Here is a 57,671-nt window from a genome sequence, read left to right on the forward strand (position 1 = left end):
GAACGCGATCTGATCCGCGATGTTGAAGGCCGAGGAGATGTCGTGGCTGATCACCACGCTGGTGATGCCCAGCTCGCGCTGCGCCGCGAGGATCATCTCGTCCACGTAGTCGGTGCTGATCGGATCCAGGCCCGTGGTGGGCTCGTCGTAGAGGACGATCTTCGGATCCATCACGATGGCACGCGCCAGGCCCACGCGCTTGCGCATGCCGCCGGACAGGTCCGCCGGCACCTTGTTCTCCACGCTGCGCGGCAGGCCCATGAGATCCAGCTTCGCGCGCACCCGCTTGCGGATTCCTTCCTCGGGCAGCTTCGTGTGCTCGCGCAGGGGGAAGGCCACGTTCTCGTAGATGTCCAGCGAGTCGAAGAGCGCGGCGGCCTGGAACACCATGCCGAACTTGCGCCGCACCCGCTCGAGGTCCTCGGCGCCCATGGGCACCAGATCCTCGCCGTCGATGACGACCCCGCCCGCGTCCGGCTTGAGCAGGCCGATCATGTGCTTCATCAGCACCGTCTTGCCCGAACCGCTGCCCCCCAGGATGACGCACGTGTGGCCCGAGGGCACGGACAGGTTGATGCCCGTGAGCACCTGGGTCGCGCCGAAGGACTTCTGCAGGCCGGCGATCTCGATCATCGCCCGGGGAGTCGTGTCCGCCATCAGTGCAGGAGCACCCCGACGACGAAGTCGAGGATGAAGATGGAGAGCGCGCTGGACACCATGGCCTCGGTGGTGGCCTTGCCCACGCCCTTGGCGCCGCCCGCGGCGTTGTAGCCCTTGAAGCAGCACACGAGCGCCACCGCCAGGCCGAACACGGCGCCCTTGATGAGGCCCTCGAAGACGTCCTGGGGATCCAACCACTGCTGGGTGCGGTTGATGAAGGTACCGGCCGACACGCCCTGCGTCCCCACCGACACGAAGTAGGCGCCGAGGATGCCCGAGGTGTCGAAGAGCAGCGTGAGCACCGGCACCATGACGAGCCCCGCCAGCACCCGGGGCACCAGCAGGTACTGCACCGGGTTGACGGCCATGGTCTCCAGGGCGTCCACCTGCTCGGTGACGCGCATGGTGCCCAGCTCCGTGCACATGGCCGAGCCCGCGCGCATGGTGACCATCAGCGCGGAGAACACCGGCGCCAGCTCGCGCGTGAGCGTGAGGGCCACCGTGGGACCCACCAGGCTCGCCGCGTCGAACATCTCGAAGGCCCGCGCGGACTGGTGCGCGAACACCATCCCGGTGAAGAGGCCCGTGAGCAGCACGATGAAGATGCTGCCCACCCCCACGAAGTCCAGCTGGAAGAAGAGGTTGTGCAGGCGAAAAGGCCGGCGCACACCCCAGCGGGCCACGTCGAAGCCGAGCGTGACCAGGTTACCCAGCTCCTCCACCAGCTCGATGGTGCCCCGGCCCATGCCCTCGATGGACTGGACGATCAAGGACGGAGGCCTGGGCGGCGGCGGCTGCTCCACCTTCTGTGCGTTCTCGGATGCCACGGATGGGCCCTACTCTACGTGGCCCCATTCCTGGCACAAGCAATCGCTCTGGCTCCCCTGCCCCCCTTCGCCTCCCGGTCCCCCAAGCGTCCAGGCACGGGCTCCCGAGGCGAGAAAGGGGGTTTCTCCCGTCCCCGCTTGCCGTTATGTTCCGCCGCCCTTTTCACCCCCCTTTCGAGAGAAGAGAAGCAACTCCCATGGCGACCCAACACAAGGTCGGCGGCGAAGTCGATGCGTTCTGCACCCGGTGCAAGCTCACGCTCGCCCACACCATCCTCGCGATGGTGGGCACCAAGATCGCTCGCGTCCGCTGCAACACCTGCAATGGCGATCACGTCTACCGCTCCGCCCCGGGCACCACCGACAAGCCCAGCACCTCCTCGCGCTCCAGCGGCTCCACCGGCGGCACGCGCGCTCCCCGGGCGAGCAAGGAGGACAAGGTCATCATCTCCTTCGAGGAGCAGCTGGCGGGCAAGGACATCGCCAACGCTCCCCGCTACAGCCCCAAGGACAGCTACCGGGTGGATCAGGTGATTCAACACCCCACCTTCGGACTGGGCCTGGTGACGGCGGTGCGCGGCAACAAGGTGGACATCACCTTCAAGTCGGAGACGAAGACGCTCGTCCACGCGGCCGGCGGTGCCCCCGCGGAGAAGCCCGCTTTCAATCCGCCCAGCGCGAAAGCTACGGGCCCAGCGGACAAGCCGCAGGCGGAGATGACGGAAGAGCCTGCTTCCCCGGCAAACAACCCCGCGGAGGGTTGACAGAGGCGCCAGGGAGGCTGGACGGTAGGCCCCCTCGTATGCGCGCGCCGCTCGTCTCGTTGCTGCTGCTGCTCGCCCTGCCGCCCCTGGAGGCGGCGGCGGAACCGTTCCCGGTGATGGCCACCCCTACCCAGGTGGTGCTCGGCCGGGACACGGCGGTGCTCGTGCAGGTGAAGGTGCCGCGCGGCGCGTCCGCGCTCCGGGCCGCGTCTTCCACCGGCAGCCTGCAACCACTGCCCGCCACCGCCCGGGGCGAGTACGCGTACCGGTGGATCGTCCCGGACATCCGCTACCCGCTGCTGGCGGTGCTCGCCTTCTGGGTGGAGCCGCCCGAGGGCCCGCCGCAAGTCACCACCCTGCACATCCCCCTGCTGGGCCGCACCACCCTGAACGTGGACACGGACGCGGGCGCGGGCGCCGAGGTGGTGGTGCAGGTGGCCGACGCGCGCTTCGGCCCCGTGCGCACCAACCGCTGGGGCAACGCCCAGGTGCCGGTGGAAGTACCCCCCGGCGTGCGCGAGGCCACCGTGTTCGCCACCGCCAAGGGCAAGCAGACCCGCCGCACCGCCCCGCTCGACGTGCCCCCCGAGCGGCCCCTGCTCGCGCTCATCAGCCCCGACGTGCTGCCCCCGGGCGGCGCCGGGTGGTTGGTGGTGCTCGGCGAGGAGCCCGTGCCGGCCTCGGAGTTGGAGGTGCAGGTGCAGGGCGGCGGCACCGAGGAGCAGGCGCCGGGCGTGTTCCGGTTGAAGCCGGAGCCGGGCGCGACCGCCGTCGTGGTGGATGCGCACCGCAAGGATGGCACCGGCGCGGCGCGCGTCACCGCCCCGGTGGTGGCCCCCATCGTGGCCCACGTCCCCCCGCCCCAGCATCCCGTGGTGGAGCCGCTTCCCGCCGTGGTGAAGCCCTCGCCCTCCGTGGACTGGAAGGAGTACCTGAGCTGGCGCCACCTGTCCGTCCACGTGCTCGCCGGAGGCTTCCTCGCCGGCGGCGACAACCGCGGGCCCCTCGCGTCGCTGGGTCTGGGCTACCGCCTGCCTCCGCTCGGCGGCCGCTTCGTCCTCGAGGCGGAGACGGGCCTGCGCCAGTCGATGACCCAACCCGTCGTGGAGCCGCTGGGGCCGCTGGACTCGCGCGTGGTCGCCCTGCCCCTGCTGCTCTCCGCGCGGGGCCTGGCCTACGAGCGCGGCCCCCTGTCCCTCCACGGGCGCGCGGGCGCGGGCATGATGTTCTACGAGCAGCGCGCGTCGAGCTCCTTCTTCGAGGAGCCTCGCATCCAGCGCGGGCAGACGTTCATGGGTTTCCTGGCGGCCCAGGCCGCCTGGCGCTTCGGCGCGGTGAGTGCCCTCGTCGAGCTGCGGGCCAGCTACGCCGCCGCCCAGGCGAGCGAGATCGACGCCCAGCTCGGCGGCCTGTCCGCGTCCGTGGGGGTGAGGTACGCGTTATGAGGAAGCTGCTTCCCTTTTTCCTGGCGGTGCTGTGCGCGTGCGAGACCGAGCAGCCTCTACAGGCTCCGCAGATTCTCTCCATCTCGCCCACCGAGCAGGTGTCCTCCGAGCCGCAGCTCGTCACCGTGCAGCTCGACACGGATCCGCGCTTCTTCGTGGACTACGGCAAGAAGTCGGTCCAGATGCTCGACCAGCCGGTGCTGCAGATCGGCCCGCAGACGGTGCGGCTGGACACCTACCTGGGTCACGGCCAGTTCCAGGGCACCGTGCTCCCGGGGCTCGAGGCCCGCCTCTACGACATCAAGGTGACCCTGGGGGACGGGCGAGAGGCCGTCCTCTCCAACGCCTATGAGGTCCTTACCGGGGCGGAGAACCCGCGGTTCAGTTATTGGATGGACACCATCGGTCCGCAGGTTCCGGGCCAGGAATTCACCATCACCATCCATGCCGATGGCACGAATGCGGAGCTCTACAGGGGATCGATCCTGGTGAGCACCTACAACCTCACCACCCTGGAGACGACCTCCACCTGGCGCAGCGGCGCGTTCTCCGGCGGCGTGCGCCAGGAGCGCGTCCGCATCGACACGTCTGGCGACAAATACCTGATCGTGCTCGAGGACGTCATGGGCCAGAAGACCTTCTCGAACGAATTCCTGGTGGACAGGAACTGATTCACGAGACTCATGAGCGACGACTCTTCTCCCGCTTTTTCCCTGCGCTTCAACCTCGGCCGCATCCCCGTCGTGGTCGAGCCGATGTTCTGGGTGATGACGCTCCTGCTCGGGCTGGGGTTCAAGGATGAACCGCGGCTGATGGTGTGCTGGACCGCCGTGGTCTTCGTCTCCATCCTGGTGCACGAGCTGGGGCACGCGGTGATGGCCCTGACCCTGGGCAGCAGCGGGGCGAGCATCCGTCTCTATTCCTTCGGCGGGCTCTGCTACCACCAGGGGCTGGGCCGCTGGCGCAACGTGGCGATCTCCTTCGCCGGGCCGCTCGCGGGCTTCCTCTTCGCCGGGGCGCTGTACCTCGCCCGCCCCCACCTGCCCCTGTATGGCTTCCCGGGCTACTACATCTACAAGTTCCTGATGTACGTGAACATCTACTGGGGCCTCATGAACCTGCTGCCCGTGCACCCGCTGGATGGGGGCAGCATGGTGGTGGGCATCCTCGGGCCGTCCCGTTACCGGATGGCCCTGAGTCTGGGCGTCTTCACCGCCGTCGCGGTGGTCGCCTATGCGCTGGCCACCAAGGATCGGTACCTCGCCGTCCTGTTCGGCCTGCTGGGCGTGGGCTGCTTCCAGAAGCTCTCCACGGCCAAGGATCTCAAGCCCCTCGAGCCCGTGAAGGTCGCCGAGGTCGAACCGGATGCGCTCGCGCGTGCCTGGCAGGCCCTGCGCTCCGGCAACGAGAGCGAGGCCGCCCGCCTGGGGCACCTGGCCCTCTCGGCCGCGAAGCCCGGTGAGGAGAGCAACGCCGCGAGGGATCTGCTCGCCTGGGTGGCGCTCGCCGACGGCAACGCCCGCGCCGCCCTGTCGCACCTGGAGAAGGTGCAGCCCCCCGAGGCCGCGCGCCCCTACAGCCTGGCCATCGCGTACGAGGCCGCGGACCTGCCGGATCGCGCCCTGCCCCACGCGCTCGCCGCGCTCCAGAAGGAGCCCACCGAGGCCGTGGCCGCGCTGGCCGTGCGCCTGCTGGTGAAGGCCCAGCGCCTGGACGAGGCCGAGCGCACCGCCCGGGAGTTCGCCTGGAAGGCGCCCGGCAAGCGCGACGCGCTGCTGGCGGACGTGGCCTCGGCCCGGGGTGACTTCGGCGCGGCGGCGGCGCTCCACGCCTCCGTCTTCGAGGCCACCGGCCACGCCGAGCAGGCCTACCAGGCCGCCCGCAACCACGCCCGCGCCGGCGAGGGGGCGCTCGCCTCCGAGTGGCTGCGGCGCGCGCTGGACGCGGGCTACGACGACTTCGAGACGCTCGGCCAGGAACCCGCCCTGGCCGAGGCCCGCTCCGCTCCGGAGATCGCCGAGCGGCTCGCCCGCCACGGCAAGGCCAGCGCCTAGAGCGCGGGCACCGCCCAGCCCGCCGGGTAGATGAGGTACGCCGTACCGGCCGAGGCGCTCAGCCACAGGGGCTCGAGCTCCGAGCGCAGGTAGGTGCGGCGCACGGTGGCGTCGCTCGGGGCGGCCGGATCATTCACCACCGGGTTGCCCGCCGCGTCGAAGCCCACCAGGACGATCAGGTGGCCCGCCGTCGACTCGATGGGTGCTCCGGTGAGCTCGCCCTTCGCCCATGCCACGCTGAGGATGGCCGGCACACCGGCGGCGAGCCACGGCTCGAGCTGGTGGAAGCCGGTGAAGCGCGTCACGTGGGCCTGCAGCCCCTTCGAGGCCGCGTAGGCGGTGTTGAAGGGCCAGTTGCCGTGGCCGCGGTAGATCCAATCGTAGACGCCGCTGACGGCCGCGCGCACCCGCGTCTCGCAGGGGCCGGTGTCACCCGTCCAGTAGCCGAGCACCATGGACGTGGACGTCGGGCTGCACCAGACCTCGCCGCCGTCCGGGTAGACCATCTGCGAGCACTGCGGAAGGGCGAGCACCTTGTTCCAGTACGCGGAGTTGCCCGGGACGACGGCCGGGCTCTTCTCCGGCGAGGTGGACAGGGTGACGGCGCTGGCGCGCACACGCGGGCTGGTGACGCCATCCGCGCTGAAGAGCCGCACCTTGAGCTGGAAGACGGTGGGCGACTTCTTGTTGCTGATGAGCAGGGTGTCGACGCCCACGGAGCCGTTGGTGTCCCCCTGCGCGGCCACCGAGTGCCGGCGCACCGTCGAGCCCTCCGCGGCCCACACGCCCAGGTTGTACCACTTCGTCCACACGCCGGAGATCTGCGCGCGGACCTGAGTCTCCAGCCACGTGCCCGTGGGCGTCTCCGCCTCCCACGACGCGATGGCCTCGCGGAAACCGAAGGGGTTCGTCATCACCGGGCTGGTGGCCTCGCCCACGCGGAAGGAGCCACCGTTGTAGAAGTTGCCGCCGCTGTAGGCGCCGGCCGCGTAGGGATCCGTCCCCGCCACCGCCGTCTGGAAATCCACCTGCAGCGAGCCATCCGCCGCCAGGCCCACGCCACTGCGCTGCCACGAGGAGAACCCGCCCTGGCTCGCCTGCCAGCGCACGAAGGCACTCTGCCCCGCGAGCGCCACCGGTGCCCACGTGAGCGCAACAATCATCGCCGCCACGGCCGTCTTGAAGCTTCGCATGAACCACCTCCTGAATACCGGGAGAGTCGCCATTTACTCGTTTTCCTAGAAAACACCAATGTGGTTCACGGGCGATTGTCGCGTCCTCGGATTTGATGATCGGACACTCATGCACCTGCGCGCTGGCCAGGCCGCGGGGCGCTCGGGATAACGCAACCCCATATGCGCCACACGAAGCCGCGCCCGCCGACCCGTTCGGCCGCCTACGTGCGTCTGTCCGCTCTCGCCACCTGGTTGCTCGCCTCGGCCGCGCTCGCCCAACCCGAGGGCCTGCCGAAGTTCGAGCTGGAGCGGCTGGAGCTCAATCCCAACGGCCGGGGCTCGCTGGTGATGGGCACCGGGGAGCTGCTGCCCGCCGGAACGTTCCGCCTCTCGCTGCTGGGGCACTACGAGCGCAAGCCCCTCGTGCTGTACGCGGATGGGGAGCCGGTGGGCGCGGTGGTGAGCGACCGGGTGATGGCGCACCTGCTCGCGGCCTGGGCTCCGCTGAAGTGGCTGGAGGTGGATCTCCAGGTGCCCCTGGTCGTCTGGCAGCACGGGGATGATCTCAGCGCCGAGGGCATCTCGGCTCCGGCCTCGACGGGCCTGTCCACGCCCTCGGTGCAGGCGCGCGTGGGGCTGTTCTCGCAGCGGCGCAACGCTCCGGTGGACCTGGCCGTCGAGCTGGGCGTGGGCCTTCCCATGGGCAGCGTGGATACGCTCTCGCGAGACAGCACCGTCCGGTTCTCGCCCAAGGTGATGGTGGGACGGCGCTTCGGCCGGCTGCGCGCGGGCTTCGAGGCGGGCGCGCTCGTGCGGCCCACCGTCACGCTCATCGAGGACCAGAACGTCCAGGACGAGGTGGGCAGCGAGGTGCGCCTGGGCGCGGTGCTCGCCACCACGGGCACGGGGCTGCGCGGAGAGCTCAACGTGCGTGGCGCCCTGCCCCTCACCCACCAGCCGAAGTCCCTGGAGGTGCTGGCCGGCCTGCGCATGCCGGTGGGGCGCTCGCTGGAGGCCTATGCCCTCGGCGGGCCGGGCTTCGGGGACACGCCGGGCACGCCCTCCTTCCGCGTGCTGCTCGGCGTGTCCTTCGGCGGTGCCGAGCCTCCGGAGGTGGTGAAGGATTCGGATGGGGATGGCGTCGCGGACGAGCGGGATGCCTGCCCGGCCGAGGCCGGCCTGCCGGAGCTGCGCGGCTGCCCGGTGAAGGACTCGGACACCGACAGCGTGCCGGACCATCTGGACAACTGCCCCTCGGAAAAGGGCGAGCCCTCCAACCAGGGCTGCCCGCCGCAGCAGGAGCAGCTCGTCTCCATCCAGAAGGACAAGCTGGAGATCAAGGAGGCCGTGGTCTTCGACTCCGGCAAGGCCACCATCCAGAGCCGCTCCTTCACGATGCTGGATCAGATCGCCCGGGTCATCCAGCAGCACCCGGAGATCGAACGGGTCATCATCGAGGGCCACACCGATAACGTGGGCAACGCGCAAGGCAACCGCACGCTGTCGCTGGCCCGGGCGCTCGCGGTGATGGACTACCTCCTGGGCAAGGGCGTGGAGGGCTCGCGCCTGGAGGCCAGGGGCTACGGGCCGGATCGGCCCATCGCGCCCAACGACACCCCCGAGGGCCGCGCGGCCAACCGCCGCGTGGCGTTCACCATCGTCACCCCCGCCGAGAGCAAGCAATGAAAACTCCATTCCTGAAGCAGTGGCTCACGGCCGCGCTGTGCGTGCTGGCCCTCGGCTCGAGCGCGGCGCTGGCCGAGCACGATTCGTTCGGGCTGGGCACGGGGCGCGATGGGCCGCTCACGGTCGCGGGGAGCGGCACCGTCATCAACAGCTATGCCCCGGTGACGGCGGCGCTGACGGCGGGGAGCACCTCCATTGCGATCGGCACGTGCACTGGTGCCTCCGGCTGCTTCGCGGCCGGCCAGTTGGTGATGGTGTACCAGGCGACGGGCCTCGCCTCGGTGCCCGCCTCGGGGACGCAGACTCCGGTGGACCTTGGCAATGATCCGGTGGGGCGCTGGGAGCTCGCGCGGCTGGCGCCGGCGACGACGACGTCGACGCTGGTGCTCACGGCGCCGCTCGTCCACGCGTTCGCGGCCAACGCGACCCAGGTCATCCGGGTGCCCGAGTACACCACTGTCACCATCGCCTCGGGACAGAGCATCACGGCGCCCGCCTGGGACGGGAGCACGGGCGGCATCGTCGCCTTCCTGGCCACGGGCGTGGTGAACAACGCCGGGCAGCTCAACGCCTCCGAGCTCGGGTTCCGGGGAGGCCAGTACGTCACGGATTCCAGCGGAGGACGCGGCTGTGCGGGCGTGGATGAGCCGGCCCCCAGGGGCGCACAGAAGGGCGAGGGCGTCGTGCGCTATGCGACCGGAGCTCCTCCGACCGGGCGAGGCAACGTGGCCAATGGCGCGGGCGGCGGCGTGTGCCTCCAGTCGGGAGGTGGAGGCGGCGGCAATGGCGGAGCAGGAGGTCTGGGCGGACGCTCGGAGGGCTTCGCCGATGGCTCCCGGGACGTGGGAGGCCTGGGGGGCGGGGCGCTCACCTATTCCGCGCTCAATCACTTCACGTTCGGCGGTGGCGGAGGGGCCGGGCATGGCGGCGCCAACGCGGCGGGCGTGCCGGGCGGGCGCGGAGGTGGCGCCATCTTCATCCGGGCCCAGCAGCTCACGGGGACGGGCAGCATCACCGCCGCGGGCGGCTCGGGCGGCGCGTCGACCTCGAATGGCAGCGGCGGTGGCGCGGGCGGCTCCATCTACCTGCGCTTCGTCGGCACGGCCGATTGCTCCTCGATCTCCGCCAGTGGCGGCATCGGTGGCAGCGTGAATACCCCCCGGGTGGGCCCGGGTGGCGGTGGTGGCGGTGGGCGGGTGTTGTTCCAGTCCGCGGGAGGCTCCTGCTCCAACATCTTCGTCAGCCGCGCCGCGTCCGGCACCCAGCAGGATCCCTCGGATTCCGCCTACGGCGCCCAGCCGGGCAGCGACGGTGCCTCGACCGTGGTGCCGGGCGGCTTCGTCGTGCCGCCGCCCCCCGTGGTGGTCACTCCCGCCAACGGCAGCTTCACCAACAACCCCCGCCCTCCCATCACGGGCACGACCGTGCCCAATGCCACGGTGATCCTCTACCTGGATGGGGTCGAGGTGGGTTCGGCGACGGCCGATGCCTCCGGCAACTTCTCCCTCACCCCGACGGCGGACCTGCCCGACGGCCCCCACACGGTCCAGGCCGTCGCGGAGGTGCAGGAGGTGCGCAGTGAGAGGAGCGCCATCAACACCTTCACCGTGGACACCTCGGTGCCAGACACCTTCATCGTCTCGGGCCCGCCCGCCCGGACCCAGGAGCGGGACGCGACGTTCGAGTTCAGCGCGACCGAGCCGGATGCGACCTTCGAATGCAGCCTGGACGAGGGCCCCTTCACCGCGTGCCCGCAGACCGTCACCTTCACCGGCCTGGCCGAGGGTCCGCACACCCTGCGGGTACGGGCGCGAGATGCCGCGGGCAACGTGGACGAGACCCCGGCCTCCCACACCTTCCGCATCACCGATGCGGACTACGCGCTGCTGGGCAGTGGCTGCTCGGCCACGGGGGATGACTCCGCGCCCGTCCTGATGGGCCTGGGCACGTTCGCCGCGCTGGCCCGCCGGCGCCGCGGCCAGGGACGCACGGATTACTCCCGCACGGGCGCACGCGAGACGAGCGAGTACCAGCGCTCGTTGGCGACGAATCTACGGACCTCGTGAAAGTGTTCGAACTCCCCGTCCTTGCCCTCACCCAGGCGAGAGCCCTTCGTGGTGACGACGAAATCGGGGAGCGTGTTGCCCTCGTGCGGGACGAACTTCCACTTGGAGTCGTAGGAAAAGCACCTGGAGAGGGACGAGGGCTGTTCATCTTCGTCCTCGCCCTCCCTCTCGCCCGAATCGCAGGCTCCCTCGTTGTCCTCGCTGATGTCCGGAATGCTGCCCGCGGTCTGGATGCTCCCTCCGCCCCCGTCGGAGAGCAGCTCGAGGGAGCTCATCGAGGCACCCATCGCGGTGTACCCGGTCTGCAGGACGGCGACGAAACCCCGCGGGCTCACTCCCTGCACGGAGATGTCGAAGCCCGGCGCGCCACCGAATGAGCCCAGCTCGGTGATGACCCGGCGGGCCCGCTCCAGCCTCCAGCCCTCTCCGGTCCTCGCGAAGACGCCTCCTCCAATGAGCGCCGTGGACGGATGGCCCGCGGGCTCCGAGCGCGTCTCCGTGAGGAACAGCATCTTCTCCTGCTCGCCCTCGCGCCAGGACGCCCATTTCCAGGGGTACACCAGGTAGCGCGAGGCCCTGAAGTTCTCGAAGGAGGACATCGAGTCCCGCTCCGAAGCCGTGGGAGCCCACCGGGAAGTGCCGCTCGCCGCGTCAAAGCGGCCGTACAGGGCGGCCATGGCCTTCTCGGGCTGGAACTCCCCGCTGAAGGAAGGCCCCACGGGCTCGACCCATCCACAGGGCGCCTCGTCATCCGGGTAGGCCCCCCTGCTGCTGTGGTAGTGCGCCTCGCCCAGGGTCACCACGGCGTTGTCGTCCTTCGGAATCTCGAGCACCTGGGGCTCGGGGTCCCCGGCACTGCTCACGAGCGTCAGCTTCGAGCCGTGCTCCGTCCTGGAGACGGCCGAGACCCAGCGCTCCTCGGCAAGGGGAACTCCTGGACTGACGCGCTCGGTGAACCAGCGCCCATGGACGTCCGGGGAGAGCTTCAGCACGTAGGTATGCCCGGCGCACTCGTCGCGCCACATCCTGTAGTCCCCCTCGCCCGAAGGCTTCAGCAACCACCAACTCCCAGGCAGCGTCCCCAGGACGGCCTGCGAGGCCCCATCCAGGACGAGCTCCCCCAGGCGTGGGCTCGTGCTGCCGGCTTCGGTGTCGTCCGTCTCGATGCCAGGGAAGAGCGCCTGGTCCACCACCGGCGTGGAAGCGAAGCGGGTCCGCTCCATCACCACCTCCGTCAGCGTCTTGTCCTCCGTGTCGAAGCGGAACCGGCCCCGGTAGACGAAGATCTGCTCAGCGTCGCCGATAGCGAGCACGAACCACCGTCCCTTCGTCACGGCCCGGCGCTTCGCGTTGCGGACAGGGCCCGCGGTGCTGGCGATGCAGTCGGTGGGCTCCTCGGTGGCGAGACAGGAGTAGGTGAGCTCCGGGCCCTTCAGGGGCTTCTTCGCGCCGGCGAGCAGCTCGAAGTTGCGCTCGAAGAAGAGGTCTCCCAGCACCATGCGCAGCTCGACATTCTCGGGCGCGAGGGTCGCCGCCCGCAGCGCGGCATCCTCCCGCTGGACGAGCGGAAGCTTCGGGTCGCGCGCCTCGGCCCCGAGCTTCTCCACGGAGGGTTTCTCCGCGCCCAGGAGGGCCGCCGAGGCATATCCCTCCTTGTCTCCGCAGCGCACCTTGCGCCACTCGCCCTGGACGGGCTCCAGCGGGGCGCACTCCGTTCCGATCCGCAGCTTCTCCAGGCTTTGCGCGTCCGCAGCGGGCGCCTTACGTAGATGGATGGTGGAGCCGAGGACGTAGAGCGGCGGCGGCTGTCCCGCACCCGGCGGAGGTCCAGCGGTGGCTTCATCGGACGTCCCCTTGCAGACGGTAACGGCAAGGGCGGCGAGCAGCGGCAGCAGCACTCGGAGGTGCGATCTCGAGACCCGGGGGCGGAAGTTCATGGACGGGCGGATGCTAAGCCAGGTGGGGAAAATCCTGTCAGGGGTGCTCTCGCAGCAAGGAGCGAGGCACCTTCCGGTCGCGCTTCGTCCCGACTGGTACGACCATCGGACCAGTCGCGGGAAAACGCGCCCGGAGCCTCCCCCCCTGACAGGACCGACTCCACCTGGCCTGGCCCGTCAGCGGGGAGACGGAGAGAGAGCTCCGCGCAGGAGCTCCACCGCCTTCGCCATGTCGTCTGGCAGCGGGGACTCCAGCGCTCGCGCCTCCACGCCCGGGAGCGCTGGCCACTCCAGCCTCGCCGCGTGCAGGGGCGTGCGCGCCAGCACCTCCTCCTCCCCTTCCCCGCCCAGCTCCTTCGCCTTCAGCGGCTCGGCGCGCCCGTACTGGTGATCCACCAGCAGCGGGTGGCCCTCGGACAACAGGTGCACACGAATCTGATGCGTGCGACCCGTCATCGGCTCGGCCTCCACCAGCGAGGCCGCCGCGAATACCTCCACCGGCCGCACCCGCGTCCTCGAGGGCTTGCCCTCCTCGCCGGGCCTCGCCACCCGCATGCGGCCCTTGCGCGCGGGCACCAGCGCCGCGTCCACCACCCGCGGCGCCTCCACCCGGCCCTCCACCAACGCCAGGTAGCGCTTGCGCACCTTGCCGGACTCGAAGGCCATCGACAGCGTGCGGTGCTTGTCCGGCTCGAGGGCGAACACCATTACCCCCGAGGTGTCCCGATCCAAGCGGTGCACCACGAACACCTTGCGCTTCAGCTGCTCCTCGAGCACCTCGCGCAGCGACGGGCCCGAGCCCTCACCGCGCCCGGGGATGACGAGCATCCCCGCCGGCTTGTCCACCGCGAGCAGCCCCGCGCCCTCGAAGAGGACGCGGACTCCACCGCTCACTCGTAATCCGAGGCCGGTACCACCGTCACCGGCCCCAGCCCCTGGAGCTGCTTCTTCACGTCGGCCGCGCGCCCCAGCAACACGATGAGCGGCGCCTGCGGGAACAGGTACTTCCGCGCCACCTCCACCGTCTCCTTGGACTTCACCGCCATCAGCCGCTCGCGGAACTTCTCCACCCAGTCGTCCCCGAGCCCGTGCACCCGGATGTCGCTGATGACCGCCGCCACGGACTCGTTCGTCTCCGTCCGCAGCGGGTAGAGCCCCGCCAGGTAGCGCTGTGCCTTCTTCAGCTCCGCCGGGGTGATGCCCGACTCGCGCACCTTCGCCACCTCGCCGAGCGTGACGTCGAGCATCTCCCGCGTCCGCTCCGTCTGGGTGAACGTGGTGATGCCGAACACGCCTCCCGCGTTCATCATGTCGAAGTAGCTGTTGATGCCGTACGTCAGGCCGCGCTCCACGCGCACCTCGTTCACCAGCCGCGAGGTGAACCCGCCGCCCAGCGCGTTGTTCATCGACGTGGACGGGAAGTAGTCCGGATGGCCCACGCGGAAGCCCGGCCCGCCGATGCGCACCTGCGTCTGCGTCTGGTCCGGCTTGTCCACGAGGAGAATGCGCCCCGTGGCCACCTGATCCGCCAGAGGCAGCTCCGGGGGCGCGTCGGGTCCGCCCACCCAGCCGGCGAAGGCCTTCTCCGCCTCCTCCACCACCTGCTGCGGGCTCACCGCGCCCACCACCGTCAGCAGCGACACCTTCGGGCCGATGCGCTCCCGGTGGAAGCGCACCAGGTCGTCCCGCGTGAACGTCTTCACGTGCGCCGAGCTGCCCCCGATGTCGTGCCCGTACGGGTGCGAGCCCCACAGCGCCCGCGTGAAGGCCCGGTCCGCGATCGATGACGGGTCATCCAGGTCATTGACGAAGCCCGCCAGCGCCCGCTCGCGCGCCAGCTCCACCTCGCGCTCGGGGAAGGACGGCTCGCGCACGAGCTGCCCCAGCATCGACAGCATCGCCGGGAAGTGCTCGGCCGGCGTGGTGACGAAGAGCGACAGCACGTCCTCGCTGCTGCCCACCGAGAAGCTCGCGCCCACGAACTCGATCGTCTCGTCGATCTCATCCGCGTTCATCTTCGCGGTACCCCGGCGCAGCAGGCGCGCGGTGAAGTCCGCCAGGCCGTGCTTGTCCGCCGGATCCGCCGCGCTGCCCGCGCGAATGACGAGCCGCGCGGCCACCAGGGGCAGCGGCCCGCGCTCGGCGGCCAGCACCCTCAGCCCGCTCGAGGTGCTGCTCTCGTGGATGGTGGGCAGCATCAGCGCGCCCGTCGTGACGGCCGCCGTCTTCGCGACAGCCTTCTTCACGGCCGCCGCCGCCTTCTTCACGGGCGCCGCCTTCTTCACGACGGCCTTCTTCACGGCCGCCGCCGCCTTCTTCACGGGCGCCGCCTTCTTCACGGGCGCCGCCTTCTTCGCGGGGGTTGCCTTCTTGCTGCTCGTGGCTCGGGTGGCCATTTACTCGGCGTCCTTTCCGTCCGCGGACCCATCCGCGTCATCGCCCGCGTCCGGGGCGCCACCCTCGGCGGGGAGCAGCGTCACCACCGAGCGGTTCTCGGGCTTGAAGATCTCCGCCGCCACGGACTTCACCTGCTCGTGGGTGATGGCCGCGTACACCGCGGGCAGCGTCAGCCCGTCGCGCCACGAGCCGAGCAGCGCCTCGTAGTGGCCCATGGCGTGGCCCCGGCCGCTGTTGGTCGCCAGCTCGCGCAGGTGGTCCGCGCGCAGGTTGTTCTTGGCCTTCTGAAGCTCGCGCTCGGTGAGGCCTTCAGTGGCCACGCGCGCCAGCTCGGCGTAGAGCGCCTCCTCCACCTTGCGCGGATCCGAGTCCGGCTTGAGCTCCAGGTAGACGAGGAAGATGCCGGGATCCACCCGCCAGCCCCAGTCCACCGCCACGGAGACGGCCAGCTGCGTGTCATAGACGAGCTTCTTCACCAGCCGGCTGCCCTCGCCCTTGGCCAGCGCGTACTGGATGACGTCCAGCGCGGGCGTGTGCCCGTGGCGCGCGTCGGGGCCGCGCCAGGCGATCATCAGCGCGGGAGACTGGGCCGGGTGGCGGACCTCGGCGCGGCGCTCGCCCTTCTGAGGGGGCTCGGCGTTGAGCACGGGCACGGGGGTGGGGCCCGGGCGGATGTTGCCGTAGTAGCGGCGCACCAGCGCCAGCGTCTGCTTCGGATCGATGTCCCCGGTGATGTAGAGCACCGCGTTGTTGGGCGCGTAGTACGTGCGGAAGTACTGCTCGCAGTCCTGCCGGGTGATGTTCTCGATGTCCTTCATCCACCCGATGACCGGCCAGCGGTACGCGTGCGCCTTCCAGACGAGCGTGCCCAGCTCCTCGTCCATGATGCCGGTGATGTCGTTGTCCACGCGGACGCGGCGCTCCTCCATCACCACCTGGCGCTCGCTGGTGAGCGCGTCGTCGTCGATGCGCAGCGAGCGCATCCGGTCCGACTCCAGGTCCAACACCGTCTCCAGCGCGTCCGAGGCGAAGTCCTCGTAGTACACGGTCATGTCCGTGGACGTGTACGCGTTGGAGCGGCCGCCGTTGGACTCGAGCACCATGTCGAACTGCTTGGGGCCGTACTTCTTGGCCCCGTTGAACATCATGTGCTCGAAGAGGTGGCTGATGCCGGTGATGCCGGGCCGCTCGTTGCGGCTGCCCACCTGGAAGAAGGTGTAGAGGCTCACCACGGGGGTCTGGTGGTTGGCCAGCAGACGAACCCGGAGACCGTTGGGAAGCGTGGCCTCCTGGACGTCGAAGAGAGACTGCAGGACAGGATCCGCCGTGCGCTCGGCGGGTTGCGCAGGTGCCTTCGGCATAGGTAGCCCACCCTATACACGGCTTGCCCCCGGGCAAGCAGGTGTTTCAGCGAGTGTCAGGAACAGGGGTCAGGCCCCGGACCACGTCCAGGAAGGTCCGCACGGCCGGAGCCTTCTCGTCGCGGCGGTACGCGACGGACAGCTCCATCATCCCGGCCACTCCGGTGAGCAGGCGGTAGGCGACCTTGCCCCCGATACCGAGCGGCACGATGGAGGCGGGAACCAGGGCGATGCCGAGGCCCGCGGCCACCAGGCTGATGACGGCCAGGAGGTGGGTGCCGCGGTAACGGACCCTGGGGGCGAAGCCCACGATGCGCTGCATGGCGGCGAGCCCCTGCTCGTCCTGCGAGCCCGAGAAGTCGACGAAGGGCTCCTCCTTCAGCAGGTCCACCGGGACGCTCTTGCGCGCGGCCAGCGGGTGCTCGGGGGCCGTCGCCACCATCAGGGGCCAGGCCCCGGCTTTCACCGTGATCAGCTCCTCCGGGAGGGGCAGGGCCGGGGCCGTGATGAAGCCCACCTGGATGCGTCCCTTCACCAGGGCCTCGAGCTGATCGAACGGGTGCAGCTCATGGAGCAGCAGCTCGACGTCCGGAGCTCGCCAGCGGAAGGCCTTGAGCGTCCGGGCCAGCACGCCCGAGCAGGCGGCATTGATGGAGTAGCCGACCTCGATGCGCCCCAGCTCCCCCTTCCCCGCCCGTTGCGCGACCCGGGCCGCCCGCTCCGCCTGCGCCAGCGTCCGGCGCGCCTCCTCGAGGAAGAGCCTGCCCGCTTCCGTGAGCTCGACCTGGCGCCTCGTCCGCTCCAGCAGCCGCGTCCCCAGCTCCTCCTCCAGGGACTTGATCTGCATGCTCAGCGCGGGCTGCACGATCCGCAGCCGCCGGGCGGCCCGCGCGAAGTGCAGCTCCTCGGCCACGGCGATGAAATAGCGAAGATGGCGCAGCTCCATTCATCACTCCAAATGATGACTGATGGCATTTCAATCTATTGTATTTATCAGCCCGTCCCAACCATCAGGGAGTCCAGGGGGTTTGGTGAGGACCTGCCCGTCCCACAACCTGACGGACCTCGTGGCCAACCTCCGCGAGTTCTCCGAGTACATGGAGGCCGCCATCGAGCGGCGCCGCCGCGAGCCGGGCGAGGACCTCATCAGCGCCCTGCTGCAGGCCAACGAGGAGCTCCTCAACCCCGCGGACCTCATCACCTTCACCCGGCTGCTGCTGGTAGCCGGCAACGAGACCACCACGAACCTGCTGGGCAACGGCCTGGTGGCCCTGCTGCGCCACCCCTCCGAGTGGGAGCGGCTGCAACAGGACGCCTCGCTCGTGCCCAACGCCATCGAGGAGATGCTGCGCTACGACAGTCCGGTCCAGGCCATCCTCCGCGTCACGACCCAGGACACGGAGGTGGCGGGCCACCCGCTCGCGAAGGGCACGCGCGTCATGCTCCTGCTCGGGGCCGCCAACCGGGATCCACGCCGCTTCCCCGGCCCCGACCACTTCGACGTCACCCGTGACCCCCAGGGGCACGTCTCCTTCGGCCATGGCATCCACTTCTGCCTCGGCGCTCCGCTGGCCCGGCTCGAGGTGAAGGTGGTCCTCGAGGAGCTGCTGCAGCGGGTGCACCGGCTCTCCTTCGCCCCCGGCCAGGAGGACTCCATCGACTGGGGCGGAAATTTCATCCTCCGCGGTCCCAGGCACCTCCGGCTCCACGCCGAGCGCCGTTAGCCTCAGGCGGGAAGGTATCGTGGGCGGGCTCCACCCCTCATCCAGGAAGGGCCCCGCCGCATGACCAGCACGACGCTCCCCGCACCGCAGCTCGTCATCAACAGCCGCATGCTGTACTCGAGCTGGATTCCCGCAGACCCCAAGGCCGCCGCCGCGCTGCTGCCCCCCGGGCTCCAGCCGGCCACCAACAAGGCCCTCTACATGAACCAGTACGTCGTCGACTCGGAGGAGCAGACCTCGAGCTTCGGCGCGTACTCGCTCACGTACCTCGGCCTGGATCTGGCCGGCCGCACCGCTCCGGATGGCGTGACGCCGGCGCGCTTCTTCACCCACTACCTCAACTCCTCGGAGGTGGTGCGCAACTACGTGCGCGAGCGCGGCGTGCCGGCCTCTCCGGGCACCACCACGCTGGAGCTCAACGGCCGCGAGCTGGTGGCCACCACGCGCGTGGACGGCACCCCCATCATCCGCACCGTGGCCCGCGTGGGCACGCAGATCGCCTCGGTGGCGCGCGGCCACCTCACCTACGTGACGAGGGTGGGCGACAAGCTGGTGGCTGGCAACTACCCCTACGTCGGGGAGCTCGCCGCCTCCTTCGAGCTCGTCTCGCTGGAGTTCCTCGCCAAGGATCACCCCACGTACGCGCTGCGCCCCTCGAGCCCGCTGCAGCGGGTGGAGGGCTGGTGCTGGTACGCGCCCCGTGACTCCTTCGCCTACCCGGGCGGCGAGTACGAGTACCGGCCGTAGTGCGTCCTACGGCTCGGTGAGGGGCAGGAAGACCCGGAAGGTGGTCCCCTGCCCCGGCTCGCTGTGCACGGCGATGCGCCCGCCCATCGCGGTGACGATGCCGTGGCAGATGGACAGGCCGAGCCCCGTCCCCACGCCCACCGGCTTGGTGGTGAAGAAGGGATCGAACAGCCGGCCCAGGTTCTCCGAGGGAATGCCCATCCCGGTGTCGCGCACCGCCACCACCACATGCCCGTCCTCGTGGCGCGTGGAGAGGTGGATTTCATTCGTCTTCGCGTCCCCGTGCGGAATGGCCTGCGCCGCGTTGACGAGCAGGTTGAGGAAGAGCTGGCCGAGCCGCGACTCGTTGGCGCTCACCGGCGGCACCTCGCCGTAGTCCTTCTCCAGGCGGGCGCGGTGGCGGATTTCACTCCAGGCCATGCTCACGCACGAGTCGAGCACCGCCCGCACGTCCACCGGCCCGCGACCCTCCTCGTTGCCGCGCGAGAACGTCTTCAGGTCGCGCACGATGTCGCGCACGCGCGTGCTGCCCGAGAGCGCCTCCTTCAGCGCGTCGCGCACCTCCTGGCCCCGCTCGCCAGCGAGGGACTCGCCCGACCCGGCCATGGCGGTGAGCTCGTCGTCCACGAAGCGCAGGTTGCTGAGCATGTACGAGAGCGGGTTGTTGATTTCGTGCGCCACTCCCGCGGCGAGCGTCCCCAGCGACACCATGCGCTCGCTGGCCAGCAGCTTCTCCTGCACCTGGCGGCGCTCGGTGATGTCGCGGGAGATGGAGACCATCGCCGGCTGTCCGTCGAACAGCAGCGACACCGTCACCACCTCGCCCAACACCCGGCGGCCATCGCAGTGCCGGAACTGCACCTCGTGGGACGCGCTGACGCTGGAGGGCGTGGTGAGGGCGGGCTCGTGTCCGGGCTGGACGAGCGCCGAGAGGGGCTGGCCCCGGAGCGCCTCGTGGGAGGAGTGGCCCAGCAGGCCGGCCGCGGCGGGGTTGGCGAAGAGCACCGCGCCCTCGCGGTGGATGAGGATGGCGTCCGGCGAGCCGTGGATGAGCGTGCGGAAGCTCTCCACCGAACGCCGCAGCTCCTCCTCGGCACCGCGGCGCCGCTGCTCGCTGCGATGGCCCTGGAGGATGGCGCAGCACGTGGCCAGCAGCGGCTGGAGGAAGGCAATGACGGACGCGTCATAGCCCCCGGGCCGGTTGGCGATGCCCACCATGCCCACCATCTCCGTGGCCGAGTGGAAGGGCAGGCCCAGGAAGCTGAGCAGCGGTGGGTGGCCCTCGGGAATGCCGCCCCGCCGTGGATCCGCCGCGGGCAGGTTGGCCACCACGGGCTCGCCGCTCGTCATGACCGAGCCGAAGAGCGTGCGCAGGTTGCGGAACTCCATGCCCTTGGGCGCCTCGCGTGCGTAGAACTCCCGCAGCTCCGGCGTCCAGGCGATGTTGGTGATGGCGTGCGTGCGCAGGTAGGGCTGTCCCTCGGGCGTGCGCAGCACCTCGCCGATGAAGCCGTACTCGCTGCCCGTCAGCTTCAACAGCACCGACAACAGCTTGTCGAAGAGCTGGTGCGTCTCCTGGCCCTGGATGTACCCCGTCTGCACCTCGGTGAGCGCCTGGAGCAGCAGGTTGCTGGCCCGCAGCGCCTGCTCCGCCGTGGGCTCTCCACTGCTCCGCGCTTCGACTGCCGGCTCCCCGCTCCCCGCGGAACCGCGCTGACCGTGACGCTCCATCCGTCCGCTCGCCCCCTGGTTTTCTCTAAATCCGAGAGTCCTCCACGCACCCCTTTCCGGCAACCGTCGGCCCGCGCTTCACCGCCGCCTCAACCCCACCCTGTGTTGTGGGAAGGACACCGCGGTGGATCCCCCTTACGCCGGGGCCCGGCAGGACGAACAACTAAAACCTTAGTTGCCATTCAACTAAGGTCTTAGTAGTTTGAGGGCCGGAGGTTGGGAGCATGTCCAGGTCATCGCGGAACGAAGAGCCCAAGCCCCTCACGCCAGTGGAGCTGGAGCTGATGCAGATCGTCTGGCGCAAGGGCGAGGTGAGCGTGGCGGACGTGCTCGAGGCGCTGCCGGCGGAGCGCAAGCTGGCCTACACCTCGGTGTCCACGGTGCTGCGGATTCTGGAGCAGAAGGGCGTGCTGGGCAGCCGGAAGGTGGGCCGGGGGCACCTGTACTCGGCGCTGCTGCCGCGCGAGGCCTACGAGGTCCAGAGCGTGCGCCACCTGGTGGAGACGGTGTTCGACGGGACGCCCTCGGCGCTGGTGGAGCGGCTCGTGGAAGCGGTGCCGCTCTCGCCCGAGGAGGTGGAGCAGCTCCGCCAGCTGCTGGCCAGGAAGGGGAGGAAGTCATGAGCGCGCTCGTGCGAGAGCTGGCCATGGGGTACGTGAGCGTGGCGGTGCTGCTCACGGTGGGCTTCGGGCTGGTGCGCGCGGCCCTGGCCCTCATGGGACGGGCGGGCGTGCACCTGTCCGCGCGACAGACGTTCTGGGCCGGGCGCGCGACGCTGGCCCTGGCGCTGCTGCTGCCCCCCGCATGCCTCACCGTGCGAGGGCTGGTGCCCACCGGGCCGCTCTTCTCCTTTGATCGCTCCGTGGTGCGGCTCACCACGCGGCTGCCGGAGCCGGCCTGGGCGCCGCGTCCACGTGCTCCCCTGCCCCGCCCCGCCGAGACGCCCCTGTCCTTCCCCGTGGGCACGGCCGTGGCGCTGGTGCTCGGGACGGTGGCGGTGGTGCACTGCGCGCGGCACCTGCGCCAGCACCTGCGGCTGCTCGAGCGGCTCGAGTCGCTGCCTCGAGTGCGCCAGGTGGGCCGCGTGGCCGTGGTGCTGTGCGACTCCGAGGCCAGCGCCTTCTCCACCTGGTTCCCGCGCCGCTCGCCCCACCCCAGCGCCTGGGTGGCCGTGCCGTCCCACCTGCTCGAGGACGCGGCGGCCCTGCGGATGACGGTGCAGCACGAGCTGCAGCACCACCGCCAGCGCGACACGGTGCTCGCCTACCTGCGGCTGGCCGTCAGCGGCCTCTTCTTCTGGAACCCCGTGGTGCGCGCCTTCGGGCGGTGGCTCGTCCTGTGCCAGGAGCTCGCGTGCGACGAGGCGCTCGTGTCCGGCGGCAAGGCCCGCCCGCATGACTACGCCCGCTGTCTGCTCGAGGCCGCGCTGCGCGCCTCGAGCGCCCCACCCCTTCCCGCCGGAGTCACCGGCATGGCCCACCCCACGAAAAGGAGGATCGACATGCTGTTCCAATCGCGTCCCAGCCGTCCCCACCACGCCCTCGGGCTCGTCGCCGTCGTGGCCCTCACACTCGTCCCGCTGGCCCTCTGGGCCCAGAGCGCCACCCGCGGCCGCGCGGTGACGCTCGCCGAGGCGAAGGCGCTCGCCCAGGCCTCGCAGCGCGAGGGGGACATCCAGGTGGTGGTGGACGAGCAGGTGGTGGAGAAGCTCAACCAGCTGGTGACCACGCCCAAGGGCCGGGCCTTCATGAAGAAGGCGCTGGAGAACCTGGGCGCCCACCGCGAGGCCCTCACGCGCACGCTGCGCGCCCGGGGCCTGCCCGAGGGACTGCTGGCCGTGGCCATGGTGGAGTCGGCGGTGACGAACATGCCGGAGACGTCGACGGAGCCCTCGCTGGCGCCGGGCCCCAGGGGCGCGGGGGTGTGGATGTTCATCCCCTCTACGGCGCGCCAGTACGGCCTCCAGGTGGACGCGCAGAAGGACGAGCGGCTCGACGTGGCGCGCGAGACGGAGGCCGCCGCGACGCTCTTCTCCGCCCTGTACGGCCGCTATGACGACTGGCGCCTGGCGCTCGCGGCCTACAACCAGGGCGAGAAGAAGGTGGACGAGGTGCTGAGCCAGACGGGCCAGCGCGACGCCGGAGTGCTCGCCCGCTCCGGCCGGCTCAACGACTACGCGAGCACCGTGCAGGCCGGGCTCCTCATCCTGCGCAATCCGCACCTGCTCGATTGAGCCGTCCCCCGGGCCGCTCCTTCACTCCGAAAGCGTTCCCCGTCATCACCGGACTCGTTCCGCCGTTGCCGAGGGAGCGGCGTTGGGCTTGAGTCCGGGGCCCCATGTTCGGCCTGGTCCTCGTCACCCTCGCGCTCACCACCTCCGGGCAGCTCCATGTGCCCACGACGTCGCCGGACGCCGCGCTCGGGCCGGAGGTGGTGCTCTCGGGCAAGCTGTTCTCGAAGGAGGGCACCCTCTTCCGGGCCTCGGGCGAGGCGGTGCTGCGCTCGGGGACGACGGTGCTGCGCGCCGACGAGATGACGTACGACCAGGAGACCCGGGTGGCGCAGGCGCACGGCAACGTGCTGCTGGTCTTCAACGGGCTGATCGGCTTCGCGAAGGATCTCACCGTCAACCTGGAGACCCGCGAGGTGACGGCCCCGGGCGCCACCTTCTACCAGAAGCAGGGCGTGGCCCCCGAGGTGCTCACCGAGCTGGCCGCCCGGGGAGAAGCGCTGACGCTCGAGCAGACGGGCAGCAACGCGTTCTCCTTCACCACGGACCACTTCCGCCTGCTGGGGGATCGCGCGTACCAGGTGGACAACCTGTCCTTCTCGGCGTCGTGCGGTTGCGACGTGGTGGCGCGGCTCTGGCGCGTCTCGGCGAGCAGCGCCACGCTCGAGCCCGGCGAGCGGGCCTCGTTCTCCTCGCCCACGGTGCGCATCCTCGGCGTGCCCCTCGTCTGGCTGCCGCTGCTCTCGCTACCGCTGACGAACCGCGCGACCGGACTGCTCTTCCCCGAGTTCGGCTCCACGGGCCTCAGCGGCTTCCAGCTCGCCCAGCCGCTCTTCCTCACGCTGGGGCAGAGCTACGACATGACGCTCGCGCCGGGGTACGCGTTCGGCAGTGGATCGGACTCCTCGGGCAAGGGCTCGCTGGGCGTGAGGGGCCCATTCCTCAACTCCGAGTTCCGCTACACCCCGGCGGAGGGCGTCAACGGGCGGCTCTGGATGCGGCTGCTCTATGACTTCAAGCTCGAGCGCAGCCCGCTGGATCCGAACGTGCTCGAGCCGGATGCGAAGCAGCGGGGACCGCGGGGCTGGGGCAGCGTCGAGCACCGGCAGGAGCTCGGCAACGGCTGGCACACGCGGGCGGACGTGACGCTGTACTCGGACGGATTCCTCTTCGCCGACCTCACTCCCGCCGGAGGCTTCGGCCGCTCGTACTACTACATCCCCTCCACGGCCACGCTGTACCACCGGGGCGAGGACCACTACGCGGGGGTGGACCTCGCCTACCGCCAGGACATCCGCTTCGGCTACCCGCTGTTCGGCGGCGACGACCTCCGCCCGACCGTCTTCCAGCGCATTCCCCGGCTGCTCTACACGATTCCCACGGTGCCCCTGCTCGGCCCGCTCACGGGCAGCGTGGACGTGGAGCTCTCCCGGCTCTCGCCGCTCGGAGGGCTGCTGGGGGACGAGGGCACGGATGGGGTGTTCTGGCCCGCCCTGCCCGACGCGGACGGCACGCAGGGCAATGGCCGGTTGGATGTGGGCGAGCGCCAGGCGCGCACCCGTCTGGACGTGAGGCCACGCCTGAACGCCACGTTCGACGTGGGAGGCGTGCTGCGGGCCACGCCCTACCTGGCGGTGCGCGAGAGCCTCTACCTCTTCGAGGTGAGCCGGGAGGCCCGGAGCCGGACGTACGGGATGGCGGGCCTGACGCTGGACACGGAGCTGTCGCGGACCTTCGGCGAGGGGGCCTCGGCGATCCGTCACAGCATCATGCCGGCGGTGGAGCTGCGCGCGGTGCCTCGCGTCTTCGGCGAGAAGGCGCCGCCCATCTACGACGAGGTGGACGCCGCGGTGACGCCGGACGGTTTCTTCCAGGGCCAGGTGGCCTTGCGGCAGAAGCTGGTCCGGCGCGTGGGCACCAGCGGGACGGCGGAGCTCGGCCGGTTGGATTTGACGCAGGGAGTGGACTTCCTCGAGCGGCGGCTGGGCGAGACCTCCGGACGCCTCCTGGCCGTGGTGGGACCGGTGACGGCGGCGGCCACGGCCCGGCTCGACCTGTTCACCCCCAACGTGGAGCAGCGGCTGACCCAGCTCTCGGCCTCGGCGAACTGGAACGTGCTCGCGAATGGGCGGCTGAACGTGGGGGCCGGATACGAGCGGGCCCTGGGAAGCTCCGAGCGGGTGCGCCGTCCCATCGACATGCTGCTGCCCCCGCCCCTGACCACCACCGCCCCGGTGAGCAGCGGAGGCTCGTGCTCCGACAACGCGACGCTCGACGCCCGGCCGATCGATCGCGTGCTGTTCAACGCGGGGACGAGCCTCCCGTTCGGCCTGGGCGTGAACTACGGGGCCGAGGTGTACCGGAGGGATCCGGCGCGCTGCGACGTGGTGCAGGTGCGCTCGCAGACCCTGAGCCTCTCGTACACGCCGAGCTGCGATTGCTTCCAGATAGCTGCCCATGCCTCGCTGCTGCCCGCGCCGGTGTACTTCGACTACGGGGTGCTGCTGACGGTGAAGGGGCTCGGCACCTTCGGGCGCTGAAGGCTGGAGTTTCTCGAGCAGTCGCTGGCCTCTGCCGGCCAGGCCCGGGGAGCGGAGGCCGCGAGCCCAACCTCTTGCGTCCGGGGAACCCCGCCATCCGTTTGGTAGTCTCTGGAGTTTTCGGAGGCGGGCCAGATGCTCGATGGAAGCGGTGGACAGGCCAGGGATGGGTTGCCCTGGGGGTTGGCTCCCGGCACGGAGGTGGCCGGATTCACCGTCGAGGGGCCGCTCGCCTCTGGCAGCTTCGGCACCGTGTACCGGGCGAGGCGTGGGGGGCGGCCCTTCGCCATCAAGCTGGTGCCCATGGAACCGCGAGGAGACCGGGAGGTCGAGGCCCTGCGTTTGATGCGGCACCCGAACGTGGTGAGCTTCCACGGGTATGGCTTCTGGCCCGAGGAGCAGCCGCGCTTCCTGGTGCTGGCCCTGGAGCTGGTCGAGGGCCGCCCGTTGAACGTCTGGGCGCAGGAGGAGAACCCGTCCGCGCTCGAGCTGGTGCTGCAGGTGCTGCTGCCGTTGGCTCTCACCCTGGCGGACGTGCACGCGGCCGGCGTCGTGCACCGCGACCTCAAGGACGCCAACATCCTCGTGCGCGAGGAGGACGGGCAGCCCGTGCTGGTGGACTTCGGCGCGGCGGGCCTCGAGGGAGCGCCGCGCCTGACGCAACTGCTCCCTCCCGGCACCGCGGAGTACCGCAGCCCCGAGGCGTGGCGCTTCGCACGCGAGTGGGAGGGGGAGCCCTACCCATTCACGCCAGCGGATGACCTGTGGGCGCTGGGCGTCATCACCTACGAGTTGCTGACGCGCACCCTCCCCTTCGGGGATCGCCACGACCCGGGGATGGTACGCGCCGTCCTCGAGGAGACGCCACCGGCCCCCCATGAGCTCAACCCGCGCGTGCCGCGGGCCCTCGGCGACTTGTGCATGCGGATGCTGGAGAAGGAACCGGAGGCCCGGTACGCGGACGCGAAGACGCTCGCCGCCGCCCTGACGACGGAGTGGGCCCAGGCCGACCGGTCCTGGCGCGCGCCGCTCTTCCCCGAGGGCCGTCGCGGCAAGAGTCCCTCTCCCGCCCCCGCTGCACGAGGAGCCCTGACACCCACGCGAGGGGTGCTCGTGGGGCTCGCTCTCGTCGCGGTCCTGGGGGTGTTCGCCGTGCTCGCCCAACGCTGGGAGTCGCGGCCCCCGTCTCCATCGCAGCAGGCCAGTTCTCGCCAGGAAGTGGCGCCAGCGAAGGTGACGGGCGACGTTGGGCCCGGCGCGGAACCTGTGAAGTCACCCACCCCCGCGCCCGTCGCCCGTGCGACGCACAACGAGGATTCACCGATGAAGAAGCCCAAGACACTCCGATCCCTGGTTGCCGCTGGCTGCGCTGTCGGCGCCGCCTGTGCGAGCGGCCCGCAGGTACGTCCGCCGCCTCCTCCGGCGGAGTGCCCGCCGGGAGCCGCCGAGGCGATGGATAAGCTCGAGATCCACGGGTGGCACGGGGGCCTGTTCCCGCCGCTCCATGGAGGGGTCCAACCCGTGCCGGCGCAGGAAGGCCCTGTCACAGCGGAGACGATTGGACCGTGGGGGGAGATCCCGGATCACACCGTCTTCTCCGGACACATGTACCTCGGAACGAACCGCGTCTATGCGCGCTTCACTCAAGCCACACTGCCGAATGGCAAGGTGTTTCCGGTCTGCCTGGAGATGTACGAGAACCAGGATGTCGGTGTGCCGCCGTATGAAGGCACGTCCGAGAAGCCCCTCATCCTCAACAGCGTCAGCCTGGTGCCTGTACTGCGGTTCGAGTAGGACCCTCCTGGAGGACGTGCCACCGTGATCTCGCCTCTCCTCATTCTGGCGCTTCTCCACACGGCGCCGGATGCGCAACCGACTGCTGCGTGTCAGGACGTGCAGCGCATTGAGCTGTCATTGACGCATGGCGCCGCGCAGGAAATATGCGTCAGCTCGGGGCTCTTCACCGGTTTTGTCTTCGACGCACGCGTCGTCATTGACGTGGAGGACGAGGTTCGTTTCGCGGAGGTGACTCGAGGCAACACCAGCGTGAGCCTCATGCCTCCGGGGGACGGGGTGGAGGGGGAGCACTTTCGACTCCTGGCGCGCTTCCCTGACGGGGCGAGTGTCACCTTCCTGCTCGTCGTCCACAGAGGGAGGGCGACGAGACAGGTCGAGGTGTACCGCGACAGGAGAACGCTCGAGTCCTACCAGCACGAGGTGGCCCAGGAGCAGGCGCGGAATCAGCAACTCCAGGAAGAGAACGCGGCACTCCGGCAGCAGCTCGAGCAACTGCGCACCGAGTACGGGGATCCGCGAGGGCTGCGGCGACTCATCGCCAGCAACTCGCTGAGCAAGGCGGGAATCCGTGCCCTCCAGCTCAATCAGGAAATCATACGACACACGGAAGGGACTCTCACCGCGACGCGCGGAGTCGCCTACCGCTCGGAACTCCGGGTAGCAATCGAGGTGTCGCTGACGAATGAAGGCACTGAGCCCTGGTCGGCCAGCGTGGCGACGCTCGTGGACGCCCAGGGCGAGGCGCTGACGGGGATTCGGTTATGGCTGGAGGGAGGCTCCATCCCGCCACACGAATCGCGCCGGGTGGTGGTCGAAGCGGATGCGAAACCTGGAGAGCATCAAGGCGAGGTCACGCTGATGCTGCGCGAGGACGGGCCGCGCTCGATCACCATCCCGGGAGTGGCGCTCCCCCGCTGAACAGGGTCAGGGGCGCCGTGGCCGGGGCAGCAGTAGATCAGGCCCGCTGTATCTGCCACGCATGGCCAACCCGGTGGCTTGACGGGCCCACCCGCGTTTCCGTGTAATTCCGGAGCGACGGCTCGCCCCCGCGTCGCTTCCGGAGGTGCGCCGTGTCCACCCGTCGTGCCGGCCCGCGCCCACCTGGCGTGCCGCTTCGCCACCTCCTCGGCTACTGGTTCGTCCTCTTCGTCTTCGTCCAGTCCGCCTGCGCCACGCACGCCCCCTGGGGCAGCCTCACCCAGAGCTACGACTGCTTCCATCTGCTGGGGGATGGCCCGAGCGACACCACGCTGAGTCACACCGACAGGTTCGCCCTCGCCCTTTCCCTGGCCCTCTCCCCTGCCGTGGAGGCAGGAATTGGAGCTGCTTGCCGAGCAACTCCGAAAGGTCGGCACCCGGCTCAACAAGCTCGTCACCCGGACCGAGTGACGATAGGAAAGCCACATGACGAAGCGGTACTTCAGGCTGAACGAGGACATGAGCAGCCCGGAGCGTTGGGTGCTTCACGACACCCTGGATACCCAGGGAAAGAAGGTGGGAGCGCGGCTGTACTTGAATGCGTCGCCCATTCCTTTCGACAGCCCCCTCCGGGTTCCCATCCTCCATCCGGGTAATCCGCTCGATTTCTCTTTGGCGGACGCCGGGGATTTTCCCGTGGTCACCGAAAAGGTCGCTCGCACTCTTGCCGAGTTGGCTCCTGGGGACGTGCAGTTCTACCCCGCCCAGGTGGACTCGCGGCCAGAGCCTTACTTCCTGGTCAACGTCGCGCGACTGGTGAAATGCGTCGACGACGAGACCTCCGAGGAGGTGCTCTATTGGAAACCAGAAGACAACCGGCCTGACCTTCTCGGCCAGTACCGATCAGTAATGGGCATGCGAATCGACCCCTCAAGAGTGGGTGATGCCAAGGTCTTCCGGCCTTGGGGATATCCGCCAGCCCTGCTGGTTGCCGAAGACGTCAAGGAAGCCCTTGAGCGCACCGGAGCCTCGGGGATGGAGTTCACGGAAGTCACCGGCCCGAGCCCCATCAGCGACGAGGAGCGCGCCTACAAGCAGAGGTGCCGCGAGCTTCTGGAGCCCCCTCCTGCGGCCAGACGCGCGGCGTGGAAGTCGCTCGGCACGCTGGACGAGTTGGCTGTTGCCCCAAGGGCCATCTGCTACGAATGGCCAGCCCACCGGCAGGACTGGGCCATCATCCATCGGAAAGGCGGACGCCTGCTCCTCGTTTCCGAGGGCCTCTCGGACCCTTTCATCGCCCAACTGCAGCCCTCCGTGGGCTTTGGCCTCGAGCTCGCTCTGGAAACAGAGCCCACGGAGCTTCCCCTCGACGCCATTGAGGGGAGCTGGCCCTACCTGCTGCTGGAGCAAGTCTCCAAGGAGGTGGTGGCCCATGAGCACCTGCGCGAGGGAGCGAATGCGGGCCCACTCGCGGTGGAGGTAGACGGCAGGGACATGCCCGCGTCCCTCGTTACGCCGGAGAGCCGGGTGGGCGTACTGCTGGGCCTCGAGTCACGCACGCTGCCCAGGCAGTTTTCCACGCCGTTCGGCGACGTGCGGCTCGTCACCGTCAAGGCCCTGCTGCCCGTGGAAGCACAGTACGTGGCGAAGCGTGGCGCGGAAGGCGCGGCCGAGCTGGCGCGACGCTTCGTGGCTAGCGGCGAGGAGCACCTCTCACGCTCTGGTCGGCGGGCCGTCGTTTGACCGCGCGCCGGGGCTTCGACGCGCACCACGCTGACTCGCTGGAAAGTCGAGTCTGAGCGGACGCGGCCGGAATTTCCTCGCCCAGCCCCCCTACCGCCTCTTGGCCGTGCTTCACGCCCAGCACCCGTGCCAGCCCGGGCCGCACCCCGTCACGCGGCGATGCGAGCCGCCCGCTTCTTCCGGGAACGGCCGCTGCCGCCCTGGTCGCGCGGGCCGAACACCCGGTCCGCCGGAATGCCCGCGTCGAGCGCCTCGCGCAGCATGGGAGACAATCCGTCCAGCAGCAGCAGCACCGAGGCGTTCGTCCAGGCGAAGCCCAGCGTCCGCTCGGAGCGCGGCGCCAGGAGCGAGCCGCGGTCCGCGCCCTGGTTGCCGTACTCCACGGGCACCTCGGCCGAGCGGCTCACCACGTCGTACTTCTCCTTCACCAGGCCGTTGTGGCTCCCCGCGATGTCCAACACCATGGACAGCCAGCGGTAGGCCACCGCATCGGCCTCGGCGTGGAAGCCGTAGCGGCGCAGGCCCTCCACCGCGATGAGCTGGTGCGGCGCCCAGCCAAAGGGCCAGTCCCACTGCAGCGGCTCTCCGCCCGCGGCCTCGCGCGAGGCACGCGTGCTGGAGGTCAGGCCACCGTCATGCAGGAAGCGCGGGAGCGCGGCGGCCACGGTGGCGGCCTCCTCGCGCGAGGCCCAGCCCGTCCACAAGGGATAGAACGTGGCCAGGGACTCGTAGCGCGAGCGGCGTCCGGTCACGAAGTCATGGTCGAAGAACAGCCCGCGCTCGGCATCCCAGAAGCGCGCACGCATGGTGCGAGCCCGGGCCCGCGCCGCCTTCGCGTACCGGGCCGCCCGCATCGAGTCCTCGCCTTCCACCTGGCGCAGGAGGCTCGCGAGATCCATCTCGTACTGGAACAGCAGCGAATTGAGGCACACCGGCTCGTGGTGATGGGTGGCCGTGCCGAAGCGGTGGCACATGTCCCAGCCGCTCTCGCGGATGGCGCGGTCATGGCGGTGGAAGCCGGCGTCGTCCGGCCGCGAGCCGTAGAATGCGGACAGGTCCTCGGCATCGGGGCCCTCGGCGTCGTCCTTGTAGCGCGACAGCCCGCTCGGGGTGGCGCGAGCGCCGGTGCGGAAGACGGTCTCGAGTTCCTGCTCGGCCATCCGGGCCACGCGCTTGAGCAGCCGCTTGTCCGAGCGCATCGCCTGGAGCTCCAACGCCAGCCGGGGCATGAGCGGCGGCTGGGTGCGCGACAGGTGGTAGCTGAGATTCGAGTTGGGAATCTTCCCGTAGTGCTCGATCTCGTAGAGCTGGTTCTCGAGCAGATCCCTCGCGAGCCCGTAGCGCTGGGAGGCCAGGGCACCGCGGGCGTTGAAGTAGCTGTCCCAGCCGAACATCTGCACGAAGCGCCCGCCCGGGACGATGTACGGACGCGGCAGGTAGAGCATCCCCGGCTGGCGCATGAGGGCGGTCCAGTCGGCGGCCTCGCGAGGCTTCTGGAGCGGCACCAGCTCCAGCCCACTGGAGCGCCGGGCCTCGGCGCGGAGCTTCTTGAGCGCCTTGCGATCCCGCACGGGCACGTACACGCGCAGCCGGCCCTCGGGGTCCTTCACCGGCATCACCTCGAGCGCCTTCTTCAAGTCCACGGCGCGATCCGAGCGGCGGACGAGCCCGTCCCAGCCCTCGTCGATCAACTGGCGCAGCGCGGTGCCGCGGGACTCCAGCATCCGCTCCACGGGGAGCCCGGGCTCATCCCCCCGCCCCGCCTGCACTTCCCCGGCGAGCACGTCCGCGACATGCGAGAGCCGCTCCGCTCCGGCCAGCTCCAGACGCGCGCCCGGGCCGAGCTCGAGGTCCACCGCGAAGCGCAGTCCGCTCTCCCGCGCGCGGTCGGCATCGCGCTCGGTGAGGCGGCCGTCGCCGTCGAGGTCCAGGGCCATGAGCAACTCGAAGGCGAGACGCGCGGTCGCCGAGGTGACGGACAGCGGGCCCGGAGACTGGGGCTGGCCGGTGGCGGGCTCACGAGCAACGCGCTGCGAGAGCGGGTTCTGGAGGGGAATGGCAGTGGGCACTTTCGACCTTCCAAGGAGGACGCGGCGCGCAAGGTACACGAGTCCGTCCCGCTGCCCGACTCACGATCCGCGGCCCGCCCGCTCTCCGGCCGGACCGTCCGCGCCCAACACGGAAATCCTCGTGGAAACTTCGTCCTCAAACTTCCAGACGGAGAAACACTCCGGGGGGAAACACGGGTTGGAGCACCACGCGCGCTGACGACCCTGAGCGGCCCTATCAGCTGGAGCCGCTCGTGACGCGCTCATCGCCATGGGCAACAACTACGTGGCCTGGCGCGAGCAGCACGACATGGCGACGAGGTCTCCCGCGCCGCGCTGCTCACGGCCCTCACGCCGCTGCTGAAGCTCGCCCGGAGCCCATGCGAGCAGGCGGGCCCGGCAAGCCCCTGCGGGGCGGGGGCGTCCAGGAGAGGACAGCCTCCCACGAGGAGTCGGAGCGGACCCGTACAGGTGGCAAACTGGAGGAAGCCCTCATCTCTGCTACCGTTCGCTTCATGCTGGCGTTTCCGCCCCGTCACCTCCGGTCACTGCTGTCTGGCCTCGCTTGCGCCGTGCTTCTGTACGGTGCCAGTGAGGCCCTCCGGATGGGGCCGGCCGTGCTCGTGCCCTACGGCGTGTTGGCGCTGGCCTTCGGGGCGAGGTGGAGGCACCGGTCCGCGGTGGCCGCGCCCATGGGCCACGGGCGGAAGGCGCGAGTCCCGGCGTTCGCGCTGGCGAGGCTCGCGCACGACGACGAGCCCTCCCGGCAGTACCCGGTGTCCCGCGGGGCCCCCTCCCTTCCCGAGCGGCGCACCTTCTGGTCGCGGGTGAAGATCTGGGTGGGTGGCGCGGGCTTCCTGCTGTGCGGGCTGTGGTGGCTGCTGCTCAGCGCGATGCTCTTCATGCCGGATCCCTCCCCCACGATGGATGGGATGTTTTCCAGCTACACCCTGACGCTCGTGACGGTGTCGCTGCTGCTGACGATGCTGTTCCTCGTCGTGCTGCGCTCGGGGCTGCGCGGGCCGTCGGATCCCTTCGCGCCGACGGAGCACCCCCGCGAGCGCCTGCGCGCTCAGCCCTATGTGCCGTATGCCCCTGGTGCGTACGCCGGCCCGGGGCCGCGCTCGGGCAAGAAGTCGCACCTGCGGCTCGTGCGCAACGCCCGGTAGTCCCCTGCCCCACCGCCCGGCGCGGACCTACCGCGGCTCGATCAACATCGGCATGCCGTTGCGCGACCCGAGCGTGCCGGTGACCTCGATGCGTGGCTGATGCCCGGGCGCCAGCCTCACCTTGAAGCGCCGCGCCAGCATGGCCGTCATCAGGTGCGTCTCGAACAGGGAGAAGTTGTTGCCCACGCAGATGCGCTGGCCCGCGGCGAACGGATGGTAGGCGTGAGGGTCGCGCGCGGATTCGCGCTCGGGCAGCCACCGGTCCGGGTCGAAACGCTCCGGCTCCTCCCAGTAGCCCGCATGGCGGTGCGTGCCATACGGGAACATCAGCATCCTCGAGCCGGCGGGGATGTGCACCCCATCAATCGAGTCCTCGGACACGGCATCCCTCACGTACATGGGCGCGGCCGGATAGAGCCGGAGGACCTCCTTCACCACCTGGAGCGTGTACGGCAGCTTCTTCAGGTCGTCGATCGTCGGCGGCGCATCACCCAGCACCGCGTCCAGCTCGGCGTGCAGGCGCCGCTCCACCTCGGGGTTCTGGGACAGCGCGTACCAGAGGAACGTCAGCGTGCGGGCCGTGGTCTCGTGCCCGGCGAAGAACAGGGTCAAGCCGTTGTCGAGCAGGAGCTGGTCCGCCATGAGCGCGCCCGTCTCCTCGTCGCGCGTGGCCATCAGCTTGGTGAGGAGATCCTCCGGCCACTGGTCCTCGGGCATGGCCCGGCGCCGCGCGATGAGCCCGGAGATGTACTCCGTCACCTCCCGGCGCACCCGCCGGTACCGCAGGTTCCTGGGCGTGGGCACCCAGCGCGGGAGCTTGAGCAGCGTGCGGTCCTGGTTCGACACGTACTTGAGCAGCACCTCCAGCGAGTCCTTGAAGCGCACCAGCGTCTCGTCCGAGTCGGTGCTGAAGACGGTGTGCAGGATGACGCTGGCGGTGACGAGCATCATCTCGCCGAGCATGTCCACGGGCTTGCCGGAGCCCGCGTCACGCGAGCGCCAGCGCTCCATGAAGCGCAGGGTGTCGGCGACGAAGACGGGGTAGTACTTCTCCACGGCGCGCGGGGTGAAGAACGGGGCCATGATCCGGCGCTGCTGGCGCCAGTCCTCCCCTATCGCGGTGACCAGTCCATTGCCGAGCAACAGCTCGCGCACGCCGTCATAGCTCTTGAGCTTGTCGTAGTTCTGGCGGTGGGTGACCGAGATGCGGCGCACGTGCTCCGGGTGCACCACCAGGAAGAACGCGCGCTTACCGCCCAGCCGCACATCCGTCAGGTCTCCATGGTTGCGCCAGATGTGCATCATCAGGCCCAAGGAGCCCGTCCGCCGGGCCGTCTGGAACAGCTCGAAACGGGAGGGCGCGTATTGGCCAACAGAGGCAGCGGTCACGGTTGGGAGTCCTCGACAGGGGATCCAGCGGACATTACTCTGCCGCGCCATGAACGGCTCGAACAGCACTCCCCCCGTGGACCGCAACCTGCTCAGCCCCCAGAACCTGCGCAATCCCTTCCCGCTCTACAAGGAGCTGCGCGAGCACGATCCCGTCCACTGGGAAGAGGCCATCCAGGCCTTCTTCATCACCCGGTACGAGGACGTGGTGGAGGCCTACCGGGATCCCCGCCTGAGCGCCTCCCGCGGCCTGCTCTTCCAGCACCAGCTCCAGGGCCTGAGCCCGGACGCCACGCGCGAGTTCATGCAGACCGTCCAGCACCAGATGTTCATGAAGGACGGTCCCGAGCACGTGCGGCTGCGCCGGCAGACGCTCACGGGCTTCTCCAACCAGCGCATTGACGAGCTGCGGCCGATCCTCCACCGCATCATGGGCGAGCTGCTGGACAAGGTGCGTCCCCACGGCCAGGCGGATCTGCTCAAGGACATCGCCTTCCCCATGCCGGCGCTCGCCCTGGCCGAGCTGCTCGGGATTCCTCCCGAGGTGCACGGCCGCTTCCGCGCCTGGTCCGAGCACCTCGCCGCCTTCAGCGCGCCCCCGCTGGGCTCCAACCCCACGGAGCTGGCCACCCACGCCAACCAGACCATGGTGGAGATGAAGCAGTACCTGATGCCGCTCATCGAGCAGCGCCGCCAGACTCCGGGCAAGGACTCGCTCAGCCTGATGATCCAGGCGCAGGACCAGGGCCGGATGACGCCGGAAGAGCTGATGGCCAATGCCTGCCTCTTCCTGTTCGCCGGGCACACCACCACCACGGATCAGCTCTGCAACGGCATCTATGATCTGCTCACCCACCCCGACCAGCTACAGATGCTGCGCAAGGTCCCGGGGCTGCTGAAGTCCGCGGTGGAGGAGATGCTGCGCTTCACCTCGGCCGTGCCCGCCATCAGCCGCGTGGCCGCCGATGATCTCACGCTGCACGGCAAGACGATTCCCAAGGGCAGCCTGGTGTTCCTCGTCAATGCCGCCGCCAACCGCGATCCCGCCGTCTTCACGGATCCGGACCGCTTCGACATCACCCGGGACAGCTCGCGCCAGAAGCACGTGGCCTTCGGCTTCGGTGCGCACCACTGCATGGGCGCCGGCCTCGCGCGCCGCGAGCTGGAGGTGGGCATCTCCATGATTCTCGAGCGCCTGCCCCACCTGCGCCTGGACGAGTCGAAGCCGGCCGACCTCAAGTGGCACAGCTTCGGCTTCCGCGGCTTCAACTCGCTGCCGCTGCGCTGGTGAGGCCGGGGCTCACAGCTCCACGAGCCCCGCGCGCAGGGCCAGCACCACCGCCTCCACGTGCGAGTTGACGCCCATCTTCCGGTAGATGTGCGACAGGTGCGTGCGCACCGTGCGCCGCTCCAGCGTCATCACCCGCCCCACCTCGGCGTTGGACAGGCCCTTGGCCACGTAGCGCAGCACCTCGAACTCGGCCGGGGTGAGGCCCCAGGGGTTCTGCTTGTCCGGCTCGGGCGGCCTGGCCTGGATGGACTGGAAGTAGTTCCAGAAGCGCCGCGCGATGAGGGGCTCGAGCACCGTGCCGCCCTCCATCACCTCGCGGATGCCCGAGCGGATCTTCTCCGGCCCCACCCTCTTCACCAGGTAGCCCGAGGCCCCCGCTTGAATGGCCTCGTACACCTTCTGCTCGTCCTCGAAGGACGTGAGGATGAGCACCTCCACCTCGGGCGCCCGGCGCTTCACCCGCCGCGTCACCTCAATGCCGTTGAGCCCCGGCAGCTCCAGGTCCAGCAGCACCAGCTGCGGGCGCACCCGGACGAGCTCTTCCACCGCCTGCTCGCCATCCTGGGAGCTGCCCACCACCTCCAGCTCCGGAAAGCTGCCCAGCACCTTGAGGAGGTTGCGCAGCAGGGTCGGCTGATCCTCGACGACGAAGACGCGGGTCCGGTCCATGGCTTCAGCGGTGGGGGGTGTCGGGGAAGAGCTGCTCCAGCTTCTTGTGCTCGCCGTGCTCCAGGCGCACCGGGAACGCCTCGCGCTGGTGCGGCACGCCGAGCGTCTCCACGATGATCTCCCGGGTGCCCGGCTTCACCGGGTAGCGCACCAGGGGCAGGTTGCGCTTCACCCTCACGCCGTCGATATAGGCGCGCGCCGGGCGGTTGGCGTCGATCGACAGGTACGCGAGGCCCGCCTGGGTGGAGTCCTCGGCCTCACCCGAGGAGGACACCACCTCCGGCTCCGGCTGCGGCGGCGCGGTGGGCTTGGACCTGGGCTTGGGCGCCGGCTCGGGAGGCTGATTGAGGTACTGCTCCACGGCGCCGCTGACGGCGGACACGTTGGGATCCGTGTCGGGCGGGGGCTTCTGCGAGAACTTCCACACCCCGAACGCGAAGCACACCAGGCCCACCAGCGCGATACCGGCCGCCACGCCCATCATCTGGCGCCGGCGCCGCGTGTCCGCCATCAGGTTGCGCTCCTCGGTGAAGAGGCGGCGCTGGCTCACCGCCGCCTTCATCTCCGGGGACGTCGGCGGGGGCATGGGAATGTACGAGGAGCGATCCGGCTCGGCCGAGGGCGGCTGCTCGGACGCGTGGCCGCGCACCAGCGACGGAGGCATGCGCGCCCGGGCCACGGTGCCCTCGGACACCTTCGAGCGGCTCACCGTCCCCTCGGGAGGAATGCGCGCCCGCGTCACCGTGCCCTCGGACACCCGCGAGCGGCTCACCGTCCCCTCCACCTTCGCGGTGTCGATCCGATCATCCGGGTCTCCCTCCGGGGGCGGAGACCCGGGCGTGGGCTCGGGGCGAGCGTAGTCCTCCACCACGCGCAGACGGGGATTCTTGCCGATGCGCGTGCCTTCCCTCGCGGCCGCGGCGGCGCCTCCCACCAGCACGGGCCCACGGCGCGGCTTGGGCGGAGCCGCTCCCGGAGGCGCCACCCACGTCTGCTCGTCGTCCCCGGGAGGAGCCTGGAGCGCCATCTCCACCTCGGTGAGGGCCTGGGTCCTGACGTGGGTGGGCTCGGTGCCGTCCTGCTCCTTCTCCTGCTTCTTCTCCTTCGGAGGGCTGCCGGAGAAGATCTGGGTGGACTCGAGGACGTTGCGATCCACTCCCGGGGCCGGGGTGGGCTCGGGCAGGTACTCCTCCCGGTACTCCTCGAAGGCGGGCGGGGCCTCCATGGTGTCGGACTCGCTGAGGGCCGGGCTGAACGAGGGCCGCACCACCACGGACTTGTCCAGCGCGTCCGCGCTCACCTGCGCCAGCGACACGCCGGAGATGGGCGTGAGCGAGAAGCGCTCGGAGAACGGCACCGCGCCAATCGCCGCGAAGACGGTCACCTCGTTGGGGTAGAGCTCGGCCACGAAGCGGCGCAGGTCCTCGACACCGGGCACGCCGCCGTCGTTGGAGAGGAAGTTGCGCAGCGAGCCGGCGAACTCGGCGCACGAGCGGAAGCGCCGCGAGGGCGTGGCGTCCAGCGCGCGCAGGATGATCGGATCCAACCGCGCGTGGATGCGCCGATCCAATCGGCTGGGCGGAGGCAGGCCGGCGCGGCGGGTGCTGACACCTCCCTCGGGGATGACGGCCTCGCGCAGGGTGAGCAGCTCGTAGGCCAGGGCGCCGATGGAATAGAGGTCCGACAGCACGTCGGGCATGTCGCCCCGGCCCACCTCGGGGGCGCGGTAGGCGCTGCGGCCGCGGCCGGCGAAGGCGCGCTTGAGCTCGGGCACGCCCATGAGCGCCTGGAGCGCCCCGAAGTCGAACACCGAGGGCTTTCCGGTGCGCGAGAGCAGCACGTTGCCCGGGGTGATGGCGCCATGGACGACGCCGACGGCATGGGCGCGCTCCACGGCCTCGAGCAGCTGGATGATGAGGTAGAGCGCGACGGGCGTCGGCAGCAGCACTTCCTTGGAGTTGAGCCGCTGCAGCGCGGTGCCGAGCGTGTAGCCGCCCACGTACTCGCGCACCACGGCGAGCCGGTTCTTCACGAAGCCCATGTCGAGGACGTGGACGATGCCCTCGGGGTGCAGCGGATTGAGCACGCTGTACGTCTGGGCGAGCACGGTGGCGTAGCGCGGATCCGACGTCTTGGGGTGGAAGAGCTTGATGACCACCTTGGAGCCCTGCGGCTCCTGGACGGCCTCGTACAGCTCGGCGAGCTCTCCGGCCTCGATGCGGCCGGTCAACCGGTAGGCGCTGCTCATCCCTTCCTCTTCCGGAGCCGGACGGCGTCGAACTGGAACCCGCACCATACGCAGGCCTCACCCCGGGGCCCCGAGGGCAATTCCAGGGTGCAGCCAGGACAACGGGGGCGGGCCCGGCCCTTCACCCGGGGAGCGGGCGGCTCGCGCCGCACCCGGGCCCCGCTCTTCCCCACCGTCTTCCCTGAAGTGCTGCCCGAGGCTCGCGAACGGGCGGCCCCGGCGGCGCCGCGCACCAGCACCTCGAGCCGGCGGACACGGTCCTCCAGGGCCTCGATTCGGGCGGACAAGCGGGCGTGGAGGTCGGCGTCGGACGGGGGGCGACGCCGGGCGGGCGATCTCATGGGGGTTGGCGAGCGTGCCACGTTGGCTCGGGAGCCCGCAAGGAGCACGGTCAGTGTGAATGGTGACGTCACAGGGCCGCGTGTTATGTCTGTCTGTCCAGTGTCTCCGAAACTCTCAGCGACTGGCCCCATCCCCGGGAGCCCGACGACCTCGGACCCCCTGCACGGCAGCTTCCGCTCCTCCCGCAATCGAGCCCAGGCCGAGGAAGCCGAGCGCCGCGCCCAGAGTCTCTTCTCCGATGCCGAGCTCGCCCGCCTGCTGAGCAGGCCCCGGGTGAGCATCCGCCAGGAGCCTCGCGCGCGGGACATCTTCGTCAACCGCAACCTGCGCATGGGGAGCGTGGAGCTGATCGGCTTCGACATGGACTACACGCTGGCCATCTACCACATGCGCCGGCTGGAGCAGCTCGCCTATGACATGACGCTCGCGAAGCTCGTCTCCGAGCGCGGCTACCCGTCCGTCGTCGGCAGCCTGCAGTACGACCACCACTTCGTCATCCGCGGCCTGGCGGTGGACAAGGCGAACGGCAACCTCCTGAAGATGGATCGCTTCGGGTACGTGGGCCGGGCGTGGCACGGGCTGCGGCCGCTCGAGCGCGAGGTGTGGAAGAAGCTCTACCGCAACCAGCGCGTGCAGGTGAAGAACCCGCGGTTCGCGTGGATCGACACGCTCTTCGCCCTGCCCGAGGCGTGGCTCTTCGCGGGCATCATCGAGCTGCTCGAGTCGCTGGGCCATCGCGTGGACTACGGCAAGCTGTACGACGACATTCGCGACGCGATCGACACGGTGCACCGGGACAACTCGCTCAAGCGCGAGGTGCGCAAGGAGCTGGGCCGCTACATCTTCCAGGACCCCGAGCTGGGGCCGGCGCTGCACAAGCTGCGCTCGGGAGGCAAGCGGCTGTTCCTGCTGACGAACTCGGCGTGGGACTACACGGACGCGGTGATGCGCTACCTGCTGGATGGGCAGGTGCCGGAGTACCCGAGCTGGCGCAACTACTTCGACTACATCGTGACGCTGGCGGCCAAGCCGGCGTTCTTCTCCGAGCAGCGGCCGTTCCTGGAGCTGGAGACGGCGGGGCCCGGAGAGGAAGCGCGCGTGGTGGGCGAGGCGAGCCACCTGGAGCGCGGCAAGGTGTACCAGGGCGGCAACCTGCAGCAGTTCGAGCAGCAGACGGGCTACGCGGGCGAGTGCGTGCTGTACGTGGGAGATCACATCTACGGGGACATCCTCAAGTCGAAGAAGTCCTCGCTGTGGCGCACGTGCATGATCGTCCAGGAGATCGAGGACGAGATCACGTACACGGACGGGCAGCGGGAGCGCATCGAGAAGCTGTCCGAGGTGGAGCTGGCGCGCGAGCGGCTGGACGACGAGGTGGCGCACCACAAGGGGGTGCTGAACTCGCTGGACCGGAGGCTGGAGCGCGAGGACGTGACGGGCGAGGAGGTGGCGCGGCTGGAGGAGGAGCGGAAGCGGACGAAGGTGGAGCTGGACAAGCTGCGCTGGGCGCTGCGCGAGGCGACGGAGATCGCGGACACGCTGGAGGCCGAGGTGGAGGAAGGCTTCAACCCGTACTGGGGCCTGCTGTTCAAGGAGGGCAACGAGAACAGCCGGTTCGGCGAGCAGGTGGAGCGCTACGCGTGCCTGTACACGAGCCGGGTGTCGAACTTCCTGCACGACTCGCCGATGCAGTACTACCGCTCGCCGAGAGATCTGATGCCGCACGAGACGGCGGGATCGTGGAGCGCGAAGATGTCGCCCGTGGGAAGCGAAGGCCCGCCCAAGGGCGAGCGCTGAGTCCCACTCACCCCTGCCCTCCGGGCCGTTGCCACGCCCCCTCCCACTGCCGAGCTTGACCCGCTGTCTCGAAGGGGGGCGGCGATGGGGGCGAGGTGGAAACAGCGGCAGGGCTGGAAGCTGAAGGTTCTCGGTCTGGCGGGACTGGTGCTCGGGCTCGCCTGTGGCGGGGTCCGCGAAGCCCCGTCGCAGGAGCCTGACGGCCCGGCGGAGGACGACGCGGAGGCACTGCCCACCGCGCTCACGAGCGAGCCCTCCCCGTTGGCGTCCGGGTACGAGCTGGGGCTGGGCCAGACGGGACTCCAGTTCCAGCCGCTGGCGGAGGGCCCGGTCGCGGTGGCGTCCGATGGAGCGGGCCTGTACCTCGCCGTCTGGTCGGATCAGCGCGCGGGCGGCATCTTCGGCACGCGCGTGAGCACGAGCGGCAAGGTGCTCGATCCCACGGGCCTCGTCCTCAATCCGGGCAACCAGGCGCACGACGCGGGTACCCCGCTCGCCGTGGCCTTCGACGGGAAGCACTTCGTCGTCGTGTGGCTGGCGTACAACGGGGGGCTCTACGCCGTCCGGGTCCGGCCGGATGGGACCGTGGTGGACCCCGAGGCCGTGTACCTCGACATCTACCTCGACTGGGGAGTGGGAGAGCCCTCCATCGCCTGCGACGGGGCGGGCCGGTGCCTGGTCACCATGGTGGACGGTTACTACGCGGACGAGGACAGATTCCTCCAGGCCAGCCTGCTGGTGGACGAGGCGGGTTCCCTGACGAGCAACGGGTGCGGCCACTTCACCGAGGGCCCGTTCACCCAGGCGCGCGTGGCCTGGAGTGGCAGTCACTTCTTGGTGGTGTGGTCCGAAACACGTAAAGGTTCCATGGATGTCCTGGGCGCGCGCGTGAGCACGGAATGCGAGCTGCTCGACGCTCCCTACGACTTCGACTACCCGGGCTTCGTCATCTCCTCCGCGAGCGGGGACCAGCGCGATCCCTCCGTCGGCCGCATGGGCGACCAGCTGTGGGTCGTCTGGGAGGACACGCGCAACGGCAAGAGCGACATCTTCGGAGCCCGGGTGAAGGACACGGAGGTGCTCGATCCGGAAGGCCTCGCGCTCTCCACCGCGTCGGGGCGGCAGCACGAGCCGCGCATGGCGGCCGTGGGCGACAAGGCCTTCGTCCTCTGGACGGACGAGCGGAGCACCGGGCACAGCCGCATCCGGGGCACGCGCCTCACAGCGGACGGGACGGTGATCAACCGCGCGGGCTTCCCGGTCTCGGCCGAGCGCTTCGAGCGCGAGGAGCACGCGAACCTCGCCTGCGGGAGCGCGCACTGCTTCGTGGCCTACGAATCACACTCGCCGATGGAGAAGGCCTCCGGCTTTCCCGCGAGCCGTTTCGTGCTGGGCACGCGGCTGAAGCCGAGCCGGGGAGCGCTGGACGTGCCCGCGTTGGAGCTGACCACGGCGCAGCCGGCGCAGCACTCCCCGGCGGTGGCCTGGGGGCGTGGCGGCTACCTGGTGGTGTGGCAGGAGTTCCGGCACCTCGAGGGTCCGACAATCGTGGCCGCGCGCATGCTCCCCGATGGCCAGGTGGCGGAGCCCCAGGGTCTCGAGCTCCCGAGTGCCCCGGGCTCCTCGAGGCCCGCCGTGGCCTTCGATGGCCGCGAGTTCCTGGTCGTCTGGCAGGAGCCCCACCCCGAGGGCGAGGATCTCCGCGGCGCACGGGTGAGCGCCTCGGGCGAGCTGCTCGACCGGGACAGCATTCCCATCTCCACCGCGCCACTGCATCAGCTCTCGCCCTCGGTGGCGGGCGGTGCGGGGCGATTCTTCGTGACCTGGGAGGACACGCGCGACGGCCAGCGGGACGCGTACAGCTGGTTCCCCACCGCCTTCGGCGCGAGGGTGGACGGAGATGGCCAGGTGTTGGATGCCTCGGGCATCCGCCTCGAGCCACCCGGCCGCTCCGGGTGGAAGCCCGACGTGGTGCACATGGGCGATCGCTTCTTCGTGGCGTGGTCGATGGACGGTGTCGAGGGCACGCGGGTGGCGTACGACGGCACGGTGATGGATCCCTCGCTCATCCAGTTCTCGCAGCCCGGCGCCTACCGGGGGGACTCGCCGGCGCTCTCGTTCGACGGCACCACGGTGCTCATCGTGTCGGACCTGTACGAGATGGAGATCCTCGGCACCCGGATGACGCGAGAAGGCACCCTCGTGGGCACGCCGGGCTTCACCATCGGGAAGGTGCCGCGGACGATACCGGCCTTCGCGGAGCTGCCGGGCGTGACGTTCGACGGAGTCCAGCACCAGGTGGTCTGGCTGGACACGCGGGAGCCGACGATGAATCCCCTCAACGCCTCGAACCTCCGAGGGACCCAGGTGACGCTGGACGGCGTGGTGTCCGCGCCGGGCGGAGTGCAGCTGATGCCCAAGCTCCACCTCCCCTACGGCTTCCCCTTCCGAGCGCCTCCGGCCATCGCTGGGGATGGCGAGGGCCACTCGCTGCTCCTGCACTCGCGGTTCATCGAGCCCAAGGGCGTCCACGCGTTCCGGCTGGTGGGCAGGCAGCTCGGGAGATAGGGCCCGGGCCGGCGGAGTTCGCCACCGGGCACACCCGCGCCCGCGTCCTTCCGAAACCTCCCACCCTGCCCTACCGGCCATTGCCACTTCCACCCACCCTGCCGAGCTTTGCCCGCGTCTCGAAAAGGGGGGTGGCGATGGGCGTGAGGTGGAAACAGCGGCATGGCTGGAAGCTGAAGGTTCTCGGTCTGACGGGACTGTTGCTCGTGATGGCCTGTGGCGAGGTTCCGGCCCAGGAGCCTGGCCGCTCGGCGGAGGAGGACGCGAAGCCACGGTCCACCGCGCTCACGAGTGAACCCTCGCGGTTGGCGCCCGAGGACGAGCTGGGGCTGGGCAGCACGGGGCTCCAGCTCCAGCCGTGGGCGGAGGGCTCGGCCTCGGTGGCGTCGGACGGAGCGGAGTTGTACTTCGTCGCCTGGAGGGACCAGCGCTCGGGCAGCATCTTCGGCACGCGCGTGAACACGGCGGGCGAGGTGCTCGACTCCACGGGCCTCGTCCTCAATCCGAGCGTCAAGGGCTTCAACCCGGGAGGCCCCGTCGCCGTGGGCTTCAACGGGACGCACTTCGTCGTCGTGTGGCTCGATGACATCCAGGTCTTCGCCGTGCGGATCCGTCGGGATGGGACGGTGGTGGATCCCGAGGCCGTGCTCATCGACCAGATCGACTCGGGCGGCGAGCCCTCCATCGCCTGCGATGGCGCGGGCCGGTGCCTCGTCACCTCGCTGGACATTGGCGATGACGACGACAACTCCGTCATTGGCACCCTGCTGGTGGACGAGGCGGGCACCCTGACCGCCAGCGGCTTCCGCGTGGCCCGGGGGCAGCTCGGCCAGCCGCGGGTGGCCTGGAGCGGCCGTCACTTCCTGGTGGTGTGGCCCGAGGAGGCAGAAGGCGGCTCCACCGACATCCTGGCCGCGCGCGTGGCACCGGATGGCACGGTGCTCGACAGCCCGGGCTTCATCATCTCCTCCGCGTTCGGAGACCAGCGCGAGCCCTCCGTCGGCCGCATGGGCGAGCAGATGTGGGTCGTCTGGGAGGACACGCGCCGGGGCGACAGCGACATCTTCGGGACGCGGGTGCTGGACGCGACGGTGCTCGATCGGGACGGCATCGCGCTGTCCACCGCGTCGGGCATGCAGCACGAGGCGCGCGTGGCGAGCGCGGGAGACAGGGCCTTCGTCCTCTGGACGGACGAGCGGAGTGGCGAGCACAGCCGCATCCGGGGCACGCGCCTGACGGCGGACGGGACGGTGATCAACCGCGCGGGCTTCCCGGTGTCGGCGGGGGACTTCGATCGCGAGGAGCACGCGAATATTGCCTGCGGGAGCGTGCAGTGCTTCGTGGCCTACCAATCGCCCTCGCTGGTCGAGGAGGCCTCGGGTTTTCCGCGGAGCCGGTTCGTGCTGGGCACGCGGCTGACGCGCAGCAGCGGGGCCCTGGACTCGCCCGCGCTGGAGCTGTCCACGGCGGCCCCAGCGCAGCACTTCCCGGCGGTGGCCTGGGGGGATGGTGGCTTCCTGGTGGTGTGGCAGGAGTTCCGGAACCTCGACGGCCCGACGCTCGTGGCCGCGCGCATGCTCCCCGATGGCCGGGTGTTGGATCGCCCGGGCATCGAGCTGCCGAGTGCCCCGGGCTCCTCGAAGCCCGCCGTGGCCTTCGATGGCCGCGAGTTCCTGGTCGTCTGGCAGGAGCCGCACCCCCGGGGCGAGGACATCCGGGGCGCCCGGGTGAGCGCCTCCGGGCGGCTGCTCGACCGGAGCAGCATCCCCATCTCCACCGCGCGAGTCCGTCAGCTCTCGCCCTCGGTGGCGGGCGGTGACGGGCGCTTCTTCGTGGCCTGGGAGGACACGCGCGACGGGGCGCTGGATGATCTGCGCTTCACCATCTTCGGCGCGAGGGTGCGGGGGGATGGCCGGGTGATGGACGCCTCGGGCATCCGCCTCGCGCCGCCGAGCCGCTTCGGGATGGATCCCGACGTGGTGCACATGGGTGACCGCTTCCTCGTGGCGTGGAGCAGCGGCGGCGGCATCGAGGGCACGCGGGTGGCGTACGACGGCACGGTGATGGATCCGGCGGGCCTCGCGCTCTCGCCGCCCACCATCTTCGGCGAGGGCTCTCCGGCGCTCTCCTTCGACGGCACCACGGCGCTCGTCGTCTGGGCGAGGTTCGGGACGGAGATCATCGGCACCCGGGTGACGAGGGAGGGAACCCTCGAGGGCACGCCGGGCTTCACCATCGCGGCGGTCCCGGAGGGCGAGTTCAGCTCCGTGAACCTGCCGGATGTGACGTTCGACGGCGTCCAGCACCAGGTGGTCTGGCTGGACTCGCGAGCACCGACGAGCCCGCTCAATCCTCAGAGCATCCGAGGGACGCAGGTGACGGTGGACGGCCGGGTGCCCAACCCGGGCGGAGTGCCGCTGCTGCCGGAGGTCTTCACCTCCTTCCCCTTCACCACTCCGCCCGCGATCGCCGGGGATGGCGAGGGCCATTCACTGCTCGTGCACACGCGGTTCATCGAGGATCCGGACGTCCACTCGTTCCGGCTGGTAGGGCGGGTCCTCGCGAGATAGAGCCCGCGCCGGGTTTGACGAACTGTCACACGCACAGGAGCCCGCGGGTGCGAATCTGTCCCAGGCGCTCGGGGCATCGTGCCCCGGGCGGGGCATCCTGCCCCCTGTGCGCAGGTGATCTCGCGCATCTCCCCGAGGGACCCCACCCGGCACGCCGGATGCAGCCAGCTCCGGGCATGTTCCCCGGCATGGGCGCCGGGGAGAAGAATTCCGGCCCGTCGGGAATGGGCCCCGGGCGAAGTGGGTTGTCGCAACCGTGTGACGGAATGGAAACGTTCCGCACGGCCGCTGGGGAGCGCACAGAGGGAGATGCGCAACCCGCCGCCCCTGATTATTCATGCTGTGCCGCCAGGGTTTTCCCCCTCTCCCTGGCCGCCACTGCCCCGGGATTCGGAGATTTCTGCTCCGGGTCCCGGGGTCAGTTTTTTCCGGAACCCCACCGTTCCCTCGGCCCGCGGGACACCAGCGCGGCCACGTCGGCGAGCACGAACGGCAACGCCATGCCTCCGGGCGAGGCCAGGTAGCGCGGCTCCCACACCGGGTGGAAGCGCTCCTTGTACGCGCGCAGGGCCTGGAGGTCCTCGAAGTGCTCGCCGTGCCGGAACAGCAGGGAGCCCAGCCGGCTCCACGTCGGCGCGAGCGCGCCTCCCTCCATCTCCGGGGAGGGCGTCAGTCCCAGATTGAACCAGCGATAGCCCTCGCGGCGGCCCCACAGCAGGAGCTGCTCGAGCAGGAAGTCCATCACGCCCACGGGGGCCTCGGCGGAGAAGCGCACGAGGTCCGCCGCGAGCTCCTCGTGCCCGGCGCCCGTCCACAGGTTGGCGAACGCCACCACCCTGCCCTCCCGCCGCACGAGCGCCACGGGGCACCCGGACAAATAGCGCTCGTCGAAGTAGCCCATCGTGAAGCCCTTCTCCCGGTGGCCCTGGCGCGAGAGCCAGTCGTCGGACACGCGCTTCAGCTCGGGCAGCAGCGCGCCCACGCCGTCGGCGGGGACCACCTCGAAGTGACAGCCGTCCGGCACCGTGCCCGGGCCCCCGGCGTCCGGGGAGAAGCCCTCCAGCGCCACCCGCGCCTCCTCCCCGAGCTTCTGTGGGGACAGGCCCATGTCGAGGTAGAGCGGCAGGTGCTCGGGGCCCACGCCGTAGAAGACCGTGAGCCCATCGTGCCGGTCCACCTCCTCGTGGAACAGCCACACGAGCCCCGGCAGCTCCTCCTCGGGCCCGATGGGGTCCCCCACCACGACCCAGCCGCGGCCCTGGTGCGCGTACATGACGAAGCCCGTCCGGGACTCGTTGAGCAGCAGGGACTTGTCCCCGAGCAACGCGAGGTGCGCGGAAGCCCTCGGTGAGTGAGAGACGATGTCGCGCACGGTGGCGAGGTCGGCCTCGGAGGGGCGCTCGGGCCGAGGGGGGAGCGGGCGCAGCAGGTGGGCTCCGGCGAAGACGACGACGACGACGGCGGCGCCCACGCTCGCGCGCAGGAAGCGGGGCGCATCGCCATGGAGCACGAAGGCCCAGAGCATGTCGCTGGAGAGCTCCTCGTGGCGGTGGACGAAGAGGCCCAGCCAGGTGGTGGCGGCGAGGGCCGCGAGGATGGCGAGAATCCACCCGGCGGTGAAGTGCTCATGGAGGAGCGAGGCCTTCCGGTAGAACTCGCGGTGGCACGGCAGGAGGCAGGCCAGGAGCAGCGCGAGGACGATCGCCGTTTCGATCTCCAGTCCCCGGAGCAACGTGGTGGCGATACCGGCGGCCAGCAGCGCCACCGTGAGGACGTAGGCGCCGTCGAGCCGCCGCTGGATGCCCCGTGAGAGCAGGAGGAGGCCCGCGCCGGCGAGGCTGCCGAGGAAGTGAGAGGCCTCCATGATGGGCCACGGCACGAAGCGATTGACCTCGATGAGCCGGTCCTCGAGGGAGGGCGTGAAGCTCGAGACGAGGAGGAGGACGCCGGTGGTGAAGGTGGCGAGGGCGAAGACGGGAGGCAACAGGGCCGAGCCCCAGCGGCCGGCGGTGGCGGCGAGGCGCTGGACGTGGGCGCGGCGCTGGTAGAACTCGTGGACGCCGATCATCACGACGGAGATGGCGAAGGGCAGCAGGTAGTAGATGGCGCGGTAGACGAGCAGCGTGCCGAGGATGGTGGGTTTGGGGATGCGGTCGGAGAGGAAGAAGAGGACGACGGTCTCGAAGACGCCGAGGCCCCCGGGCACGTGGCTGATGAGGCCGGACATCTGGGCGACGATGAAGGCGCCGAGCACCGCGTGGAACGAGACGTCGTGCCGGGGGAGCAGCGCGTAGAGGGTGGAGGCGGCGAGCAACCAATCCCCTCCGGCCACGAGCACCTGCCAGATGAGGTGGTGGCGCGTGGGCATGGCGAGCTCCCAGCCGCGCACGCGCACGGGCTGGCGGCGCACGAGGACGAAGCCCATGTAGACGGCGGCCACGGCGAGGAAGAGCACGCCGATGAGGCGCAGGCTGGTGCCGGGCAGGTGGAGTCCGGGGGGGATGGGAGGCGGATCGAACAGGAAGAGCGCGCCGCCGAGGGTGGTGAAGCCCACCCAGAAGCTCAGGGAGATGTAGCCCACCACCTTGGAGACCTCGGCGGTGGACAGGCCCTGGGACGAGTAGAAGCGGAAGCGCACGGAGCCGCCGCTGAGCCAGGTGAGGCCCACGTTGTTGCTCACGGCGGTGGCGATGAAGGCCGCGGGGGCGATCTTCCGGTACGCGAGCGGGCTGCCCACGTAGCGCAGGGCAATCCAGTCGTAGCCGGTGAGCACCCCGTAGCTGAGGATCGCGAGCACCACCGCGAGCAGCACCTGCGGCAGGGGCAGCTCGCCCAATTGCCGGACGATGTCGCGGTAGTGGTAGGCGCGCAGTTGCTCGTGGAGCGCCTTGAGCGCCAGGCCGAGGACGACCACGCCGATGATCGGTCCCGCGATCCGCAGGAGACGGTGGCTCATGCAACCTCCGCCACCCCCTTAGGGGCCGGGCCCCCTGCCCTTCAAGGGCCGCGAGCGCCCATCCGTCCCCCGACGACAGATGGAGGCTCAACGAGCCGGAACGCGGCCCCAGATGACGGAGGTGTAGTGGGAGCCGGGCTCGGCCTCGAGCCCCAGCTTCTTCAAATCGTCCGAGTACTTCGAGCCCTTCACCACCACCCAGCGCCGGGCCACGCGCCGGGCCTCTTCGAGCGTCTCGGACGTGAGCGGGGCGTGCTCGGCGAAGCGGCGGAGCATCTCGAAGGCGGGCTGGGACTTCTTGGGCTTCTCGAACATCGGATCGAAGAAGACGACGTCGAAGGAGCCCGAGGGCAACGCGCGCAGGTACGCGTGCGAGTCCGCGAGCACCGGCTCCACGCGGGCCGAGTCCGGGCCGTAGTCATAGGCCTCGAGGCCCTCGGAGACGACGGCGTGGAGCGCGAGGCTCTTCTCCAGGCCCACCACGCGTCCGGAGGGACCCACCACGAGCGCCGCCACCAGCGCGTCCTGTCCGAGCCCCAGGGTGCAATCGAGGAACTGGTCTCCGGCGCGCAGCCCGGCCACGCGGACGAGCGCGTCATCCCCGCCCACCTGCCCCGAGAGGATCCGCAGCCGGCGCAGGTGCGCCATGCCCGGGTTGAAGCTGAAGGAGCCCTCCTGGTCCCAGAGCGACACGCTCTCGCGCTCGAAGACGATGAAGGCGTCCGCCGCGGACTCCAGCAGCGGGCCGAGGGGCTCCTTCTTGCGCCGGGGAATGAAGGGCAGGCCCCACTGGCGCGCGGCCGCGCGGGCCCTCGCCACCCGGGAGTCCTCCGGCTTGCCGCTCGTCGTCACCGCCAGGGGGACTCGGGTCCGTTGCGTCACCTCGGCTCAACCCTCGACGGCCTGGAGCTTCCTGCCGCCCTGCGCCTCGGCCACCGTGACGGACTGGTTCCGGCCGTGGCGCTTGGCGTAGTACAGGCACTGGTCCGCCTGCTCGACGAGCACCAGCTTGTCCGTGCCGTGGTCCGGCGCCGTGGCGATGCCCAGTGACAGCGTCACCTTGAGCGGGCCCATCTCCGTCTGGAAGACCTCGGCCATGATGGCCTCGCGGATGCGCTCGGCGATGATTTTGGCGCCCTTGGCGTCCGTCTCGGGCATGAGGATGGCGAACTCCTCGCCGCCGTAGCGCGCGACGATGTCCGTGTCCCGCGCCTGCTCCTTGAGGATGCGCGCCACACCCTTGAGCACCTGGTCGCCCGTCAGGTGGCCGTAGGTGTCGTTGACGCTCTTGAAGTGGTCCACGTCGGTGAGCATGAGCGAGCACTTGCGCCCGTAGCGCCGCGAGTGGGCCAGCATCTCGTCCGCCTTCGCCTGGAAGGTGCGGTTGTTGTACAGGCCCGTCATGCCGTCCGTGGTGGCCATGCGCTCCATGGCCTCGTAGAGCTGGGCGCGCAGCACCGCCTGCGCCGCCTGGATGGCGATGACCTCGAGCATGCGCAGCACGTCATGGTCCAGCGCGGCCTTGCGGCGCGAGCCCGCCACCAGCGTGCCCAGAATCCGGTCTCCCGCCACGAGCGGGAAGATCTTCAGGGCCCCGAGGCCGCGCAACTGCGTCTCCTCGTCGAAGATGACCTGACGGTCCATGGCCTTGATGTCGCGCCCGGGCAGCGGCGCGCCGTAGCGCACCACGTTGGCCACCAGGCCGTTGTTGTCCGGGAAGGAGCGGCCCTCGAGCGCCTTGCTGCCCTGGGCGGTGACGCCGAGCATCCGCGCCACCTTGTGCGTGCGCTTGCCCTCGGCCTCGTTGACGATGGTGACGGCGCAGAAGTCCAGGCCCGCGAGCTGCCGGGCGCTCTCCAGCACCGCGAGGAACACCTGCTCGGGGCTGCCGGCGCGGTTGAGCTCCTCGATGGCGCGGAAGAACCGGTCCTTCTCGTCGCGCGTCTTGCGGATGTACGTCATCACCCGCTCCACCTCGATGGAGCGCAGCACCTCGGCGGCGATGGTGGTGAAGAGCTTCTCGTCGTCGTCGGAGAACGGGTTGTGCGTGAGCCGGTCCGCGACGAGCACGCCGCGCACCAGCCCGCTGCCCTCGATGATGGGCACGGCCAGCACGGCCTTGAGCTCGGGGGCGCCGCCGTCGTACCAGGTAATCCCCTTGAGCCCGTGCGCCGAGTGCATCCGCACCGGGGCGCGGCGCTTGAGCACGCCACCCAGCATGCCCTCGCCGGCGTTGAAGCGCTCGCGCTGCACGCGGTCGGACATGCTGCGGCAGTCGTACAGCTTCAGGCCCTTGTCGTCCGAGGCGAGCAGGAAGGCGGCGCAGGTGTTCGTCTTGAGGGCCGTCTCGGCGATCTCCAGCGCGGCGCTCACCGCGCCTTCAACCTCCTTCACCGAGGCGAGCAGCCACTTCTCCTCGTCCTTCTCGTCGGGAGGGTTGTCGTGGGAGCCGGAGCTGACGAGGCGGAAGGTGCGGGCGCGCTCCTCCACTTCCTTGATGCGCTTCTCCACGGCGGAGCTCTCCGCGCGGCGGGCGGCGGCGATGCGGGCCGAGAGCACCAGCTGGTACATTCCGGAGAAGAGCGCGAGGAAGAGCGAGTGGGTGAGGAAGGCGGTGACGCTGCGCTCGGGGCCCTGGAGGCTCACGAGCGCGTCGAACGCGAGCGCCATGCCGAGCAGCATGAGGCCCACGTTGCGTGGCAGGAAGGCCACGAGGAAGGCCATGAGCAGGTAGACGAGCGGGAACACCGCGCCCCCGGCGATGGCCACCACGATGTAGGACGAGGCGATGAGCACCGCGCCCAGCTCCAGGTCATCGCGGAAGAAGAGCGGAGCGCCCACGGCGCCGCGGGTGAAGCGCCGCCAGCCCATGACGCCGAGCGCGGCGAGCAGGAAGAGGACGAGGGAGGCCTCGGTCCACCCGAGCGTCTGCAGGCCGCGGAAGCCGCCGCGGGCTAGGTGGACGAAGGCGGAGAGCAGCGCCGCGGCGGGCACGGCGCGCACGAGGAAGCGCAGCAACTTGGAGACTGGAGGGATGGCCGAGAGCGCGGACACGATTACTCCAGGTGGAAGACGAGCTCGCCGGGTTTGACGTAGCCGAGCTCCTCGCGCGCGGCGCGCTCGAGGGCGGCGGGTTCATTGCGCAGTGCGTTGATTTCGCGCAGCAGGGCGTCGTTCTGCTCGGTGAGGGCGCGGTTGCGCTCCTGGATGGACTCGACGTCCTGGCGCAGGCGCAGGTAGCGGCGGAAGCCCTTCGCGTCCACCGCTGACACCAGCGTGAGGATCGCGGCCACGCACGCCGCTACACCCAGGAGCTTTCGCCGCACCGTCATGAGTGGCGCGAAGGTACCAGTGGCGACTCCCCCGGCAAGAAATCCGCTCCAGACCTGTAGCGGGCCGCGCCTCTTCGCCGGGAGTGCACTCAGCGGCGCAGCAACTTCTCCACCGCCTTCGACACGTTCTCGTGGCCGGCCATGCCCTGCCACGCGCCAGCCACCCGGCCCTCCTTGTCCAGCAGGAAGGTAGCGGGCAGCGCGGGAATGAGGCCGAAGGCGCTCTGCCCCTGCTGCATGCCCTCGTCGGACACGAGCACCGGGAAGTTGAGCGCGTAGTAGTCGGCGAAGGGCTGCAGCATCCGGGCCCCGTCCAGGTCCATTCCCACCAGCACCACCTGGAAGCCCTGGGGGCCGTACTCCTTCTGGAGGGCCTCGAGTGTGGGCAGCTCCGCCAGGCACGGGAAGCACCAGGTGGCGAAGAAGGACACCATCACCACGCGCCCGGGCAGCCGGCGCCAGTCGTAGGGCGTGGGGCCCACCGAGGGCAGCCACAGCGAGCGCAGGTAGGGCGAGGGGCCTACCGGTTCCTCGGGCACCCGGCGGCACCCGCCCAGGGCCAGCACCAGCGCGCACCCCAGCGCCAGGGCCGCGCGCCTCATGCCTCGCTCTTGGCGGTGGTGCGCTGGCAGTTCCGGCACAGCCCGTACAGCTCCATCTTGTGCGACGTCACCGTGAAGCCGTGCTTGCGCGCCACCGCCTCCTGCATCTCCTCGATGCGGTCGTCCTCGAACTCGACGATGGTGCCGCAGTGGGTGCAGATGAGGTGATCATGGTGGTGGCGCCCGGCGGCCGCCTCGTAGCGCGTCTGCCCGTCGCCGAAGTTGCGCGCGTGGGCCAGGCCACACTCGTTGAGCAGCTTCATCGTCCGGTACACCGTGGCCACCGACACCTTGGTGTCCTGCTGGCGCACCCGGTTCCACAGCTCCTCCACCGACAGGTGGCCGCCCACGGAGAAGAAGGTGTCGATGATGAGGCTGCGCTGGCGCGTGCTCTTCAGCCCGTGCTGGGCCATGTAGCGCTGGAGGACCTCGTCCTTCTCATGATTCACGGATCGCCTGCCTCCCGAGCCCTCGGGGTGGCCCCTCGGCGCGCCGGGTGTACACCGGCCGAACATGCGAGGTGCACGGAACCCCGCCCGGGTGTAACACCGACTTGCACCTTCTTCTGGCTGTTTAGATTGGGGCCCGTCGGATTCATTGACACCCGTCTGCCAGCAAAGATAGAGGCACCCCGCCTCGTAAACGAGCATTTTTCCGCAACTTTCATGAACAGTCACTGGCATAGACAGCGGCAACCCGATGACGTGCCCACCCCGGTAGCGGTGGCGGTGTCCGACTTCTGTCGGCGCGCCAGGTCCCCCGCAACCCCTACCGAGGTGCGTGAGGCGCTCGCCCTGCTGTCCGAGGCCGACGACTTCCGCGTACGTACCTTGACCGACACCGAGCCGGCCGCAACGCCGCTCGGCCCCTTCGCGGTGGTGGACGTGCTCAAGGGCACCGACCCCGCGCTCGCCGCGGTGCGGCAGGGGTGCGATTACTACGGCGTGGTGCAGGAGCTGGCCCGCGTGCACGAGGAGAAGCGGCCCCCCGCCCCTCCCCCCGCGCCCGAGGTCCCCTCCTTCGCCACGCCCGCCCCCCGGGCGGCCGTACCGGCCCCCGTGCCCGCGAAGCCCGAGAAGGCGGCCAGATCCTCCGGCGAGACGGTCCAGGCGCGCATCGCCCCGCGCAAGCGCACCGCGCCGGACCTGACCCCGCCGGAGGTGGACGAGGGGGGCGAGGCACCGAGCTTCCTCAAGCGCGACCTGCCCAAGCCCCGCGGCCGCTTCACCCGCCTGGAGGCTCCCCGGACGAGCTTCCAGGAGCTGACGCGCTCCTCCGGTAAGGAGACGCTCGAGGCGGCGATGGAGGCCCACGAGCACCGCTTCGCGCTGCTGAGCTCGCTTGCCCAGCAGTACAACGGGGCCCGGGGAGACCTGACGCTGGAGGAGCTGGAAGGAGTGGTGGGGGCTCACGGGTTGATGGGGGCCATGGAAACCCGCGAGCGCACGGCCGTGCTGGCCGCCTTCACGGATCAGCGCGGCGCCGCCGGCCGCGTGAGCTGGGCCCTCGGGCTCAGCCCGTCCGAGCTCCAACAGCTGGAGAAGAAGCTCGGCCTCACCCGCGAGGTCGAGGAGCTGCGCGAGCGTTACCGCCGCGAGGCCCTCACCGCGCGCAACCTCACCGCGCGGTTGGATCTGCTCGGGCGGGACAAGTACCTGGCGGATCTGGGAATCAAGAAGCGTTTCACGGACATGCTCCGCAGGGAGCTCGAGATGCTGGTGCGCGACGAGCTTCCGGGAGCCAAGACGCTCGCCGAGCTCGCCGACACGGTGGCTCGCAAACACGGCGCCCCGTCCGAGCTCATGCTCCGCGCCCTCGAGCGCCTGGGAGTGGCCGAGAGTCTGCGCAAGCGGACCCCGGGCTCCTCCCCTCACTCCACGCCTTAGAAGGAAGAGGCCAAGCCATGCCCATCTACGAGTACGCCTGCAAGTCCTGTGGAAAGACGATCGACGTCCTGCAGAAGGTGAGCGACCCCACGCCGGAGACCTGCTCCGAGTGCGGCGCCAAGGACTCGCTGAGCAAGGTCGTCAGCCGCTCCAGCTTCGTCCTCAAGGGCGGCGGCTGGTATTCGGACCTCTACAGCTCCACCAAGAAGGACGGCGGCTCCAGCAGCGCGCCCTCGTCCAGCAGCGCGCCCTCGCCGAGCAGCAGCTCGTCGTCCAGCGGCGGCGCGTCGGACTCGGGCGGCTCGTCGTCGTCCAGCAGCTCGAGCACCCCGAGCGCCCCGGCGGCGGCCGCTGGCGCCAAGAGCTGAGCGGCCGAAAAGTCGCGCGGGGCGGAGAGCGGGGGGAGACTGGCCCACGTGCCATTCCCTCCTTCCAAGCGCCCGCCCCGCCACTGCGTGCTCTGTGGCCATCCGGAGCTCGTCGACGCCCGCGGACTGGGCCGTTTCCTGCTGGTGCCGGATCCCGAGGGCCGCGGTCCCATCTGTCCGCAGTTGAAGGGCTGTGGTGTGCAGCGGCAGCGGGAACGCGACAACGCAACGCTGACGCCGAGCCCCCGCTGAGCTAAGGAAGGGCCCCTCCCGCGCAGTCCGCCGAGGTATGCCCGATGCTGGTTCCCCTGCTGCTCGCGTCCCTGCTCTCCGCCACCCCCGTCGAGCCGGCTCCCGCCGCGGATCCGACGGTGTCCTTCGCCCACTCGATGGAGGGCCGCCACGCGCGGCTGCTCGAGGGGCTGGAGCTGGCGGCCACCTTCAAGCCCTCCCAGACGCCGGCGCTGCGCCTCACGGACGCGGAGCGCCTGGGCCTCATGGGTGCTCCCCTGCCCCTGGACACCGGCGGCGGCGTGGACGCCGAGACGCGCCAGGTGCTCGCGCTGGTGCTCGGGCTCTTCATCGGCTTCGGCACGGGCCACCTGATCGCCAGGGACCGGGACGGCTTCATCCTGTTCCTCATCGTGGACGCGGCCATCATCGTGGTGAGCACCGTCTTCCGCATCGCCTTCGGCGGCTTGTTCTGGGGGCTCGGAGGCGTCGCGCTGCTCGTCTCGCACGTCATCCAGGGCATCGACGCGCTGGGCAAGGCGGGCGGGCCCCGCATCGTCGAGGAGACACGCCAGAAGGCCGTGGAGGTCGCCGACGTCTCGCGCGGACGCGACGCCCCGCCCACCACCACCCGCGCCTTCGCCTTCTCCTTCTGACCCCCGTGAGTCTCCCCGTGAAACGACTTCTCGCCCTGCTCGCCCTCGTTCCGCTGGCGCTGGCCACCGGCTGCGCGAGCCAGACCCTGCTCAGCGCCGAGGACCGGACGAAGCTCCAGCACGACCTGACCACCGGCCCGGCCTCCGAGCGCTACCTGAAGGCCTCCAGCTACATCACCCCGTTCTTCGGGGACGCGTCCAAGCGGCTGCTGACGCCCTACCCCCCCGAGGAGGTGCGGCTGCTCAACGACACCAAGGGCAACCCCATCAACCCCGGCGCGGTGCAGGCGCTGGTGCCCGCGGGCACCAAGGTGCGCGTGTTGAAGGTGGAGTTCCCCACCGCGTGGGTGATGGCCGAGCGCGTGCTGTATTCGCCCCGCACGCAGCCCTGGGTGTACCTGGAGGTGCAGGGCGCGCCGCCCGGGCCGCCCGTCATCCTCGTACTGCCGCCGCAGCTCAAGGCGAAGGAGGACGTGCTCGCCGAGCTGGACCGGCACCTGTTGGACCAGGACCCGGCGCCGCGGATTGGGAAGTTCCAGCCGCGCTTCCAGGAGGCGCTCAAGCAGAAGAAGGTGCTCGAGTACATGCCGGAAGCGGCCGTGGAGATGTCCTGGGGCAAGCCGGAGAGCATCCGCCGCACGCTGGACGGGCAGCAGGTGCACCAGGAGTGGGTGTACCCGGGCGGCAAGCGCCGGGTGTTCATCACCGATGGCCTGGTGACCCGCGTCGACGAGGCCGCACCGGCCGCCGCGAAGTAATCCATGGCGCCTGAGCCAGGCGGGATCAATCCTGGCAGGGGTGCTCTTGCCGCGAGGAGCGAGGCACCTTCCGGTCGCTTTCCGTGCCGACTGGTACGACCATCGGACCAGTTGCGGGAAAACGCGCCCGGAGCCTCCTCCTGACAGGACCCTACCTGGGATGGCTCAGCGGCGACGCCGTCCGCCGCCGCCCCCACCCCCACCGCGGCGCTTGCCTCCACCTCCACCGCCGCGGGACGCCTGGGCCTCGCCCGGGCGCGTGAGCCGGGGCAGCTCGCCAGCCATCACGGGGTAGTAGTCCCCGGCCAGCAGCGCCGCCACGAGTTGCTCCTGCGTCTGGATGGGCGTCTTGAAGAAGGTGGCGCCATAGCCCACCTCGTCGAGCGAGCCCCTCGCGTCACTGCCCCCGGTGCACGGCAGCTTGAGCACCTCGGCGGCCTCGACGGCCAGGTCGTTCGAGGTCTGCTTCACCCGGGCGTTGTAGCCCTCCACGGCGCACAGCACCCCGCTCAGCGAGCGCACGTAGTCCATGGCCGGGTGGGACGAGTCCCTGTCGTACGGCCGGGCCGCCACGATGGCCGCGCCCAGCGAGCGGACCTTCGGCAGACACTCGGCGGCGCTCCAGGGCTTCTCCCGGTTGCTGCCCCACATCTGCACCGGCTCGGGGGCGCGCTCGGGCTTCGGGAAGAAGCACAGGTACTGGCCCTTGTCGGTGACGAGCTCGAGCCCCACGAAGACCTTCACCTTGGACCTGGCGCCGATCTCGAACAGCTCGTCGCACCCGTCCTGGGTATTGGTCTCGGTGAAGGCCACGCCGTCCAGACCGAACAGCGCGGCACGGTCGAGGACCGCGCGCGGATCCAGGTCACAGCCCTTCGAGAGGTAGGAATGCGCGTGCAGATCGATGAGCATGGGCGCCGCTCCCTAACAGGCTCCCGTGGGAGCTGTCGAGTCTCGGCGCACCCGCCCCGCCCACAATCAGGCCAGGA

At 70.2% G+C, this 57,671-nt stretch carries 45 protein-coding genes (2 of these 45 cut by a window edge); 24 read left to right on the forward strand and 21 right to left on the reverse strand.

All coding sequences use genetic code 11. The features are described from left to right. Nucleotides 1-657, reverse strand: partial view of an ABC transporter ATP-binding protein gene (locus tag ACJ8AN_RS04525; protein ID WP_407753975.1) — the 5' portion only. The gene continues 108 nt to the left of window position 1, outside the view; 657 of the gene's 765 nt are visible here — the first part of the coding sequence; it begins with the start codon at nt 655-657; its stop codon lies beyond the left edge, outside the window. Further along, a complete protein-coding gene (locus ACJ8AN_RS04530) occupies nt 657-1,487 on the reverse strand; it encodes an MlaE family ABC transporter permease (RefSeq protein ID WP_407753976.1) in 831 nt (276 codons plus the stop codon). Before ACJ8AN_RS04530 ends, ACJ8AN_RS04525 begins: the two co-directional genes overlap by 1 nt. Nucleotides 1,488-1,684: 197 nt before the next feature. On the opposite strand from ACJ8AN_RS04530, the gene ACJ8AN_RS04535 reads away from it, so the two are divergent. From ACJ8AN_RS04535 to ACJ8AN_RS04550, 4 genes are read left to right on the forward strand one after another with little or no spacing between them, the layout of a single operon-like run. Then, nucleotides 1,685-2,251, forward strand: coding sequence for a hypothetical protein (locus ACJ8AN_RS04535; RefSeq protein ID WP_407753977.1), 567 nt, complete (start codon nt 1,685-1,687; stop codon nt 2,249-2,251). A 38-nt stretch (nt 2,252-2,289) separates the two neighbouring features. Then, a complete protein-coding gene (locus tag ACJ8AN_RS04540; RefSeq protein WP_407753978.1) occupies nt 2,290-3,696 on the forward strand; it encodes a hypothetical protein in 1,407 nt (468 codons plus the stop codon). Then, nucleotides 3,693-4,367, forward strand: a complete 675-nt coding sequence (locus ACJ8AN_RS04545; RefSeq protein ID WP_407753979.1) for a hypothetical protein — start codon at nt 3,693-3,695, stop codon at nt 4,365-4,367. Before ACJ8AN_RS04540 ends, ACJ8AN_RS04545 begins: the two co-directional genes overlap by 4 nt. A 12-nt stretch (nt 4,368-4,379) precedes the next feature. Next, complete coding sequence (locus ACJ8AN_RS04550) at nt 4,380-5,750, forward strand: M50 family metallopeptidase (RefSeq protein ID WP_407753980.1); 1,371 nt, start codon at nt 4,380-4,382, stop codon at nt 5,748-5,750. On the opposite strand, the gene ACJ8AN_RS04555 is transcribed toward ACJ8AN_RS04550, so the two are convergent. Then, a complete protein-coding gene (locus tag ACJ8AN_RS04555; protein ID WP_407753981.1) occupies nt 5,747-6,943 on the reverse strand; it encodes a peptidase C39 family protein in 1,197 nt (398 codons plus the stop codon). The two genes, ACJ8AN_RS04550 and ACJ8AN_RS04555, sit on opposite strands and share 4 nt — an antisense overlap. A 162-nt stretch (nt 6,944-7,105) precedes the next feature. Here ACJ8AN_RS04555 and ACJ8AN_RS04560 point away from each other — a divergent pair, with 162 nt between their 5' ends. Next, nucleotides 7,106-8,611 (forward strand): OmpA family protein, encoded by a 1,506-nt coding sequence (locus ACJ8AN_RS04560; RefSeq protein WP_407753982.1) that lies wholly within the window; start codon nt 7,106-7,108, stop codon nt 8,609-8,611. Next, nucleotides 8,608-10,677, forward strand: a complete 2,070-nt coding sequence (gene agmC, locus ACJ8AN_RS04565) for an adventurous gliding motility protein AgmC (protein ID WP_407753983.1) — start codon at nt 8,608-8,610, stop codon at nt 10,675-10,677. Before ACJ8AN_RS04560 ends, agmC begins: the two co-directional genes overlap by 4 nt. On the opposite strand, the gene ACJ8AN_RS04570 is transcribed toward agmC, so the two are convergent. From ACJ8AN_RS04570 to ACJ8AN_RS04590, 5 genes are all read right to left on the reverse strand, one after another. Continuing rightward, the gene (locus ACJ8AN_RS04570) at nt 10,605-12,614 is read right to left on the reverse strand and encodes a hypothetical protein (protein WP_407753984.1); all 2,010 of its coding nucleotides are present in this window, start codon (nt 12,612-12,614) and stop codon (nt 10,605-10,607) included. The genes agmC and ACJ8AN_RS04570 overlap by 73 nt on opposite strands. Nucleotides 12,615-12,791: 177 nt before the next feature. After that, entirely contained in the window at nt 12,792-13,508 is a 717-nt protein-coding gene (locus ACJ8AN_RS04575) for an RluA family pseudouridine synthase (RefSeq protein WP_407753985.1), read from the reverse strand. Next, entirely contained in the window at nt 13,505-15,010 is a 1,506-nt protein-coding gene (locus ACJ8AN_RS04580; RefSeq protein WP_407753986.1) for a M16 family metallopeptidase, read from the reverse strand. The genes ACJ8AN_RS04575 and ACJ8AN_RS04580 overlap by 4 nt, the downstream gene beginning before the upstream one ends. Continuing rightward, the gene (locus ACJ8AN_RS04585; protein WP_407753987.1) at nt 15,011-16,372 is read right to left on the reverse strand and encodes a M16 family metallopeptidase; all 1,362 of its coding nucleotides are present in this window, start codon (nt 16,370-16,372) and stop codon (nt 15,011-15,013) included. It abuts the gene before it with no gap. 46 nt (nt 16,373-16,418) lie between these two features. Further along, the gene (locus ACJ8AN_RS04590) at nt 16,419-17,318 is read right to left on the reverse strand and encodes a LysR substrate-binding domain-containing protein (protein WP_407753988.1); all 900 of its coding nucleotides are present in this window, start codon (nt 17,316-17,318) and stop codon (nt 16,419-16,421) included. A gap of 85 nt (nt 17,319-17,403) precedes the next feature. Here ACJ8AN_RS04590 and ACJ8AN_RS04595 point away from each other — a divergent pair, with 85 nt between their 5' ends. Both ACJ8AN_RS04595 and ACJ8AN_RS04600 read left to right on the forward strand, forming a co-directional pair. Continuing rightward, a complete protein-coding gene (locus tag ACJ8AN_RS04595; RefSeq protein ID WP_407754023.1) occupies nt 17,404-18,096 on the forward strand; it encodes a cytochrome P450 in 693 nt (230 codons plus the stop codon). 60 nt (nt 18,097-18,156) lie between these two features. Beyond that, a complete protein-coding gene (locus ACJ8AN_RS04600; RefSeq protein ID WP_407753989.1) occupies nt 18,157-18,843 on the forward strand; it encodes a hypothetical protein in 687 nt (228 codons plus the stop codon). A gap of 6 nt (nt 18,844-18,849) precedes the next feature. Here ACJ8AN_RS04600 and ACJ8AN_RS04605 read toward each other — a convergent pair whose 3' ends face one another. Beyond that, the gene (locus ACJ8AN_RS04605) at nt 18,850-20,574 is read right to left on the reverse strand and encodes an ATP-binding protein (protein WP_407753990.1); all 1,725 of its coding nucleotides are present in this window, start codon (nt 20,572-20,574) and stop codon (nt 18,850-18,852) included. A 224-nt stretch (nt 20,575-20,798) separates the two neighbouring features. Here ACJ8AN_RS04605 and ACJ8AN_RS04610 point away from each other — a divergent pair, with 224 nt between their 5' ends. The 6 genes from ACJ8AN_RS04610 (at nt 20,799) to ACJ8AN_RS04635 (ending at nt 29,802) form a co-directional block, all read left to right on the forward strand. Then, a complete protein-coding gene (locus ACJ8AN_RS04610; RefSeq protein ID WP_407753991.1) occupies nt 20,799-21,197 on the forward strand; it encodes a BlaI/MecI/CopY family transcriptional regulator in 399 nt (132 codons plus the stop codon). After that, a complete protein-coding gene (locus ACJ8AN_RS04615) occupies nt 21,194-22,807 on the forward strand; it encodes a transglycosylase SLT domain-containing protein (RefSeq protein WP_407753992.1) in 1,614 nt (537 codons plus the stop codon). The genes ACJ8AN_RS04610 and ACJ8AN_RS04615 overlap by 4 nt, the downstream gene beginning before the upstream one ends. Before the next feature lie 104 nt (nt 22,808-22,911). Continuing rightward, the gene (locus tag ACJ8AN_RS04620) at nt 22,912-25,344 is read left to right on the forward strand and encodes an LPS-assembly protein LptD (RefSeq protein ID WP_407753993.1); all 2,433 of its coding nucleotides are present in this window, start codon (nt 22,912-22,914) and stop codon (nt 25,342-25,344) included. Between the two features lie 135 nt (nt 25,345-25,479). Next, nucleotides 25,480-27,138, forward strand: a complete 1,659-nt coding sequence (locus tag ACJ8AN_RS04625; protein WP_407753994.1) for a serine/threonine protein kinase — start codon at nt 25,480-25,482, stop codon at nt 27,136-27,138. A 24-nt stretch (nt 27,139-27,162) separates the two neighbouring features. Beyond that, nucleotides 27,163-28,059, forward strand: a complete 897-nt coding sequence (locus tag ACJ8AN_RS04630; RefSeq protein ID WP_407753995.1) for a DUF2381 family protein — start codon at nt 27,163-27,165, stop codon at nt 28,057-28,059. A gap of 486 nt (nt 28,060-28,545) precedes the next feature. Further along, the gene (locus ACJ8AN_RS04635) at nt 28,546-29,802 is read left to right on the forward strand and encodes an imm11 family protein (protein WP_407753996.1); all 1,257 of its coding nucleotides are present in this window, start codon (nt 28,546-28,548) and stop codon (nt 29,800-29,802) included. A gap of 149 nt (nt 29,803-29,951) precedes the next feature. On the opposite strand, the gene ACJ8AN_RS04640 is transcribed toward ACJ8AN_RS04635, so the two are convergent. Beyond that, a complete protein-coding gene (locus ACJ8AN_RS04640; protein WP_407753997.1) occupies nt 29,952-31,871 on the reverse strand; it encodes a trehalase family glycosidase in 1,920 nt (639 codons plus the stop codon). Nucleotides 31,872-32,455: 584 nt separating this feature from the next. On the opposite strand from ACJ8AN_RS04640, the gene ACJ8AN_RS04645 reads away from it, so the two are divergent. Continuing rightward, on the forward strand, nt 32,456-33,019 hold the full coding sequence (locus ACJ8AN_RS04645; protein WP_407753998.1) for a hypothetical protein: 564 nt from the start codon (nt 32,456-32,458) through the stop codon (nt 33,017-33,019). A 27-nt stretch (nt 33,020-33,046) separates the two neighbouring features. Here the strand turns inward: ACJ8AN_RS04645 and ACJ8AN_RS04650 are convergent, their stop codons facing one another. Then, nucleotides 33,047-34,408 (reverse strand): cytochrome P450, encoded by a 1,362-nt coding sequence (locus ACJ8AN_RS04650; RefSeq protein WP_407753999.1) that lies wholly within the window; start codon nt 34,406-34,408, stop codon nt 33,047-33,049. Nucleotides 34,409-34,457: 49 nt separating this feature from the next. Here ACJ8AN_RS04650 and ACJ8AN_RS04655 point away from each other — a divergent pair, with 49 nt between their 5' ends. Next, entirely contained in the window at nt 34,458-35,699 is a 1,242-nt protein-coding gene (locus ACJ8AN_RS04655) for a cytochrome P450 (RefSeq protein WP_407754000.1), read from the forward strand. Nucleotides 35,700-35,708: 9 nt separating this feature from the next. On the opposite strand, the gene ACJ8AN_RS04660 is transcribed toward ACJ8AN_RS04655, so the two are convergent. Further along, a complete protein-coding gene (locus ACJ8AN_RS04660) occupies nt 35,709-36,368 on the reverse strand; it encodes a response regulator (RefSeq protein WP_407754001.1) in 660 nt (219 codons plus the stop codon). 4 nt (nt 36,369-36,372) lie between these two features. Further along, entirely contained in the window at nt 36,373-38,616 is a 2,244-nt protein-coding gene (locus tag ACJ8AN_RS04665; RefSeq protein ID WP_407754002.1) for a serine/threonine protein kinase, read from the reverse strand. 426 nt (nt 38,617-39,042) lie between these two features. On the opposite strand from ACJ8AN_RS04665, the gene ACJ8AN_RS04670 reads away from it, so the two are divergent. From ACJ8AN_RS04670 to ACJ8AN_RS04680, 3 genes are all read left to right on the forward strand, one after another. Further along, a complete protein-coding gene (locus tag ACJ8AN_RS04670; RefSeq protein WP_407754003.1) occupies nt 39,043-40,755 on the forward strand; it encodes an HAD-IG family 5'-nucleotidase in 1,713 nt (570 codons plus the stop codon). 84 nt (nt 40,756-40,839) lie between these two features. Beyond that, entirely contained in the window at nt 40,840-43,323 is a 2,484-nt protein-coding gene (locus tag ACJ8AN_RS04675) for a hypothetical protein (RefSeq protein WP_407754004.1), read from the forward strand. Between the two features lie 143 nt (nt 43,324-43,466). Continuing rightward, nucleotides 43,467-45,893 carry a hypothetical protein gene (locus ACJ8AN_RS04680; RefSeq protein WP_407754005.1) on the forward strand — a complete coding sequence of 809 codons (2,427 nt, stop codon included), beginning with the start codon at nt 43,467-43,469 and terminating at the stop codon, nt 45,891-45,893. 418 nt (nt 45,894-46,311) lie between these two features. Here the strand turns inward: ACJ8AN_RS04680 and mprF are convergent, their stop codons facing one another. From mprF to ACJ8AN_RS04710, 6 genes are all read right to left on the reverse strand, one after another. Then, complete coding sequence (mprF, locus tag ACJ8AN_RS04685) at nt 46,312-48,849, reverse strand: bifunctional lysylphosphatidylglycerol flippase/synthetase MprF (RefSeq protein ID WP_407754006.1); 2,538 nt, start codon at nt 48,847-48,849, stop codon at nt 46,312-46,314. A gap of 87 nt (nt 48,850-48,936) precedes the next feature. Then, nucleotides 48,937-49,731: a class I SAM-dependent methyltransferase gene (locus tag ACJ8AN_RS04690; RefSeq protein ID WP_407754007.1), complete on the reverse strand. Its 795-nt coding sequence runs from the start codon at nt 49,729-49,731 to the stop codon at nt 48,937-48,939. A gap of 6 nt (nt 49,732-49,737) precedes the next feature. Then, nucleotides 49,738-51,903 (reverse strand): diguanylate cyclase, encoded by a 2,166-nt coding sequence (locus ACJ8AN_RS04695; RefSeq protein WP_407754008.1) that lies wholly within the window; start codon nt 51,901-51,903, stop codon nt 49,738-49,740. A 2-nt stretch (nt 51,904-51,905) separates the two neighbouring features. Then, nucleotides 51,906-52,142: an FtsB family cell division protein gene (locus ACJ8AN_RS04700; protein ID WP_407754009.1), complete on the reverse strand. Its 237-nt coding sequence runs from the start codon at nt 52,140-52,142 to the stop codon at nt 51,906-51,908. Between the two features lie 128 nt (nt 52,143-52,270). Continuing rightward, complete coding sequence (locus ACJ8AN_RS04705; RefSeq protein ID WP_407754010.1) at nt 52,271-52,783, reverse strand: TlpA disulfide reductase family protein; 513 nt, start codon at nt 52,781-52,783, stop codon at nt 52,271-52,273. Further along, nucleotides 52,780-53,196, reverse strand: coding sequence for a Fur family transcriptional regulator (locus ACJ8AN_RS04710; RefSeq protein WP_407754024.1), 417 nt, complete (start codon nt 53,194-53,196; stop codon nt 52,780-52,782). Before ACJ8AN_RS04710 ends, ACJ8AN_RS04705 begins: the two co-directional genes overlap by 4 nt. A 315-nt stretch (nt 53,197-53,511) precedes the next feature. Between ACJ8AN_RS04710 and ACJ8AN_RS04715 the strand changes: the two genes are divergently transcribed. Genes ACJ8AN_RS04715 through ACJ8AN_RS04735 form a run of 5 tightly spaced genes read left to right on the forward strand, consistent with a single transcriptional unit; the run spans nt 53,512 to nt 56,682 of the window. Then, a complete protein-coding gene (locus ACJ8AN_RS04715) occupies nt 53,512-54,669 on the forward strand; it encodes a hypothetical protein (RefSeq protein ID WP_407754011.1) in 1,158 nt (385 codons plus the stop codon). A gap of 17 nt (nt 54,670-54,686) precedes the next feature. Continuing rightward, the gene (locus ACJ8AN_RS04720) at nt 54,687-55,037 is read left to right on the forward strand and encodes an FmdB family zinc ribbon protein (RefSeq protein WP_407754012.1); all 351 of its coding nucleotides are present in this window, start codon (nt 54,687-54,689) and stop codon (nt 55,035-55,037) included. 48 nt (nt 55,038-55,085) lie between these two features. Then, a complete protein-coding gene (locus ACJ8AN_RS04725; protein ID WP_407754013.1) occupies nt 55,086-55,289 on the forward strand; it encodes a hypothetical protein in 204 nt (67 codons plus the stop codon). A 44-nt stretch (nt 55,290-55,333) separates the two neighbouring features. Further along, nucleotides 55,334-55,924 (forward strand): hypothetical protein, encoded by a 591-nt coding sequence (locus ACJ8AN_RS04730; protein WP_407754014.1) that lies wholly within the window; start codon nt 55,334-55,336, stop codon nt 55,922-55,924. A gap of 17 nt (nt 55,925-55,941) precedes the next feature. After that, nucleotides 55,942-56,682 carry a hypothetical protein gene (locus ACJ8AN_RS04735; protein WP_407754015.1) on the forward strand — a complete coding sequence of 247 codons (741 nt, stop codon included), beginning with the start codon at nt 55,942-55,944 and terminating at the stop codon, nt 56,680-56,682. Nucleotides 56,683-56,847: 165 nt separating this feature from the next. Here ACJ8AN_RS04735 and ACJ8AN_RS04740 read toward each other — a convergent pair whose 3' ends face one another. Beyond that, the gene (locus ACJ8AN_RS04740; protein ID WP_407754016.1) at nt 56,848-57,594 is read right to left on the reverse strand and encodes a PHP-associated domain-containing protein; all 747 of its coding nucleotides are present in this window, start codon (nt 57,592-57,594) and stop codon (nt 56,848-56,850) included. 66 nt (nt 57,595-57,660) lie between these two features. Then, nucleotides 57,661-57,671, reverse strand: partial view of a hypothetical protein gene (locus tag ACJ8AN_RS04745; RefSeq protein ID WP_407754025.1) — the end only. The gene runs 268 nt beyond the window's last position; only the last 11 of its 279 coding nucleotides appear in the window; its start codon lies beyond the right edge, outside the window; the stop codon is at nt 57,661-57,663.

Origin of the sequence: Archangium sp., assembly GCF_045802675.1 — a bacterium.
Taxonomy (GTDB): Bacteria; Myxococcota; Myxococcia; order Myxococcales; family Myxococcaceae; genus Archangium.

Coding starts and splice junctions, on each gene's coding strand:
- ACJ8AN_RS04535 (WP_407753977.1), top strand. CDS start 1,685: ATGGCGACCCAACACAAGGTCGGCGGCGAAGTCGATGCGTTCTGCACC.
- ACJ8AN_RS04540 (WP_407753978.1), top strand. CDS start 2,290: ATGCGCGCGCCGCTCGTCTCGTTGCTGCTGCTGCTCGCCCTGCCGCCC.
- ACJ8AN_RS04545 (WP_407753979.1), top strand. CDS start 3,693: ATGAGGAAGCTGCTTCCCTTTTTCCTGGCGGTGCTGTGCGCGTGCGAG.
- ACJ8AN_RS04550 (WP_407753980.1), top strand. CDS start 4,380: ATGAGCGACGACTCTTCTCCCGCTTTTTCCCTGCGCTTCAACCTCGGC.
- ACJ8AN_RS04555 (WP_407753981.1), bottom strand. CDS start 6,943: ATGCGAAGCTTCAAGACGGCCGTGGCGGCGATGATTGTTGCGCTCACG.
- ACJ8AN_RS04560 (WP_407753982.1), top strand. CDS start 7,106: ATGCGCCACACGAAGCCGCGCCCGCCGACCCGTTCGGCCGCCTACGTG.
- agmC (WP_407753983.1), top strand. CDS start 8,608: ATGAAAACTCCATTCCTGAAGCAGTGGCTCACGGCCGCGCTGTGCGTG.
- ACJ8AN_RS04570 (WP_407753984.1), bottom strand. CDS start 12,614: ATGAACTTCCGCCCCCGGGTCTCGAGATCGCACCTCCGAGTGCTGCTG.
- ACJ8AN_RS04580 (WP_407753986.1), bottom strand. CDS start 15,010: ATGGCCACCCGAGCCACGAGCAGCAAGAAGGCAACCCCCGCGAAGAAG.
- ACJ8AN_RS04585 (WP_407753987.1), bottom strand. CDS start 16,372: ATGCCGAAGGCACCTGCGCAACCCGCCGAGCGCACGGCGGATCCTGTC.
- ACJ8AN_RS04590 (WP_407753988.1), bottom strand. CDS start 17,318: ATGGAGCTGCGCCATCTTCGCTATTTCATCGCCGTGGCCGAGGAGCTG.
- ACJ8AN_RS04600 (WP_407753989.1), top strand. CDS start 18,157: ATGACCAGCACGACGCTCCCCGCACCGCAGCTCGTCATCAACAGCCGC.
- ACJ8AN_RS04605 (WP_407753990.1), bottom strand. CDS start 20,574: ATGGAGCGTCACGGTCAGCGCGGTTCCGCGGGGAGCGGGGAGCCGGCA.
- ACJ8AN_RS04610 (WP_407753991.1), top strand. CDS start 20,799: ATGTCCAGGTCATCGCGGAACGAAGAGCCCAAGCCCCTCACGCCAGTG.
- ACJ8AN_RS04615 (WP_407753992.1), top strand. CDS start 21,194: ATGAGCGCGCTCGTGCGAGAGCTGGCCATGGGGTACGTGAGCGTGGCG.
- ACJ8AN_RS04620 (WP_407753993.1), top strand. CDS start 22,912: ATGTTCGGCCTGGTCCTCGTCACCCTCGCGCTCACCACCTCCGGGCAG.
- ACJ8AN_RS04625 (WP_407753994.1), top strand. CDS start 25,480: ATGCTCGATGGAAGCGGTGGACAGGCCAGGGATGGGTTGCCCTGGGGG.
- ACJ8AN_RS04635 (WP_407753996.1), top strand. CDS start 28,546: ATGACGAAGCGGTACTTCAGGCTGAACGAGGACATGAGCAGCCCGGAG.
- ACJ8AN_RS04645 (WP_407753998.1), top strand. CDS start 32,456: ATGGGGCCGGCCGTGCTCGTGCCCTACGGCGTGTTGGCGCTGGCCTTC.
- ACJ8AN_RS04655 (WP_407754000.1), top strand. CDS start 34,458: ATGAACGGCTCGAACAGCACTCCCCCCGTGGACCGCAACCTGCTCAGC.
- ACJ8AN_RS04660 (WP_407754001.1), bottom strand. CDS start 36,368: ATGGACCGGACCCGCGTCTTCGTCGTCGAGGATCAGCCGACCCTGCTG.
- ACJ8AN_RS04665 (WP_407754002.1), bottom strand. CDS start 38,616: ATGAGCAGCGCCTACCGGTTGACCGGCCGCATCGAGGCCGGAGAGCTC.
- ACJ8AN_RS04670 (WP_407754003.1), top strand. CDS start 39,043: ATGTCTGTCTGTCCAGTGTCTCCGAAACTCTCAGCGACTGGCCCCATC.
- ACJ8AN_RS04675 (WP_407754004.1), top strand. CDS start 40,840: ATGGGGGCGAGGTGGAAACAGCGGCAGGGCTGGAAGCTGAAGGTTCTC.
- mprF (WP_407754006.1), bottom strand. CDS start 48,849: ATGAGCCACCGTCTCCTGCGGATCGCGGGACCGATCATCGGCGTGGTC.
- ACJ8AN_RS04705 (WP_407754010.1), bottom strand. CDS start 52,783: ATGAGGCGCGCGGCCCTGGCGCTGGGGTGCGCGCTGGTGCTGGCCCTG.
- ACJ8AN_RS04710 (WP_407754024.1), bottom strand. CDS start 53,196: ATGGCCCAGCACGGGCTGAAGAGCACGCGCCAGCGCAGCCTCATCATC.
- ACJ8AN_RS04720 (WP_407754012.1), top strand. CDS start 54,687: ATGCCCATCTACGAGTACGCCTGCAAGTCCTGTGGAAAGACGATCGAC.
- ACJ8AN_RS04730 (WP_407754014.1), top strand. CDS start 55,334: ATGCTGGTTCCCCTGCTGCTCGCGTCCCTGCTCTCCGCCACCCCCGTC.
- ACJ8AN_RS04740 (WP_407754016.1), bottom strand. CDS start 57,594: ATGCTCATCGATCTGCACGCGCATTCCTACCTCTCGAAGGGCTGTGAC.